This is a genomic window from Mycobacterium sp. DBP42 (assembly GCF_005924235.1).
Classification (GTDB): Bacteria; Actinomycetota; Actinomycetes; order Mycobacteriales; family Mycobacteriaceae; genus Mycobacterium; species Mycobacterium syngnathidarum.
Genome location: NZ_VCMY01000045.1, coordinates 1 through 44,675 on the forward strand (window position 1 = coordinate 1; position 44,675 = coordinate 44,675).

41 protein-coding genes and 1 riboswitch are annotated in these 44,675 nt (G+C 67.2%); of the genes, 26 read left to right on the plus strand and 15 right to left on the minus strand.

Annotation, left to right across the window (positions count from 1 at the left end; all coding sequences use genetic code 11):
- Window positions 1–265: 265 nt before the first annotated feature.
- From E0T84_RS26765 to E0T84_RS26775, 3 genes are all read left to right on the plus strand, one after another.
- Entirely contained in the window at window positions 266–931 is a 666-nt protein-coding gene (locus E0T84_RS26765) for a hypothetical protein (protein WP_110765004.1), read from the plus strand.
- Between the two features lie 65 nt (window positions 932–996).
- Window positions 997–1,491, plus strand: coding sequence for a VOC family protein (locus tag E0T84_RS26770; RefSeq protein ID WP_070946177.1), 495 nt, complete (start codon window positions 997–999; stop codon window positions 1,489–1,491).
- 5 nt (window positions 1,492–1,496) lie between these two features.
- Entirely contained in the window at window positions 1,497–2,984 is a 1,488-nt protein-coding gene (locus E0T84_RS26775) for an FAD-binding protein (protein ID WP_371726379.1), read from the plus strand.
- Here the strand turns inward: E0T84_RS26775 and E0T84_RS26780 are convergent.
- Complete coding sequence (locus E0T84_RS26780; protein WP_138746014.1) at window positions 2,981–4,885, minus strand: ABC transporter ATP-binding protein/permease; 1,905 nt, start codon at window positions 4,883–4,885, stop codon at window positions 2,981–2,983. The genes E0T84_RS26775 and E0T84_RS26780 overlap by 4 nt on opposite strands.
- A 32-nt stretch (window positions 4,886–4,917) precedes the next feature.
- On the minus strand, window positions 4,918–6,849 hold the full coding sequence (locus E0T84_RS26785; protein WP_138746015.1) for an ABC transporter ATP-binding protein/permease: 1,932 nt from the start codon (window positions 6,847–6,849) through the stop codon (window positions 4,918–4,920).
- A gap of 129 nt (window positions 6,850–6,978) precedes the next feature.
- Here E0T84_RS26785 and secA2 point away from each other — a divergent pair, with 129 nt between their 5' ends.
- From secA2 to gcvP, 11 genes are all read left to right on the plus strand, one after another.
- Window positions 6,979–9,336, plus strand: coding sequence for an accessory Sec system translocase SecA2 (gene secA2 / locus E0T84_RS26790; RefSeq protein WP_138746016.1), 2,358 nt, complete (start codon window positions 6,979–6,981; stop codon window positions 9,334–9,336).
- Between the two features lie 10 nt (window positions 9,337–9,346).
- The gene (locus tag E0T84_RS26795) at window positions 9,347–9,967 is read left to right on the plus strand and encodes a CDP-alcohol phosphatidyltransferase family protein (RefSeq protein ID WP_070186506.1); all 621 of its coding nucleotides are present in this window, start codon (window positions 9,347–9,349) and stop codon (window positions 9,965–9,967) included.
- Complete coding sequence (locus tag E0T84_RS26800) at window positions 9,964–10,863, plus strand: DUF881 domain-containing protein (protein WP_070186505.1); 900 nt, start codon at window positions 9,964–9,966, stop codon at window positions 10,861–10,863. The genes E0T84_RS26795 and E0T84_RS26800 overlap by 4 nt, the downstream gene beginning before the upstream one ends.
- Window positions 10,864–10,891: 28 nt before the next feature.
- On the plus strand, window positions 10,892–11,224 hold the full coding sequence (locus E0T84_RS26805) for a small basic family protein (protein WP_003882035.1): 333 nt from the start codon (window positions 10,892–10,894) through the stop codon (window positions 11,222–11,224).
- 1 nt (window position 11,225) lies between these two features.
- Complete coding sequence (locus E0T84_RS26810) at window positions 11,226–12,083, plus strand: DUF881 domain-containing protein (protein ID WP_371726378.1); 858 nt, start codon at window positions 11,226–11,228, stop codon at window positions 12,081–12,083.
- Window positions 12,084–12,119: 36 nt separating this feature from the next.
- On the plus strand, window positions 12,120–12,515 hold the full coding sequence (gene gcvH, locus E0T84_RS26815; RefSeq protein WP_070186504.1) for a glycine cleavage system protein GcvH: 396 nt from the start codon (window positions 12,120–12,122) through the stop codon (window positions 12,513–12,515).
- Between the two features lie 189 nt (window positions 12,516–12,704).
- A complete protein-coding gene (gene garA / locus E0T84_RS26820; RefSeq protein ID WP_019346058.1) occupies window positions 12,705–13,184 on the plus strand; it encodes a glycogen accumulation regulator GarA in 480 nt (159 codons plus the stop codon).
- A 3-nt stretch (window positions 13,185–13,187) separates the two neighbouring features.
- A complete protein-coding gene (locus E0T84_RS26825; protein WP_070946148.1) occupies window positions 13,188–13,937 on the plus strand; it encodes a MerR family transcriptional regulator in 750 nt (249 codons plus the stop codon).
- A gap of 119 nt (window positions 13,938–14,056) precedes the next feature.
- Window positions 14,057–14,551, plus strand: a complete 495-nt coding sequence (locus E0T84_RS26830) for a bifunctional nuclease family protein (protein ID WP_070186502.1) — start codon at window positions 14,057–14,059, stop codon at window positions 14,549–14,551.
- 255 nt (window positions 14,552–14,806) lie between these two features.
- A complete protein-coding gene (locus E0T84_RS26835; protein WP_138746017.1) occupies window positions 14,807–15,427 on the plus strand; it encodes a MerR family transcriptional regulator in 621 nt (206 codons plus the stop codon).
- A gap of 106 nt (window positions 15,428–15,533) precedes the next feature.
- Window positions 15,534–15,632: riboswitch (glycine riboswitch) on the plus strand.
- Between the two features lie 153 nt (window positions 15,633–15,785).
- Window positions 15,786–18,626 carry an aminomethyl-transferring glycine dehydrogenase gene (gcvP, locus tag E0T84_RS26840; protein WP_138746018.1) on the plus strand — a complete coding sequence of 947 codons (2,841 nt, stop codon included), beginning with the start codon at window positions 15,786–15,788 and terminating at the stop codon, window positions 18,624–18,626.
- A 36-nt stretch (window positions 18,627–18,662) separates the two neighbouring features.
- On the opposite strand, the gene E0T84_RS26845 is transcribed toward gcvP, so the two are convergent.
- From E0T84_RS26845 to E0T84_RS26860, 4 genes are all read right to left on the minus strand, one after another.
- On the minus strand, window positions 18,663–20,846 hold the full coding sequence (locus E0T84_RS26845) for a substrate-binding domain-containing protein (protein WP_138746019.1): 2,184 nt from the start codon (window positions 20,844–20,846) through the stop codon (window positions 18,663–18,665).
- 55 nt (window positions 20,847–20,901) lie between these two features.
- Window positions 20,902–23,133 carry a malate synthase G gene (locus E0T84_RS26850; protein WP_070946151.1) on the minus strand — a complete coding sequence of 744 codons (2,232 nt, stop codon included), beginning with the start codon at window positions 23,131–23,133 and terminating at the stop codon, window positions 20,902–20,904.
- A gap of 78 nt (window positions 23,134–23,211) precedes the next feature.
- Entirely contained in the window at window positions 23,212–24,138 is a 927-nt protein-coding gene (locus tag E0T84_RS26855; RefSeq protein WP_138746020.1) for a 3-methyladenine DNA glycosylase, read from the minus strand.
- A gap of 63 nt (window positions 24,139–24,201) precedes the next feature.
- Window positions 24,202–25,275 (minus strand): zinc-binding dehydrogenase, encoded by a 1,074-nt coding sequence (locus E0T84_RS26860; RefSeq protein WP_138746021.1) that lies wholly within the window; start codon window positions 25,273–25,275, stop codon window positions 24,202–24,204.
- 132 nt (window positions 25,276–25,407) lie between these two features.
- On the opposite strand from E0T84_RS26860, the gene E0T84_RS26865 reads away from it, so the two are divergent.
- The gene (locus E0T84_RS26865; protein ID WP_138746022.1) at window positions 25,408–26,022 is read left to right on the plus strand and encodes a TetR/AcrR family transcriptional regulator; all 615 of its coding nucleotides are present in this window, start codon (window positions 25,408–25,410) and stop codon (window positions 26,020–26,022) included.
- Between the two features lie 9 nt (window positions 26,023–26,031).
- On the opposite strand, the gene E0T84_RS26870 is transcribed toward E0T84_RS26865, so the two are convergent.
- From E0T84_RS26870 to E0T84_RS26895, 6 genes are all read right to left on the minus strand, one after another.
- On the minus strand, window positions 26,032–27,084 hold the full coding sequence (locus E0T84_RS26870) for a hemolysin family protein (protein WP_070186496.1): 1,053 nt from the start codon (window positions 27,082–27,084) through the stop codon (window positions 26,032–26,034).
- Window positions 27,077–28,444 carry a hemolysin family protein gene (locus E0T84_RS26875; protein ID WP_138746023.1) on the minus strand — a complete coding sequence of 456 codons (1,368 nt, stop codon included), beginning with the start codon at window positions 28,442–28,444 and terminating at the stop codon, window positions 27,077–27,079. Before E0T84_RS26875 ends, E0T84_RS26870 begins: the two co-directional genes overlap by 8 nt.
- Window positions 28,445–28,683: 239 nt before the next feature.
- Window positions 28,684–30,120: a GuaB1 family IMP dehydrogenase-related protein gene (locus tag E0T84_RS26880; RefSeq protein WP_070186494.1), complete on the minus strand. Its 1,437-nt coding sequence runs from the start codon at window positions 30,118–30,120 to the stop codon at window positions 28,684–28,686.
- A gap of 100 nt (window positions 30,121–30,220) precedes the next feature.
- A complete protein-coding gene (gene gndA / locus E0T84_RS26885) occupies window positions 30,221–31,675 on the minus strand; it encodes an NADP-dependent phosphogluconate dehydrogenase (RefSeq protein ID WP_138746024.1) in 1,455 nt (484 codons plus the stop codon).
- Window positions 31,676–31,726: 51 nt separating this feature from the next.
- Window positions 31,727–32,698, minus strand: a complete 972-nt coding sequence (locus tag E0T84_RS26890) for a M56 family metallopeptidase (protein ID WP_070186492.1) — start codon at window positions 32,696–32,698, stop codon at window positions 31,727–31,729.
- A gap of 14 nt (window positions 32,699–32,712) precedes the next feature.
- A complete protein-coding gene (locus E0T84_RS26895; protein ID WP_070186491.1) occupies window positions 32,713–33,129 on the minus strand; it encodes a BlaI/MecI/CopY family transcriptional regulator in 417 nt (138 codons plus the stop codon).
- 222 nt (window positions 33,130–33,351) lie between these two features.
- On the opposite strand from E0T84_RS26895, the gene E0T84_RS26900 reads away from it, so the two are divergent.
- The 8 genes from E0T84_RS26900 to E0T84_RS26935 all read left to right on the plus strand — a co-directional run bounded on the left by E0T84_RS26900 (window position 33,352) and on the right by E0T84_RS26935 (window position 39,087).
- Window positions 33,352–34,122 carry an iron reductase gene (locus E0T84_RS26900; RefSeq protein WP_070946157.1) on the plus strand — a complete coding sequence of 257 codons (771 nt, stop codon included), beginning with the start codon at window positions 33,352–33,354 and terminating at the stop codon, window positions 34,120–34,122.
- A 156-nt stretch (window positions 34,123–34,278) separates the two neighbouring features.
- Window positions 34,279–34,680 carry a PaaI family thioesterase gene (locus E0T84_RS26905; protein WP_070946158.1) on the plus strand — a complete coding sequence of 134 codons (402 nt, stop codon included), beginning with the start codon at window positions 34,279–34,281 and terminating at the stop codon, window positions 34,678–34,680.
- A 60-nt stretch (window positions 34,681–34,740) separates the two neighbouring features.
- A complete protein-coding gene (locus E0T84_RS26910) occupies window positions 34,741–35,043 on the plus strand; it encodes an urease subunit gamma (protein ID WP_070186488.1) in 303 nt (100 codons plus the stop codon).
- Between the two features lie 9 nt (window positions 35,044–35,052).
- Complete coding sequence (locus E0T84_RS26915; RefSeq protein ID WP_070946159.1) at window positions 35,053–35,367, plus strand: urease subunit beta; 315 nt, start codon at window positions 35,053–35,055, stop codon at window positions 35,365–35,367.
- On the plus strand, window positions 35,364–37,085 hold the full coding sequence (locus E0T84_RS26920; RefSeq protein ID WP_138746025.1) for an urease subunit alpha: 1,722 nt from the start codon (window positions 35,364–35,366) through the stop codon (window positions 37,083–37,085). Before E0T84_RS26915 ends, E0T84_RS26920 begins: the two co-directional genes overlap by 4 nt.
- Window positions 37,086–37,721 carry an urease accessory protein UreF gene (locus tag E0T84_RS26925; RefSeq protein WP_070946161.1) on the plus strand — a complete coding sequence of 212 codons (636 nt, stop codon included), beginning with the start codon at window positions 37,086–37,088 and terminating at the stop codon, window positions 37,719–37,721.
- A 32-nt stretch (window positions 37,722–37,753) separates the two neighbouring features.
- Entirely contained in the window at window positions 37,754–38,440 is a 687-nt protein-coding gene (gene ureG / locus E0T84_RS26930; protein WP_070186484.1) for an urease accessory protein UreG, read from the plus strand.
- On the plus strand, window positions 38,440–39,087 hold the full coding sequence (locus tag E0T84_RS26935; protein ID WP_138746026.1) for an urease accessory protein UreD: 648 nt from the start codon (window positions 38,440–38,442) through the stop codon (window positions 39,085–39,087). Before ureG ends, E0T84_RS26935 begins: the two co-directional genes overlap by 1 nt.
- Here E0T84_RS26935 and E0T84_RS26940 read toward each other — a convergent pair.
- From E0T84_RS26940 to E0T84_RS26950, 3 genes are all read right to left on the minus strand, one after another.
- Entirely contained in the window at window positions 39,084–40,457 is a 1,374-nt protein-coding gene (locus E0T84_RS26940; RefSeq protein WP_138746027.1) for an NAD(P)/FAD-dependent oxidoreductase, read from the minus strand. The genes E0T84_RS26935 and E0T84_RS26940 overlap by 4 nt on opposite strands.
- A gap of 98 nt (window positions 40,458–40,555) precedes the next feature.
- Complete coding sequence (locus E0T84_RS26945; RefSeq protein ID WP_070186481.1) at window positions 40,556–41,482, minus strand: LLM class F420-dependent oxidoreductase; 927 nt, start codon at window positions 41,480–41,482, stop codon at window positions 40,556–40,558.
- Between the two features lie 18 nt (window positions 41,483–41,500).
- Entirely contained in the window at window positions 41,501–42,175 is a 675-nt protein-coding gene (locus E0T84_RS26950; RefSeq protein ID WP_070946163.1) for an SDR family oxidoreductase, read from the minus strand.
- A gap of 176 nt (window positions 42,176–42,351) precedes the next feature.
- Here E0T84_RS26950 and E0T84_RS26955 point away from each other — a divergent pair, with 176 nt between their 5' ends.
- The 3 genes from E0T84_RS26955 to E0T84_RS26965 form a co-directional block, all read left to right on the plus strand.
- The gene (locus E0T84_RS26955) at window positions 42,352–43,146 is read left to right on the plus strand and encodes an ABC transporter permease (protein WP_138746028.1); all 795 of its coding nucleotides are present in this window, start codon (window positions 42,352–42,354) and stop codon (window positions 43,144–43,146) included.
- Window positions 43,143–44,243, plus strand: coding sequence for a sulfate/molybdate ABC transporter ATP-binding protein (locus E0T84_RS26960; protein WP_138746029.1), 1,101 nt, complete (start codon window positions 43,143–43,145; stop codon window positions 44,241–44,243). The genes E0T84_RS26955 and E0T84_RS26960 overlap by 4 nt, the downstream gene beginning before the upstream one ends.
- Before the next feature lie 238 nt (window positions 44,244–44,481).
- Window positions 44,482–44,675 (plus strand): alanine and proline-rich secreted protein Apa (locus tag E0T84_RS26965; protein WP_249383755.1); only part of this gene is annotated, 194 nt, incomplete at its 3' end.

The window sequence follows — 44,675 nt, forward strand, 5'->3', positions numbered from 1 at the left end:
AACTGGGCCTGATCTTCTTTCACCACGCCTGGACTCGATTCCAAGCGACCTAACGAACCGCCGGATGCGAGGCCCGCACGTCCGGTGGTGTGAGAGGGGGCCGGTCAACCCGGCCCCCTACTCGATTTTCGGCGCGTCGATACGGGTACCCCCGGTAACGAAGTTGCCGTCGGACCGATATTGAAATCGGTAGGGTGACGTTCACCACGTCCGATAGCGAGGGAGGCCGGCCGTGCAGAGGTGGCTAGGTGGGGTGATGCGGGCGATGGCGGGGGTTCCGGTGGTTGGGCTGCTGGTATGTCCGGCGCCGACTGCCGTCGCGGCAGGTTCGCTGGTGTACCCCGGGATGGAGATCCGGCAGGGCACCAACGTCTGCACGTTGGGCTTCGTGGACCCGGCGAGCCGGGTCGGGTTCACCGCGGGTCATTGCCGTGGCAACGGGCCGGTGGGCGACCGGGACGGCAATTTCATCGGGCACATGGGTGCGTTCCAGGACAACACGCCCGACGGTGCCACCGTCGACACCAATCACATGATCTCCGACTGGGAGACGATCCAATTGGCCGGCGATGTCGTGGTGAACAACATCCTGCCGGGCGGGCGGATGCTGGTGGAGGATGCCGCGGTGGTCCCGACCGCCGGGGCTCCCGTCTGTCATTTCGGCGTGGTCACCGGGGAGAGTTGTGGCACCGTCCAGGCCGTCAACAACGGCTGGTTCACCATGGCCAACGGCGTGGTCAGCCAGAAGGGTGATTCCGGAGGTCCGGTGTACGTGATCACACCGGATGGCCGCGCTGCCATCGTCGGGATGTTCAACAGCACGTGGGGCAACTATCCGGCCGCCGTATCGTGGCAGAACGCCAGTGGGCAGGCACGCGGTGGCGGCGCGCCGCTCGCCGGCGAGGTGTCGAACCTCGTCGGGCAGCCCTGACCGGCGAATCGCAGAACTAGAACACGTTCTAGCTTTCGTGCCGTGAGGGCGATATTCTCATGGCGATGCTTGATCAGACACCTGTCCAGATTGCCTGGGTGACCGCAGATCTGGATGCCACCGAACGGGCGCTGTCGACCCTGCTCGGGGCGCGCCGGTGGGTCCGTATGCCCGCAGTGCACTTCAGTCCGCAGAGTTGCATCCACCGCGGCCGGCCCGCGGACTTCGTGGCCGACATCTCGCTCAGCTACGCCGGCGACACCCAACTGGAGCTGATCGCGCCGGTGCGTGGTGAGAGTGTCTACGCCGAGTTCCTCGACCGGCACGGGGCCGGCCTGCACCACATCTGCATCGAGGCGGCCGACGCGCAGGCGTTCGACGCCAAGCTGCGGGATGCCGAAGGTGCGGGGACACCCGTTGTCTGCCAGGGCGAGATGCCCGGAGGCATGAGATTCGCCTACCTGTCGTCCCCGGCGGCCGGGGTGCCGTATCTGGAGATCGCTTACATTCCGCCCGAGATCCGGGCGTTCTTCGACTATGTGAAACAGGAGCAGCAGTGAAGGAAATCCCCGCGGTCCTAGAGGCCTCCGAGGTCGACGCCGTCGAATCCTGGTCCGACGAGTTCGACGTCGTGGTGGTCGGATTCGGCATCGCCGGAGGTTGCGCAGCCGTCAGTGCCGCGGCACAGGGCGCCCGGGTCCTGGTGCTGGAGAAGGCGGCCGCGGCCGGCGGCACCACCTCGATGGCCGGTGGGCACTTCTATCTCGGCGGTGGCACCGCCGTGCAGGAAGCGACGGGGCATCCCGACAGTGCCGACGAGATGTACAAGTACCTGGTGGCCGTCTCGCGCGAACCTGACCTGGACAAGATCCGCGCCTACTGCGACGGCAGCGTCGAACACTTCAATTGGCTTGAGGCACTGGGCTTCCAGTTCGAACGCAGCTTCTACCCGGGCAAGGTGGTGGTGCCGCCCGGCACCGAGGGGCTGTCCTACACCGGCAATGAGAAGGTGTGGCCGTTCATCGAACAAGCCAAGCCGGCACCGCGCGGGCACTCGGTCCCGGTACCGGGTGAGCTGGGCGGCGCAGCGATGGTGATCGATCTCCTGCTCAAACGCGCTGAGGCCCTGGGTGTCACGATCCGCTACGAGGTCGGGGCCACCAACCTGATCGTCGAAGGTGATCCGGAAGAGCGCACCGTGGTCGGGGTGAAATGGAAGCACTTCGGCGAAACTGGTTGTGTCAAAGCCAAATCCGTCATCATCACCGCCGGTGGCTTCGCGATGAATCCCGAGATGGTCGCCGAATACACCCCGGCGCTCGGCAAAAAACGTCGCACCAAGCACCACGGTGAGGTCGAGCCCTACATCCTGGGCAACCCCAACGACGACGGCCTCGGGATCCGGATGGGTGTCGCGGCAGGCGGCGTGGCCAACGGCATGGATCAGCTGTTCATCACCGCCGCGGCCTACCCGCCGGAGATCCTGTTGACCGGCGTCATCGTCAACAACCAGGGCCAGCGGTTCGTCGCCGAGGATTCCTACCACTCCCGCACCTCGGCGTTCGTCCTGCAGCAGCCCGACCAGCAGGCCTACCTCATCGTGGACGAGGCGCACATGGAGATGCCGGCCATGCCGCTGATCCAGTTCATCGACGGATACGAGACGATCGCCGAAGCCGAAGAAGCACTGGGAATCCCGGCCGGGAACCTCGCGGCGACGCTGGACCGCTACAACAAGAACGCCGCCGCCGGCGAGGATCCCGACTTCCACAAGCAACCCGACTACATCGCCGCACAGGACACCGGCCCGTACGCCGCCTTCGACCTGTCGCTCGGTGTCGCCATGTACTCGGGATTCACCATGGGCGGCCTGACGGTATCGGTCGACGGCGAGGTGCTGCGGGCGGACGGCAGCGCCATCGGCGGCCTGTACGCGGCGGGTGCCTGTGCCTCCAACATCGCCCAGGACGGCCAGGGATACGCCAGTGGCGTGCAACTCGGCGAAGGGTCGTTCTTCGGGCGCCGCGCCGGTGCCCACGCGGCAGCACGTTAGCCGACGGAGGCGAGGTTCCACCGACCGTTGCCGAGCAGTTCCAGGCGACGGTCGTGGAGCCGATTGACGCTGTCGCGGTGGCTGATGCTGACCACGATGCAACCGGGTAACTCGCTGCGCAGGGTCGTATACAGCGCGTGCTGCTGCCCGGCGTCGAGCGCCGAGGTGGCCTCGTCGAGGAAGACCGCCGACGGCTTGGCGAGCAGCACCCGGGCGAACGCGATCCGCTGTTGTTCGCCCGGGGACAGCACCTTTCCCCAGTCGGCGTCCTCATCCAGCCTGGAGGTCAGGTTTCCCAGCGCGACCGCTTCGAGGGCGGCCCGGATCTCGTTGTCGCCGTAGCTACCCGTCGGCGACGGGTAGCTGGCCACCGTCCGCAGATCGCCCAGCGGGGCATAGGGGAGTTGGGACAGGAACATCACCTCGCCCTGCTCGGGATAGCGCACCGTGCCGGATCCATACGGCCACAACCGTGCCAGGCTGCGCAGCAACGTCGTCTTCCCGGTGCCGGACGGCCCGGTGATCACCAATGAATCACCGGGCGCGAGTCGCATGTCGAGGTTGTGCAGAAGCGGCTCACCGTCGGGTGACCGCACTTGGACGTGCTCGAGCTCGACCCCGCCGTTGGTGCTCACCGCGGTGTCCAATCGCGGTAGCGCCCTTGCCTGTTCGTTCGCCGTGACAAGACCGTCGAGCCGGATGATGGCGGCCCGGTACCCGGCGAACGCGTCGTACACCGAGCGGAAGAAGCTCAACGAGCTCTGCACGTTGTTGAACGCGCCCGCCGACTGCAGCGCATCGCCGTAGGTGATCTGGCCAGCGAACAGCCGTGGCGCCTGAATGATCAACGGCAGCGGATCGATGATCTGGTTGATGGACCGATTCCAGCCGAGGAACGCGACCCCACGCACCACGAGCCTGCGGTAGTTCGCGATCACCTTGGCGAACCGATCTGCCAGCGTGCCGCGTTCGGTGCGCTCGCCGTGATAGAAGCCGACCGCCTCGGCGCCGTCACGGATCCGCACGAGGGCGTACCGGAACGCCGCGTTGGTGAGCGAGTTGCGGAACGTCAAACGGATCATCGGCCTGCCGATCCAGATCGCCACGACTGTCGTGACCGCCACCCACAGCAGGGCGATCCAGAACAACGCCTTGGGCACCGTCACCCCGAGAATCGTCAACGGGCCGGCAAGGTTCCACAGGATCGGCGTGAACGCGACAACCGAGACGATCGAGTACACCGACCCGAAGACCAGGGTCTGTGCGGTGGCGACGGTCGGTGTGTTGGTCTCTGGTCCGGTGCCGGTGGTGAAGACGTCGATGTCCTGTTGGATGCGCTGATCCGGGTTGTCGATCGGGGTACCACCGAAACCACCGATGAATCGGCCGCGATAGTAGGCCCGCTGATCCAACCAGTCGTTGGTGAGCCGGTGGGTGAGCCAGACCCGCCAGCGAATGATGAAGTACTGCATCAGATATAGGTCGAGCAACGTGCGGGTGATATCGGCTGTGACCAGCATCGCGAAGATCACGATCGAATGCCAGAATCCGTCGATGCCCGAACGGCGCACCGCTTCATTGCCCGAACCGGCTCCGGAGAACGCCACTTGCAGCGCTGTGGTCTGATCGTTCACGTAGTAGCTGAACAACACGTCCATCCGCACCGACAGCATCACCGAGAAGAGCAACACCCCCAGTAGCGCCCACACCGGAATGCTTTCGCGTCCAAGGAAATAGGCGCCCGTGACTCGCCAGAATTGGCGGCCCCAGGTGGTCACGTGTGCCAGGACGGCCGCCACGGCGACCAGTGCCACTGCACCGATCACCCAGGCCTTGAGGACCCAGACCAGTGACGCGAGGATCTCGTTGCCCCAGTCCAGTGACTGGGTGAACATCTCCATACCCCGGGAAGTTACCGGGAATCACCGCCCGATCAGGGTTGCTTGACCAGGCCGGCCGCGTCGTCGTCGACCCGGCCGAGCCGCCATTGCCCGTCACCGAGGAGCTCGAGCTGGTGGGTGTGGTGCTGCTCGACCGTGGTCCGATGGCTGACACTGACCAGGATGGTGTCCGGCAGTTGGGTGCGCACCCGCTGATACAGCATGTACTCCAGGCCTTCGTCGAGCGCCGAGGTGGACTCGTCGAGGAACACCACCTTGGGCTTGACGAGCAGGATCCGGGCGAACGCGATCCGTTGCTGCTCACCGGGAGACAGCACCTTGGCCCAGTCCTGGACCTCGTCCAGCCGGTCGACCAGATGCGCCAGCGCCACTTCTTCCAGCGTGCGCTTGAGTGTCTCGTCATCGACGGAGCACTCTTCACCCGGATAACTGACCACGGCGCGCAGATCGCCCAGCGGCACGTACGGCAACTGGGAAAGGAACATCGTCTCGTTGGGGCCGCACGGGCGGGTCAACGTGCCCGAGGTGAACGGCCACAGTTCGGCGAGGCTGCGTAGCAAGGTGGTCTTGCCGCTGCCCGACCGGCCGGTGATCACCAACGTGTCGCCGACCTGTAGGTGCAGATCGAGCGGGTTGATGAGTTGCCTGCCGTCGGGTGTGCGCACCTCGACGTCGGTGAGCTTCACGGTGCCATCCACACAGGGAGTGGTGGTCACCTCGGGCAGCGCCCTGGCCTCTTCGTTGGCCGCGACGAGGCCATGCAGGCGCATGATCGCGGCCCGATAACCGGCGAATTGGTCATAGGCATTGCGGAAGAAGGACAACCCGCTCAGCAGGCTGCGGAAGGCACTGGCGGTCTGGTTCAACGCGCCCAGGGTGATCTCGCCGCTGTAGAACCGCGGGAACTGCACGATGTAGGGGATGAGCTCCTGGGCCTGGTCGATCGAGTTGTTCCAGCCCAGGAACTTGACCATTCGGTTGATGTATCGCTGGTAGTTCGACACCACCGGTGCGAACAGCTTCCGCAGCCCCGTGCGCTCGGCGATCTCCCCGCGGTAGAAGGCCACCGCCTCGGAGGCATCTCGCAGCCGCACCAGCGCGTAGCGGAAGGCCGCGTTGTACTTCTCGTTGTTGAAGGCCAGCCGGATGATCGGCCGGCCCAGCCAGAAGGCCACGACCGTGGCGAACAAGACGTAGACGACGCCGATCCAGAAGATGGCCCGCGGAAGGCCGATGTCGACGAGGGGCAACGTCACTTCTCCGGACAGGTTCCACAGAATCGCGGTGAACGAAATCATCGAGGCCACCGAATAGACGGAGCCGAGCAGCAGGGTGCTCGTGGAGCCGGCACTGGGACGGTTCGGCAGCGAATCGATGCCCGCCGTGAACGTGTCGATGTCGGCCTGGATGCGCTGGTCCGGATTGTCGATGGTGTCGTCGATGAACCGCGTCCGGTAGTAGGCCTTGCCGTCCAGCCAGTCACCGGTGAGCCGGCTGGTCAGCCAGGCCCGCCAGCGCAGCATGAACCGTTGGGCCAAATAGATGTCCAGCATGATCCGGGCGATATGGATCGCGGCCAGTAGCGCGAAGACGCCCAGCGACAGCCAGAAGCCGTCTCTACCCGAGACCTTCACCGCCTCGTTGCCGCTGGAGATGCCGCCCGCGATCACCTGGAAGCTGGTCATCATGTCGTTGCCCTGGTAGCTGAAGAGCACCGCAAGTCGCACGCCGGTGATCACCGACAGCAGCAGCACCCCGAGCCAGGCCCACACGATCACGCTGTCGCGCCCGGTGAAATACCCGCTGGTGATGCGCCAGTACTGCCGGCCCCACTCGGTGAACCGGGCGATCAGGACCAGGATCACCAAAGCGCACACCGCTGCGATCAGCCAGGCTTTGGCGATCCACACCAGCGATGTCGCAAGCTCGTTGCCCCAATCGAGGGTCGGGCTGAACATCTCCATGCGGGCAAAGTACCCCGACATATCGGTGTGAGCCTGTGCGCCGCCGTCCCGGGCGTGCTGGGTGTCGGCGGTCGACGCAGTTCGGGGTCATGCTCGGGGGTACTCGGCGCGTCCGCGTACCGTGAACATGTGCCAAAGACGTCCAGCGCGAAACCGGGCCGCGTGAGCAGCAAGTTCTGGAAGCTATTGGGGGCCAGTACCGAGCGCAATGAGGCCCGGTCGCTCTCGGAGGTCAAGGGAGCAGCCGGCTTCGAGGACAAAGCTGCCAAGCTCGACGACGAGCAACTGACCAAGGCCGCCAAACTGCTCGAACTGCAGGATCTCGCCGCATCCGCGGACATGCCGCAGTTCCTGGCGCTGGCCCGCGAGGCCGCCGAGCGGACCACCGGCCTGCGTCCGTTCGATGTGCAGCTGCTCGGAGCGCTGCGCATGCTGGCCGGGGATGTCGTCGAGATGGCCACCGGTGAGGGCAAAACCCTGGCCGGAGCCATCGCCGCGGCCGGCTATGCGATCGGCGGCAGGCATGTCCACGTCATCACCATCAACGACTACCTGGCGCGCCGCGACGCCGAGTGGATGACCCCGCTGCTGGAGGCGCTGGGGCTCACCGTCGGCTGGATCACCGCTGACTCCACCGCCGAGGAGCGCCGCAAAGCCTACGAGTGCAACGTCACCTACGCCTCGGTCAACGAGATCGGCTTCGACGTACTGCGCGATCAGCTGGTCACCGATGTCGCCGACCTGGTCTCTCCGAATCCTGACGTGGCCCTGATCGACGAGGCGGACTCGGTGCTCGTGGACGAGGCCCTGGTGCCGCTGGTGCTGGCCGGAACCAGCCACCGCGAGCAGCCGCGCGTCGAGATCATCCAGATGGTCGGCGAGCTGATCAGCGGTACCGATTCCGATGCGTACTTCGCGACCGACGACGACAACCGCAACGTCCACCTCACCGAGGCCGGAGCCCGCAAGCTCGAAGCCCGCCTGGGCAACATCGACCTGTATTCCGAGGAGCACGTCGCCACCACGCTCACCGAGATCAACGTCGCCCTGCACGCGCACGTGCTGCTGCAGCGCGATGTGCACTACATCGTCCGCGACGGCGCGGTCCATCTGATCAACGCGTCCCGCGGGCGCATTGCCTCGCTGCAGCGCTGGCCGGACGGCCTGCAGGCCGCCGTCGAAGCCAAGGAAGGCATCGAGACCACCGAAACCGGTGAGGTGCTCGACACCATCACGGTGCAGGCACTGGTCAACCGCTACCCCACGGTGTGCGGCATGACCGGTACCGCGCTGGCCGCAGGCGAGCAGCTACGCCAGTTCTACAAGCTCGGGGTGTCGCCCATCCCGCCGAACAAGCCCAACATCCGCGAGGACGAGACCGACCGGGTCTACCTCACCGAGGCGGCCAAGAACCACGCCATCGTCGAACACATCGCCGAGGTACACGCGACCGGCCAGCCGGTGCTGGTCGGCACCCACGACGTCGCCGAGTCCGAAGACCTGCACCGCAGGCTCATCAAGGCGGGCGTCCCCGCCGTGGTGCTCAACGCCAAGAACGACGCCGAAGAGGCGGCCGTGATCGCCGAGGCCGGCAAGTTGGGCTCGGTCACGGTGTCCACCCAGATGGCCGGTCGCGGTACCGACATCCGGCTGGGCGGATCCGACGCCGCCGACGACTCGGAGGACAAGGAGAAGGTGGCCGAGCTCGGCGGGCTGCACGTCGTCGGCACCGGCCGCCACCACACCGAACGACTGGACAACCAGCTGCGCGGGCGGGCCGGGCGTCAGGGCGACCCCGGCTCGACGGTGTTCTTCTCCAGCTGGGAGGACGAGGTGGTGGCCTCCCACCTCGACGACACCAAGCTCCCGACCGAGACCGACGAGGATGGTCGCATCCTGGCGCCCAAGGCCGCGGGTCTGCTCGACCATGCCCAGCGCGTTGCCGAGGGCAGGCTGCTCGACGTGCACGCCAACACGTGGCGCTACAACCAGCTGATCGCGCAGCAGCGCGCCATCATCGTTGACCGTCGCGAAACCCTGCTGCGCACCGACACCGCCCGCCAGGAGCTGAAGGACCGGTCACCCGAGCGCTACGCCAAGCTGGCCGAGGAACTGGGGGAGGACGGCGAGGAGAAGCTGGAGAAGATCTGCCGGCTGATCATGCTGTACCACCTGGACCGCGGCTGGTGTGACCATCTGGCCTTCCTCGCCGACATCCGGGAGAGCATCCACCTCCGCGCGCTGGGCCGGCAGAACCCGCTCGACGAATTCCACCGGATGGCCGTCGACGCGTTCGCTTCTCTGGCCGCCGACGCGATCGAGGCTGCCCAGCAGACCTTCGACACGGCCGAGGAGATCGAGGACGAGCCGGGCATCGATCTGTCCAAGCTCGCGCGACCGACATCGACGTGGACGTACATGGTCCACGACAATCCGCTCAACGACGACACCATGTCGGCGCTGAGCCTGCCGGGTGTGTTCCGCTAGGTTTCAAGGCATGGACCACGCGCCTGCTCCCGAGGGCAGAAGCGCACCGCCGCCTGGCACCCGCGACCGGGTACTCACCGTGCCCAACGCGCTCAGTGTGCTGCGCCTGGTGCTGGTGCCGGTATTCCTGTGGCTGCTGTTCGGTGCTCACGCCAACGGGTGGGCCGTCGCGGTCCTGATGTTCAGTGGCTTCTCCGACTGGGCCGACGGGAAGATCGCCCGCCTGGTCGACAACCAGTCCTCGCGACTCGGCGAACTGCTCGACCCACTCGTCGACCGCATCTACATGATCACCGTCCCGGTCGCCCTGGCGCTGTACGGCGTGGTGCCGTGGTGGCTGGTGCTGACCCTGCTGGGCCGCGATCTGCTGCTGGCGGCGACGCTGCCGCTGATCCGCAGCCGCGGACTGACCGCGCTGCCGGTGACGTATCTGGGCAAGGCCGCCACCTTCGCGCTGATGTCGGGCTTCCCATGGGTGCTGCTCGGCCAGTGGGACGCGACCTGGAGCCGGGTGGCCCTGGCCTGCGGATGGGCCTTCCTGCTGTGGGGCGTGGCGTTGTACCTGTGGTCGGCGGTGCTCTACCTGATCCAGGTGACGATGGTGGTGCGACAACTCCCCGCCAGGTCATGAGCACGCTGGGCGGCTTCGAGTCGGGGGCCGGACTCAACGACCATGAGGCCAACGCCCCCAAGCGCATTCCGCTGCCCTCGCTACTGCGGTCGTTGCTCTCCGAGCACCTGGATCCCGGTTATGCCGCGGCCGCTGCGGCCCGGGAATCCGGTGACCGGCCGCGCCGGCGGGGCACCGACATGGCGTGGCTTCTGGTGGGCGCAGGCGCGATCGCCACGGTGTTCGCGGTCGCGGCCGGTCAGGCGCAGTCGGCGGCCCCGGCCGCCCGGGAGGCTCAGCACACGTTGGCCGGGCGGGTTCGCGCGGCCCAGATCGGCGCTGACCAGGCCAGTGCCGAACGCGACGCGCTCGGCGATCAGCTGGACGCCGAGCGGCGCAGCAGGCTCGGGATGGACGAGAACGGCCAGCACCTGCTCGGCAGCCTGGACACCGCCAACATCGAGGCCGCCGCGGTCCCGATGATCGGCCCCGGCCTGACCGTCACGGTCACGGATCCCGGTCTGTCCAAGGACCTCAGCGACGTGTCGAAACAGCGGGTCGCCGGCGGTCAGCAGATCATCCTGGACCGCGATCTGCAGCTGGTGGTGAATTCACTGTGGGCCAGTGGGGCCGAGGCGGTTTCGGTGGGCGGTGTGCGGGTCGGCTCGGGTGTCACGATCCGGCAGGCGGGCGGCGGGATTCTGGTCGACAACCAACCGATCACGAGTCCGTATGTCATTGTGGCGATCGGACCGCCGAAAGGGATGGCCGACACATTCGACCGCACCCCGGGGCTGCAGCGGCTGCGGTTGTTGGAGACTTCCTACGGAGTCGGGGTGAACGTGAGTGCGGGGGACGGCCTGACCGTGCCCGCGGTGTCGGTGCGGGATGTCAACTTCGCCAAACAGATTGGATAGGCCTGACGTGCACAGGATTGACCGTTAGATGATCGGGATCGTCGCACTGGTCGTCGGAATCGTACTCGGATTGGTGTTCCATCCGAGCGTTCCCGAGTTCGTCGAGCCGTACCTGCCGATCGCCGTGGTGGCGGCACTGGACGCGGTCTTCGGCGGGTTGCGGGCCTATCTTGAGCGGATATTCGACGCCAAGGTGTTCGTGGTGTCGTTCGTGTTCAACGTCTTGGTGGCGGCGCTGATCGTGTACGTCGGCGATCAGCTCGGTGTCGGTACCCAGTTGTCGACGGCGATCATCGTGGTGCTCGGCATCCGGATCTTCGGCAATGCCGCCGCACTGCGGCGCAGGTTGTTCGGCGCCTGACATGAGCGATTCCGAATCCGAATCCCCGACCCAGCCGGATCCGCCGGCCGGCACCGCCGAGCCGGGCCCACCTGAACATCACGGCGAGCATCACGGCCGCCATGAGATGCCCGCCGATGTCTCGCCACGCCGGTTCCGCAACCTACGGATCGTGCGCCGCAGCCGTTCACAGCTCGTGTTCGGCGGCCTCGGGGTGCTGCTGTGCATCCTGCTCGGTATGGCGATCGTCACACAGGTGCGCCAGAACGAGTCGGGGGATTCGCTGGAGACCGCGCGTCCGGCGGATCTACTCGTGCTGCTCGATTCCCTGCAGCAACGAGAAGCGTCGCTCAACACCGAGGTGGCCGATCTGCAGCGGACGCTGCAGCAGTTGCGGGCCTCGGGCAGCAGTGATCAGGCCGCGATCGAGAATGCCCAATCCCGGCTGGAGGCATTGTCCATCCAGATCGGGACGGTGGCCGCGACGGGGCCCGGCGTGACACTCACCATCGAAGACGATGCGCCCGGGGTACCTGCCGAGACGATGCTCGACGTGATCAACGAGCTGCGTGCGGCCGGGGCCGAGGCCATCGAGATCCGCGGCGGTGATCAGCAGTCCGCGGTGCGGGTGGGCCTGGACACCTGGATCATCGGCCCCCCGGGGCAGCTTGCGGTCGACGATGTGACCCTGCGCCCGCCGTATTCGGTTCTGGCGATAGGGGATCCGCCGACTCTGGCGGCTGCGATGAACATTCCCGGTGGGGCGATGGACAGTGTGAAGCGGGTCGGCGGCGCGATGGTGGTACAACAGGCCGAGCGCGTGGACGTGACCGCCTTGCGACAACCGAAACCACGCCAATACGCTCAGCCCGTCAAGTGAGCACAGCAGCCCACCTCGGAGACCATAAGGAGCGCCGTGAGCGATATCCCAGCCGACCTGTACTACACCTCGGAGCACGAGTGGGTATTGCGCACCGGTGACGACACCGTGCGCGTCGGCATCACCGATTACGCGCAGTCCGCACTCGGCGATGTGGTGTTCGTGCAGCTGCCCGACGTCGGGACCCAGCTGGCCGCCGGTGATGCTTTCGGAGAGGTCGAATCCACCAAGTCGGTGTCGGACCTGTATGCCCCCGTGGCGGCGAAAGTCGTTGCGGTAAACGGCGATCTGGACGGTAGCCCGCAGCTGGTCAATTCCGACCCCTATGGCGAAGGCTGGCTCGTCGATCTGCGCCTCGAGGACGGCTCCCTCGACGATGCGCTGGCCGGTTTGCTCGACGCGGACGGCTACCGCGCCGCCGTCACCGAGTAAGGAGTTGTTAGGGTTTCGTGGGCCGGTCGCCAGGACCGGTTGGGCCGTACCCGGCGCGCAGATATCTTCCCCATCGGATCCGGCGGTGGTGGACCCAATGATGCCTGATGCGCGGTACGGTCGACGTGAGACCGACGATGGGCTGGGGCCACGCCGGGCAACGCCACAGCAGCCAGTGAGGAGCAGCGGGTGACGGACAAGGACAGCAATTTGGGGGCCGACCAGTCGGAAGACGTGACGGTAGAGACCACATCGGTATTCCGTGCGGACTTTCTGAACGAACTGGACGCGCCCGCAACGGCCGGTACCGAAGGTGCCGTTTCCGGTGTCGAGGGCCTGCCCGCGGGTTCGGCATTGCTCGTCGTCAAGCGCGGACCGAATGCCGGATCGCGTTTTCTGCTCGATCAGCCGACCACCTCGGCGGGGCGTCACCCGGACAGCGACATTTTTCTCGATGACGTGACGGTGAGCCGCCGGCACGCCGAGTTCCGGCTGGAGAGCGGCGAGTTTCAGGTTGTCGATGTCGGCAGTCTCAACGGGACGTACGTCAACCGCGAGCCGGTCGACTCGGCAGTGCTCGCCAACGGCGACGAGGTGCAGATCGGGAAGTTCCGCCTGGTGTTCCTCACCGGTCCCCGTTCTGACGACGACAGCAGCCAGACCAGCTAGCCCATGACTGCCCCCGACAGACCTGCACTGGCCGGGATGTCGATCGGTGCAGTCTTGGACCTGCTCCGGGGTGACTTCCCGGACGTCAGCATCTCCAAGATCCGGTTCCTCGAGGCCGAGGGGCTGGTGACGCCGCAGCGGACCGCGTCGGGTTACCGGCGGTTCACCGCGTACGACTGTGCGCGGCTGCGGTTCATCCTGACCGCGCAGCGTGACCAGTACCTGCCACTGAAGGTGATCAAGGCGCAGCTGGACGCTCAACCCGACGGCGAGCTGCCCCAGGCCGGGTCCACCACCTACGGGGTGCCTCGTCTGGTGCCGGTGTCCGAGGGCGCCGAGGGGCCGGACGGCGCCGCCGGGGTTTCGGCGGTGGCGCCGACCCAGGTCCGGTTGTCCCGGGAAGACCTGTTGACTCGGTCTGGCATCGATGAAGAGATGCTGGGGGCGTTGTTGCGCAACGGCATCATCACTGCCGGGCCGGCTGGGTTTTTCGACGAACATTCCGTGGTGATCGCCCAGTGCGCACGGGCCCTCGGCGACTACGGCGTCGAGCCCCGGCACCTGCGGGCGTTTCGCTCGGCGGCGGACCGGCAATCCGACCTGATTGCCCAGATCGCAGGCCCAGTGGGCAAGGCGGGCAAGGCCGGAGCCCGCGACCGGGCCGACGATCTGGCCCGTGAAGTGGCCGCCTTGGCGATCACGTTGCACACGTCTTTGATCAAGTCCGCCGTACGCGACGTTCTGGATCGCTGAGGACTAGACTCGTTTTGACGGCCAGTTCGTCTGAGTCGGGACTCCTGGCTACGGGAGGCGGACTGCGCGACGGACGAAGATTCGACGAAACGGCACGGCGGTGCGGAGGGCAGGCACAGATGGCTGAGGTTCGCGTGGTCGGCATTCGGGTGGAACAGCCGCAGAACCAACCCGTGTTGCTTTTGCGGGAGTCCAACGGTGACCGCTACCTGCCGATCTGGATCGGGCAGTCGGAGGCTGCAGCGATCGCGCTGGAGCAGCAGGGCGTAGAGCCCACCCGGCCCCTCACCCACGACTTGATCCGAGATGTCATTACCGCCCTTGGCCATTCGCTCAAAGAGGTGCGGATCGTCGACCTTCAGGAAGGCACTTTCTACGCCGACCTGATCTTCGACCGCGACATCAAGGTCTCAGCCCGGCCGTCGGACTCGGTGGCGATCGCCTTGCGGGTCGGCGTCCCGATCTATGTCGAGGAGGCGGTGCTGGCCGAGGCCGGCCTGCTCATTCCCGACGAGAACGACGACGAGGCCGCCGGAACCGTGCGTGAGGACGAGGTGGAGAAGTTCAAGGAGTTCCTCGACAGCGTTTCGCCGGACGACTTCAAGGCGACATGACCGACGCCGGCGCCGCTGTTCAGTCGCAGATCACGGGTACGTCTCAAGTGGGTATACCGGAGTCGACACGCGGCGCGGGAGACAATCGGGCGGGAATTCGGGCCCCATACTTTCTTCGCAGCGGGCAATCAGGGCTCGGCGGGAAGCGTATGCTCGACACATTCGAGTTCGCAGCAAACCGTCGCGTTGAAGATTGCCGCGTTGCAGGACATGGCAGTGCGGTGCGGGCGAGTTCGAACGGCGAGAGGATTCACAGTGGGTGACACGCCACGGCAGGAAGAGTTGGATCTGACCACCGGGGGCGGCGCGGAGCCGCCCGTCAGGCCAGCCGGCGAACCCGTGCAAGGCGGGTTGTTCCCCGACGACTCCGTGCCCGACGAGCTGGTGGGTTACCGCGGTCCCAGCGCCTGCCAGATCGCCGGTATCACCTACCGTCAGCTCGATTACTGGGCCCGCACCTCACTGGTGGTTCCCTCCATCAGGAGCGCCGCCGGATCGGGTAGTCAGCGCCTGTACTCGTTCAAGGACGTCCTGGTCCTCAAGATCGTCAAGCGCCTGCTGGACACCGGCATCTCGTTGCACAACATCCGGGTCGCGGTCGACCATCTGCGTCAGCGCGGCGTGCAGGATCTGGCCAACATCACCCTGTTCTCCGACGGCACCACGGTCTACGAGTGCACCTCGGCCGAAGAGGTCGTCGACCTGCTGCAGGGCGGCCAGGGTGTGTTCGGTATCGCGGTGTCGGGCGCCATGCGCGAGCTGACCGGCACCATCGCCGACTTCCCGGGCGAGCGCGCCGACGGCGGGGAGTCCATCGCCTCACCCGAGGATGAGTTGGCGTCGCGGCGCAAGAGCCGCGACCGCAAGATCGGCTGACTTCTTCCCGCCAACAGACACGTAGCTGCCCTTCGACCGCGGTCGAGGGGCAGCGCTGCGTCTGTTCGCCGATATCGGTGCCCGGCCGGTAGAATTGCCGGCGCATCGCCCTCGTGCGGGAGAGTTTCGTGACAGCCAGTCACGGACGCCGAAGGAGCAACACCTCTCCGTCAACCTCTCAGGCACCCAGGACCGCGCCAGGCCCCGATGCCTCTGGAAAGTGGTGCCCCATGGGCACCCGCCCATGGGGAAAAGTCCTGTACCGGGGCTGAATCTCTCAGGCGCCCGGACCGGGTCGACGACAGAGGGAGAGGGACTGCCACGACGTCCGAGCACGTCTGCGCCCCAGGAGAGTGTCGTGTCCGACCAGCATCAATCGCGTTTCGCCGACCGTCACATCGGCCCGAACGCCGCCGCCGTGGCCACCATGCTCGACGTGATCGGCGTGGCAACGCTCGACGAACTCGCCGCCAAGGCTCTGCCGGCAGGAATTCTCGACGCGCTCGGCGCCGGCGGCGTGGCTCCGGGCCTGGAGGGCCTGCCCGCCCCGGCCACCGAAGAGGAGTCACTGGCCGAGCTGCGCGCGCTGGCCGACTCCAACACGACCGCGGTCTCCATGATCGGTCAGGGCTACTTCGACACATTCACCCCAGCTGTGCTGCGGCGCAACATCCTTGAGAACCCCGCCTGGTACACGGCGTACACGCCCTACCAGCCCGAGATCAGCCAGGGTCGTCTCGAGGTGCTGCTCAACTTCCAGACCATGGTGTCGGATCTGACCGGGCTCGAGGTGGCCAACGCGTCGATGCTCGACGAGGGCACTGCCGCCGCCGAGGCCATGACACTGATGCACCGCGCGACCAAGTCCAAGACGAATCGGCTGCTCGTCGACACCGACGTGTACTCGCAGACCGCCGCCGTGCTGGCCACCCGTGCCGAGCCGCTCGGCATCGAGATCGTCACGGCGGATCTGCACCAGGGGCTCCCGGACGGCGAGTTCTTCGGCGTCATCGTGCAACTGCCCGGAGCGAGCGGGCAGGTGGCTGACTGGTCTGCGCTGATCAGCGCCGCCCACGAACGCGGGGCGCTGGTCGCCGTCGGCGCCGACCTGCTGGCGCTCACCCTGATCACCCCACCCGGCGAGATCGGGGCGGACGTGGCCTTCGGAACCAGCCAGCGGTTCGGTGTGCCAATGGGATTCGGTGGTCCGCACGCGGGATATCTGGCCGTGCATGCCAAGCATGCCCGGCAGCTGCCGGGCCGGCTGGTCGGGGTCTCGGTCGATGCCGATGGCGCCCCGGCGTACCGGCTGGCGCTGCAGACCCGTGAGCAGCACATCCGCCGGGACAAGGCGACCAGCAACATCTGTACCGCGCAGGTACTGCTGGCGGTGATGGCCGCGATGTACGCCAGCTACCACGGCGCACAAGGACTGACCGCGATCGCGCGCCGGGTGCACGGCCACGCCTCGGCCATCGCGGGCGCACTCGGCGACGCCCTGGTGCACGACAAATACTTCGACACCGTGCTGGCCCGCATTCCCGGACGAGCCGACGATGTCGTCACGGCGGCCAAGGCCAAGGGAGTCAACCTGTGGCGCGTCGACGCCGACCACGTGTCGGTTTCCTGTGACGAGGCGACCACCGATGAGCACGTGGCTGCCGTCCTCGACGCGTTCGGGGTGCCGGCCGCGAATCCGGCCGACGCCGATCCGATCGAGCGCACCGCCAGAACTTCCAGCTTCCTCACGCACCCGGCGTTCAACTCCTACCGCACCGAGACCGAGATGATGCGGTACCTGCGGGCGCTGGCGGACAAGGACATTGCCTTGGATCGCAGCATGATTCCGCTGGGCTCCTGCACGATGAAGCTCAACGCCGCGGCCGAGATGGAGCCGATCACCTGGCCCGAATTCGGCCGTCAGCACCCGTTCGCCCCGGCATCGGACAACCCGGGCCTGCGCAAACTGATCGCCGACCTGCAGGATTGGCTCACCGGGATCACCGGCTACGACCAGATTTCGTTGCAGCCCAACGCCGGTTCGCAGGGTGAGTACGCCGGCCTGCTGGCGATCAAGGCCTACCACGTCTCCCGGGGTGACACCGACCGCGATCTCTGCCTGATCCCGTCGAGCGCTCACGGCACCAATGCGGCCTCGGCGGCGCTGGCCGGCATGCGCGTGGTGGTGGTGGCCTGCCGCGAGAACGGAGACGTCGACCTCGACGACCTGCGGGCGAAGATCGCCGAGCACGCCGATCGCGTTGCGGCGCTGATGATCACGTATCCGTCGACGCACGGGGTGTACGAACACGACGTCGCCGACATCTGCGCGGCGGTGCACGATGTGGGCGGTCAGGTCTACGTGGACGGCGCCAACCTCAATGCGCTGGTCGGGTTGGCCCGCCCGGGCCGCTTCGGCGGTGACGTCAGCCATCTGAACCTGCACAAGACGTTCTGCATCCCGCACGGCGGCGGCGGCCCCGGGGTGGGTCCGGTTGCGGTGCGTTCGCACCTGGCTCCGTTCCTGCCGGGCCATCCACTGGCCGACGAACTTCCCGACGACCACACGGTGTCGGCCGCCCCGTATGGGTCGGCCTCGATCCTGCCGATCACCTGGGCCTACATCCGGATGATGGGTGCCGACGGCCTACGAGAGGCCACGCTGACCGCGATCGCCTCGGCCAACTACGTGGCCCGCCGCCTCGACGAGTACTACCCGGTGCTCTACACCGGCGAGAACGGCATGGTCGCCCACGAGTGCATCCTGGACCTTCGCGGGATCACCAAGGACACCGGCGTGACCGTGGACGACGTGGCAAAGCGACTGGCGGACTACGGTTTCCATGCGCCGACGATGAGCTTCCCGGTGGCCGGCACGTTGATGGTCGAGCCGACCGAGAGCGAAAGCCTGGCCGAGGTGGACGCGTTCTGCGACGCGATGATCGCGATTCGCGCCGAGATCGACCGGGTCGGTTCGGGGGAGTGGCCGGTGGACGACAACCCGTTGCGCGGCGCCCCGCACACCGCCGAGTGCCTGCTGGTGGCGCAGTGGGATCATCCGTACACCCGCGAGCAGGCCGCGTACCCGCTGGGCAAGGGATTCCGCCCGAAGGTGTGGCCGCCGGTGCGGCGCATCGACGGGGCCTACGGCGACCGGAATCTGGTGTGTTCCTGCCCGCCGGTCGAGGCGTTCGCCTGACCCAGGCGTTCCGACGGCCGGCTGCGGCGCGGCGGGTCAGCCCAGCATCGTGTTGACGGCGGTGGTCAGCTCGGGTGAAGCCGAGCTGACCACGTGTTGGTAGGTGCCACTGCTCGCCTGTGCGACGGCTTCCCAGGTGGCCCGGTCCGAGCCGCTGCCGAAATCGATCACGTTCACCGCGATCGGGCGCGCCGGGTCGAAAGCGCCCCGGATGAACTCCTGCAGCCCAGGCCCGTCCAGGCTCTGATCGGTGTGCGGTCCGGTGGTGATCACCAGAATCGAATTGGTCTGGCCCTCACGGTATTTCGACAGCGCCTCGTTGTAGATCATCCGCAGTGTGGTGAACGACACCGCACCGCCGCCCGAGGCGGACTGGTCGTCGAGCGTCGAGGTCAACTCATCGGAGCGACGCTGCCCGCTCACCGGTTCGGCCAGCGGTCCCGTGGAAACCTCCGAGCGCCCTTCGGTGCCGTCGAAGGTCCACAGGCCGACCGACGCGGTGTCGGGCAGTGCCTTGAGCCGGTTGTTGAGCGCGGCCACCACGTTGGCCAGCCGGGACTTGCCGCCCTCCTCGGTCGGCATCGACTGGTCGAGCATGATGGTGACCGCGGAGCTTCCCGTCGGAGCGGCCGTCGCGTTGGCCAACGTCACGCGCGTGGTGTTGTCACCGATCGACAACGGTGCGGCCAGCCGGCCGAAGTCGGTGACATCGCTGGACGGAGGTGTCGTGCCCTCCGCCCGGAACCCGGCCTTGGCGAGTTCGGCGAGCTGCTCGGGCTTGCGCAGATAGCGGGCGAACTCGCTGGCCGCCGTGACCTGTTCCTTCTCCAGCCAGTCCCCGGACAGCAGAACCGTCGGATAATCGGCGGTGGCGGTCGGGCCGGGTGGCAGCCACCCGGCGAGGGCGGACTTGGCATCGTCGAGCGAGGTTCCCCGCTGGAAGATCTGCTGTTCGGTGGTGGCCACCGCGTGCACCGGCGCCGTCGCCGGATCGGAGGCGTTGAGCAGCGCGTCCAGGGCGGTTCCCAGCTGGCTGTCATCGAGTTTGGGTTGGCCGCGCAGCAAGCTGGTGGCACCGCTTATCCCCGAGGTCGCCGGTGCGCCCGAAGGGGCCGAAGCCGCGGCGACGGCCTCGGCGGCCAGGGAAGCGGCATCGCCGTTGCTGTGCGTCGGCAGCGCGAGTTTGAGCGTGCCCCAACCGGGAAGCTTGAGCGCGTTCATCGCGGCCGGGCTGTTCTGCAGTTGTGGCAGGGTGGCCCAGGTCTGTTGTGCCAGAGCTTCCTTGAGTTGCGGACGGACCGCGAGCAGAACCGGTGAGGTGACCAGGGAGCGGCTGTCGCTGACGGTCTTGGCGCCCGCGGTGGCTTCCAGCCGCGCCGCGGCGATGCTACTGGCCGGGATCCACAGTGCCGGACGGTCGCCCAGTTCGCTCGGCCACGCATCGGCGAAACCGCTGACCACCCGGTCTGATTCGGCCGACTGCACGCGTACCTTGACGCAGCGGTCGCCGACGGGGCTGACCGACTCGTTGTACGTGTTGGCCAGTCCCTCGATGTGCGTCGAGATGGTCGGGTCGGCGATCACGGCGACCCCGAGTTCCCCGTCGACACACCGCGCGGCGGCGGCGTCGCTGCGTCCGGCCAGGACGTCACCGAAGAACTTCCACAGGATGACCGCGCCGACCAGGGCCACCACGGTGACCAGGGTGACGATCACGCCGATGCTGACACCTCGGCGCCCGGACTCGACAGCGCGGTGGCTGCCGGTCCACTCACCGTCCCAGTCGGCGCGCTGGCGGCTCGTCGGAGTGGACGGCGGCGGTGGTTCGGACACGGCGCCGAACTGCGTGGTCGGCTGCTCGTCGGCGAAGTCGCCGTCGGAAAACGCCCCGGAGTACTCGGGGTCGTATTCCGGGTCGTACTCGTCGGCGTAGCCGCCGCGGTACTCGTCGACGTACTCGTCGTCGAAGCCGTCGCCTTCGTCGTACTCGCCGTCGTCGTACTGCGCCTCGAGGTATTCCGTCTCGTCGTTTTCCGCGTATGGCTCGCGATAGTCCGACTCGTAGCCGTCGTCGCCGTCGGCATACCGGGGTGCGCGGTAGTCGGGCTCGGCCCGGTATGCCGGGGGCTCCCGGTATCCGCGATCGGGCTGATAGCCGGACTCGCCGACGTGCGGCTCGTCCGCGGCATCCTCGGGGTCGGGAATGCTGTGCCTGCCCATTCCTAACCCCTGTACGTCTCGCGCCGACTAGTCATCCGGACCCGCCGCAGTCTAATCACTTACCGGCGGTGCTCGCTTTGAACTCGCGGCGGCGTCGGTGCAGGATCGGCTCGGTGTAACCGTTGGGCTGCTGGGCGCCGGACAGGATCAACTCCTGCGCTGCCCCGAACGCGATGCTGTCATCCGGGTTGGGAGCCATGGCCAGATAGTCCGGATCCCCGGCGTTCTGCTCGTCGACGACCGCGGCCATCCGGCGCAGGCTGGCCTTGACGTCCTCTTCGGTGATGATGCCGTGGCGCAGCCAGTTGGCCAGCAGCTGGCTGGAGATCCGCAGTGTGGCGCGGTCCTCCATCAGTGCGACATTGTGAATGTCGGGCACCTTCGAACAGCCGACACCGGCGTCGATCCAGCGGACCACGTAGCCCAGGATCGACTGGCAGTTGTTGTCCACCTCTTCGTGGATCTCCTCGGGCGACCACGACAGGGAGGAGTCCGCGAGCGGGATCGTCAGCAGCTCTTCGAGAGTGGCGCGCTTCTTGCCGGCCAGCTCCTTCTGCACGGCTTCGACGTCGACCTGGTGGTAGTGCATCGCGTGCAGGGTGGCGGCGGTCGGCGAAGGCACCCAGGCGGTGGTGGCGCCGGCCTTCGGCTGGCCGATCTTCTGCTCGACCATGTCGGCCATCAGATCGGTCATGGCCCACATGCCCTTGCCGATCTGCGCCTTGCCGGCCAGCCCGGTGGCCAGGCCGACATCGACGTTGTTGTCCTCGTAGGCCTTGATCCACGGCTGGCTCTTCATGGCGCCCTTGCGGATCATCGGGCCGGCCTCCATGGAGGTGTGGATCTCGTCGCCGGTGCGGTCCAGGAAGCCGGTGTTGATGAACACCACGCGATCGGCGGCGGCCTTGATGCAGGCCTTGAGGTTGACCGTGGTGCGGCGCTCCTCGTCCATGATGCCGACCTTGAGAGTGCTGCTCGGCAGACCGAGCACGTCTTCGACGCGACCGAACAGCTCGCAGGTGAAGGCAACCTCGTCAGGGCCGTGCATCTTGGGCTTGACGATGTAGACCGAGCCGGTCCGGCTGTTCTTCAGCGGGCCGTTCGCCTCTTCGTCCTTCAGCCCGTGCATGGCGATCAGGCCGGTGAACAGAGCGTCCTGGATGCCCTCGGGGATCTCGTTGCCGTCCGCATCCACGATCGCATCGTTGGTCATCAGGTGTCCGACGTTGCGAACGAACAGCAGGCTGCGTCCGGGCAGGGTCAGCTCACCCTCGCCGTCCGGCGTGGTGAACACCCGGTCCGGGTTCAGCACCCGGGTGAAGCTCTTGCCGCCCTTGCTGACCTCCTCGGCCAGGTCGCCCTTGTTCAAGCCCAGCCAGTTGCGGTAGCCCAGGACCTTGTCTTCGGCGTCGACGGCGGCCACCGAGTCCTCGAAGTCCATGATCGTGGTGATCGCGGATTCCAGCACGACGTCCTTGATGCCGGCGGCGTCGGTCGAGCCGATGGGGGAGTCGGGGTCGATCAGGATCTCGATGTGCAGGCCGTGGTTCTTGAGCAGCACCGACCACTGCGGCTGCCCCAGCTCGCCGGTGTAGCCGACGAACTGCTCCGGGGTGGCCAGACCGACCGACGAGCGCTCGCGCGAGGAGTCATCGGACTTGGCGGGGTCGTCCCCCTGGATCACGAGAAGCTGGCCGTCGTCGATCTTCAGACCCTTGGCCTCGGCCCAGGTGCCGGCCGCCAGCGGTGCGGCCTCGTCGAGGAAGTTGCGGGCGTAGGCGATGACCTTGTCGCCGCGGATCTTGTTGTAGCCCGTGCCCTTGTCAGCGCCGGCCTCTTCACTGATCACGTCGGTGCCGTACAGCGCGTCGTACAGCGAGCCCCACCGCGCGTTGGCGGCGTTCAGCGCGAACCGCGCATTGAGGATCGGCACCACGAGCTGGGGACCGGCGGTCGAGGTGATCTCGTCATCCACACCGGAGGTGGTGACGGTGAAGTCGGCGGGTTCGGGCAGCAGGTAGCCGATGTCGGTGAGGAACTGCTTGTAGGCCTCTGGGTCGACCGGCTCGAGCACGTGAGCGCGGTGCCATTTGTCGATCTGGGCCTGCAGATCGTCGCGGCGGGCCAGCAGTTCCTGGTTTTTCGGGGTGAGGTCAGCAACGACCTTGTCCACACCGGACCAGAAGCTGTCCGGATCGACTCCGGTGCCCGGCAGTGCCTCGTTCGTGATGAAGTCGTGCAGCGCCTGCGCGACACGCAGGTTTCCGACAGTCACGCGGTTGGTCATGCGCGTTTCCTCCCTCGGCTCCAGGCACCGTGCGATGCCTGCCGTTTATCCAGCTTACCCATTGGTAACGTCGGCCTTTCAGCCGTCCAGCCTGCTGAGCAACAGCTCACACCGGTTTGCCAGAGTGACCCGCAACGGAGCCGCCCGCTCGGCGATGCGCTGTTGGGCCCTGACGTATTCGGCACGCCCGGCCGGTGTTTCGATGGCGATCGGCTCGAAACCATACTGCTTCAAGTCGTATGGGCTGGCACACATATCGAGTGCCCGCGCGTCGGCCGCGAGATCGAGCGCATCCAGCACCAACTCCGACGGCACCAGCGGGCCGAGCTTGTAGGCCCATTTGTAGGTGTCCATCGCGGCATGGATACAGCCGGGCTGTTCGGTGTCGATCTGCTGTTCGCGGCTCAGTTGCCGGTCATTGCGGCCGACGGCGGCGTCGGTGAAAAAGCGGAACGCATCGAAGTGGCTGCATCGCAACGGCATTGACTCGACGACGGCATCGGTCCCGGCCGAGCCCAGGCGCAGGGGAACGCGGTCGTGGCGCAGCTGCGGAGTTCGGTACACCATGGCCCATTCGTGGAGGCCGAAGCAGTTCATTCGGGGCGCCCGCGTCGCGGTCGCGCGCATCAACCGCGCGACGAAGCCGACGGTCTCGGCACGGGAACGCAGATAATCGGCCCGCACCGTGACACCGTCGCGGTGCCGGCCGTATCCGGTGCGTTGCAGGTATTCCGCGGCGCGCTCACCGGCGAGCACCACCCCGAAACCGGGATGCCATCGCCGCAGCTGCCGGGGGCGCAGGCTGTAGTAGGTGAACAGGAAATCCCACACCGGATGCGGTTCTCCGGCGTGTTGGCGGCGCAGGTGAGGTGTGAGGAAGTCGTCGGCGCGGCGCTGGTGTGATTCTGCTCGGGACGCCCAGTCGGGGGCCGCCAAGACCTCGTCGGCTTCGGCGGCACCCGGCAGGGTCAGTCCAGTCGCGCCAGATCCAGCGCGCCCTTCCATGTCTCCTCCAATGGGTGGCCCGTCGCCGCCGTGCGGCTCGAGCCTACCTGTGGAGGTGAGGGCTCAATCGTGTGCGCCGGTGGTGACCACCAGGCGGCCCGTGGTCTGGCGCGCCTGCATCCGCTCCAGTTGTGCGGGCAGGTCGGCCCACGCCACCTCGGCGCCGATCACGGTGCTGATCGCGCCGGTGCGCAGCATTTCCAGCAGCTTGACGTGAGCGTCGAGCCCCTCGGAACGGGCGGGCCAGTTGAATCCGAGGGTGCGACGGACCGCGAGCGGGTCGGTCACGTAGACCAGGCAGACCCCGCACACGTCGAAGTTGCCGTAGGCGATGGGCCGCGGCGAGATGTAGTCACCGTCCTCCAGCGCGATGTCCTCGGCGAATCCCGCCATCAGATGCCGGCCGTTGAGGCCCATGCAGCGGAAGGTGGCGGTGGTGACGCTGCCGCCCACGGCGTCGAACGCGACATCCACGCCGCGGCCGTAGGTGAGGTCCATGACCTGCTCGACCCAGTCACCGTTGCGGTAGTTGACGGCGTGGTCGGCGCCGAGCTGCCGGCAGAACTCGAGCTTCTCGTCGCTGCCCGCGGTGGCGATCACCCGCGCACCGAGCGCCTTGCCGAGCACCAGTGCGCCCGACCCGGTTCCGCCGGCCGCCGCGTGCACCAGCAGCGTCTCGCCGGGCTTGAGCCGGCCCCGCTCCTTGAGTGCGAACCAGCCCAGATGGAACGGATAGTGCAGGGCGGCGCCGTCGCCATCGCTGATCCAGTCCGGGAGCTCGAGCGCGGTTGCGGCGTCGACGATGGCGTATGAGGCATACCCGCCGAAGGCCATCGACGGGATGCCCACGATGCGCCTGCCCACCAGGTGCTCGGCGCCGAGGCCGGCGCTCTCGACGACGCCGACGGCCTCCATACCGGGGATGAACGGCGGCTGCAGCGGCATGGTCGTGTAGCGGCCCTGGATCACGTCGATGTCGTTGAAGTTCAGGCAGAAGGCCCGTACAGCCACCCGCACCTCGCCAGGGCCCGGCGCCCGGACTTCCACGGTCTGACGTTCCAGGACCTTCGCCGGATCACCGAGCGCGGTGGCCACCCATGCTTCAGCCGAAATCGGCTTGGTTGCAGTCTCGTTCACTGGTCCTCCATCACGGATTTGTTGTTACACTATGTAACAACAAATCTGGCACCATGGCAATAGGTGGTGACGGCACCGCGACTGCGCGGTGTGCCAGACTCGGCTGACCGCCCGGCGATGTGAGGAGACAGCGTGGACACACCTGCCGGCAGTCGCCATCGGCGGCAGGGATCACGCCCGGACCCGTCGATCGACGAGGCGGTGCTGGCCACCACCCGGAAGCTGCTGGTTGACCGCGGCTACGCGGCGACATCCATCGACCTGATCGCCACCACCGCGGGCGTCAGCCGGCCGACCATCTACCGCAGATGGAAATCCAAGGCCCTTCTGGTCCACGAAGCGGTATTCCCGGATCTGGACCCGGCCGCGCCCAGCGACGACATCGCCGCCGAGATCACTCGGCTGTGTCGCGGCGCCTACCTACTGTTCCGCGATCCCGCTGTGCGCGAGTCGATTCCGGGTTTGCTGACCGAACTGCGTGCGGACTCCGGCATCCGCCGGCTGATGACCGAGCGGCTCGACGCTGCCGCGCGCACCCAGCTCGCGTCGCTCGTGGACGACGCTGCCGCACAGGGACTAGCCCGCCGGCACCTCGATGTCGACACGGTCATGGATGCGATCGGCGGGGCCGCCATGTACGCCGTGTGCGTGCGGGGGATCGATGACACAGAGGAAGCGGTCCAACGTGCGGCCACCGATCTGGCCGACCTGATCCTGTGTGGGCTGCTGGCCCAACCAGCCGGATAGGCCCGCCGCTCAGATCCGGTGCGTGCCGTCACGCACCGTGCCGACCAGATCCTCGACCAGGTCCTCCAACGCCACCATCGCGGTCACCGTGTCGTCGGCTCCCGTCACCAGAGCGAGGTGGCTGTTCGTGCGCCGCATCCGCGACAGCGCGTCAGGCAACGGCGTCGAGGCCGGGATCCGAGGCAGCGGACGCACCATGGACAGGTCCAGCACCGTATCTGGGTCGTTGATGTGCGGCAGCACATCTTTGATGTGCAGATAACCGATGAACTCGCCGGTCGAATCCGCCACCGGGAAGCGGGAGTAACCGGTTTCGGTGAGGGCGCGCTCCACATCGCCCACGGTCGGCCCGGAAGAAGGCGCCGCCGTCCGGATCGCGTGAATGTTCTTCAATGGCATCGCGACATCGCTGACGGTGCGGCTGCGGGTCTGCAAGGCCCGGGTGAGCCGGCCGTGCTCCTCGCTGTCGAGCAGGCCTTCAGATACTGACTCGGCGATCATCTCCGACAGTTCGACGGTCGACACGGCCGATTCGAGCTCGTCCTTGGGTTCCACCCGGAACGCCCGCAAGGTGGCGTTGGCACACCAGTTGTAGAACGCGATGAACGGCCGGGCCGCCCGGATGTAAACCAGGTAGGGCGGGATCAGCAGCATCGCGGCGGTCTCGGGGCCGGCGATGGCGATGTTCTTCGGCACCATCTCGCCGAGCAGTACGTGCAGGATCACCACGATCGCCAGCGCGACGAAGAACGAGACCGTGTGCAGCACGGCATCGGTCACCCCGACCAGCGCGAACGGTTTTTCCAACAGATGCGCGACGGCCGGTTCGCCCACGCGGCCCAGCAGGATCGAACAGATCGTGATGCCCAGCTGAGAGCCGGCCAGCATCAACGAAAGGTGCTCGCCGGCCCGAATCACGGTGACCGCGCTGCGTTTACCCTGTTCGGCCAGTGCCTGCAGCCGGTCCCGGCGGGCCGAGATCAGCGCGAACTCCGCGGCCACGAAGAACGCGTTGGCCGCCAACAGCAGCACAGTCAACAGCACGCCGAGGATGTCACCCATGGCCGGTCTCCCGATTGCCGAGGCTGGTCAGTTCGAGCAGGTCGATCCGGCGGCCGTCCATCCGCACCACGGTGGCCAGCCAGTGCGTCGGCTTGTCGGGATCTCCGTCGGGATCGAAAGCCGTGAGCTCCACGGATTCGCCGGGCTCTGGTATGTGCCCGAGTTCCTGCAGGACCAGACCCCCGATGGTTTCGTATTCGCCTTCGGATGCGCGGAATCCGGTGCCCGTCGCCACCTCGTCGATCCGAAGCAGCCCGGACACCTGCCAGCCTTCTCCGGCCGGCACCACATCGGGCGTGGCGTCGTCATGCTCGTCGCGCACGTCGCCGACGATCTCCTCGATCAGGTCCTCGACCGTCACCATGCCCGCGGTGCCGCCGTACTCGTCGACGACGAGCGCGGTTTGCAACCCGTTCGCCCGGATCTGAGTCATCACGGCATCGCCGTCGAGCGTGGACGGCACCGTCGCCACCGGCAGTGCCAGTGCGGCCAGCCGGGTCTTGTCCCGGTCTTCACGCGGAATCGTGAAGACCTGCTTGATGTGGACGACGCCGATGGTCTCGTCGAGGTCGCCCTCCACGATCGGGAATCGGGAGTAGCCGGTGCGGATCGCGGCGTTCATCAGGTCGATCACCGAACCGCCCGCATCGAGGACTTCGATCTTGGAGCGCGGGGTCATCAGTTCCTCGGCGGAACGCTCGCCGAACTGCAGCGAGCGGTGCACCAGCAACGCGGTGGACGGGTCAAGCGAGCCGCTGCGGGCGGAATTGCGCACCAGCGACGCCAGCTCCTGGGCCGAGCGTGCCGACCGAAGTTCTTCGGCCGGCTCGATGCCCAGCCGGCGCAGGATCCAGTTGGCGGTGCCGTTGGTCAGCCGGATGACCGGGGTGAACAACATCGAGAACAGCAGTTGGGGCGGTGCGGCGGCGCGGGCGGTCGGCACCGGGCGGGCCACCGCCAGGTTCTTGGGGACGAGCTCGCCGAACACCATCGACAGCGAGGTCGCGATGAGCACCGCAAGAAACAGGGACAACCCACCAGCGAATCTGGCGGGGATGCCGAGGGCGTCGAGGCCTGGCCGGATCAGCTCTCCGACGACCGGTTCGGCCAGATAACCGGTGGCCAGGGTGGTGATGGAGATACCGACCTGGGCCCCGGAGAGCTGGAAGGACAGCGTGCGGTGCGCGCGGCGGACCATGTGGTCACGGCGGTCGCCGGAGCGGGCGTTGGCCTCCACCGTGCTGCGCTCGAGTGCGGTCAGAGAGAACTCGGCGGCCACGAACACCGCGGTGCCGAAGGTGAGCAGGACGATCGCCAGGATCGACAGCAAGGACAGAATCACGTCCGTCGAGCCGCCCATCAGGTCCTCACCAGTGCTGCGCCGGGCCCGGGGCCCGGCTGACTAGAAGGGGGGTCGTCAGCTTCGGCGCTGAGAAGTGACTGATTTTCCACCCGGAAGGCCGGTTCAGAACCGGAGGCCTCGGTGGGTGCCTGCGGCACGTGAACCCTTTCGTTCGATCTGATCGAGCGGGCCGACGTGCGGTACGACACCGGCCACTCGCTGTACTCAGGACCCCAATAGTATCGCGACCCGGCCGATTACCAGCCCGTCGGTAGCGGATGCCCCTCGGCGAATCCGGCGGCCGACTGCACCCCGAGGACCACCTTCTCGTGCAGCTCGGCGAGGTTGGTGGCGCCCACGTAGGTGCAGGTGCTGCGCACTCCCGAGGTGATGTGATCGAGCAGGTCCTCGACACCGCCACGGCCTGGGTCCAAGCTCATCCGAGACGAGGAGATGCCCTCCTCGAACAGGGCCTTGCGGGCCCGGTCGAACTGGCTGTCCCCGCCGGTCCGGGCGGCCACGGCGCGCTTGGAGGCCATGCCGTAGCTCTCCTTGTACGGGCGCTCCTCCCGGTCGTGCAGCAGATCGCCGGGCGACTCGTAGGTGCCGGCGAACCAGGAGCCGATCATCACGTTCGACGCCCCCGCGGCAAGCGCCAGTGCCACGTCACGCGGATGCCGCACGCCGCCGTCAGCCCACACATGGGCGCCGAGTTCCTTTGCCGCAGCGGCACATTCGACTACCGCGGAGAACTGCGGCCGGCCCACGCCGGTCATCATCCGGGTGGTGCACATCGCTCCGGGGCCGACGCCCACCTTCACGATCGACGCGCCGGCTTCGATGAGGTCGCGGGTGCCTTCGGCGGAGACCACGTTGCCCGCCGCCAGCGGCAGGCCGAGATTCAGGGCGGCCACCGTCTTGATGGCGTCGAGCATCTTGACCTGATGACCGTGGGCGGTGTCGATCACCAGCAGGTCCACGCCGGCCTCGGCCAGCGCGCGGGCTTTCGCCCCCACGTCGCCGTTGATGCCCACGGCCGCGGCGGTACGCAGCTTTCCGGCTGCGTCGACGGCGGGCGGGTAGATGCCGGCCCGCACCGCAGCGGTGCGGGTCAGCACTCCGGCCAGCGAACCGTCTGCCTCGGTGAGCACCGCGAGGTCGATGGGAGCGTGCTCGAGGAGGTCGAACACCTTCCTCGGGTCGGTGCCCACCGGCGCGGTGACGAAGTCGGGCACCGCCACGTCACGGATCCGGGCGAACCGGTCCACCCCGGAGCAACCGGACTCGGTCACCAGCCCGATCGGGCGCCCCTCGAACACCACCACCGCAGCACCGTGCGCGCGCTTGTGCAGCAACGCCGTGGCGTCGGACACCGAGTCGTCCGGACTCAAGGTCACGGGCGTGTCCACCACCAGGTCGCGGCTCTTGACGAACTGAACCGTCTCGGCGACCACGGTGCTCGGCAGGTCCTGCGGCAGCACCACGATGCCGCCGCGCCGGGCGATGGTCTCGGCCATCCGCCGGCCCGCCACCGCCGTCATGTTCGCCACCACCACCGGGATGGTGGTGCCGGATCCGTCGTTGGTGGACAGGTCGACGTCGAACCGCGACGCCACCTCCGACCGTCCCGGGACGACGAAGACGTCGTTGTAGGTCAGGTCGTACGGCGGGATGTGTCCGTTCAGAAACCTCACACCCCAGAGTCTAGTGGCGCGGGTTCTCCCGGCGAGCAGACGCAAACTCGCACGTTTGCGGACGAATTTGTGCGAGTTTGCGTCTGCTCGCGCTGTGAATCTAGGCAGGCACTTCGCTGCGGTCGCCGCTCCAGAGGGTGTGGAACTTCTGACCCGGCTCGGCATCGGTGCGCCCATAGGTGTGCGCGCCGAAGAAGTCGCGCAGCCCCTGGGTCAGCGCCGCGGGCAGCCGTTCGGTGCGCAGCGCGTCGTAGTAGGACAGTGCCGAGGCGAAGCCGGGGACCGGGATACCCAGCTGGGTGGCGGTCACCACCACGCGCCGCCAGCTGTCGATCCCCGCCTCCACCGCGCTGCGGAAGTACGGGGCGGCCAGCAGCGTGGCCAGATCGGGCTCAGCGTCGAATGCCTCTTTGATCCGGTTGAGAAACTTGGCCCGGATGATGCAGCCGCCACGCCAGATGGTGGCCATGTCACCGGGGGTGATGCCCCAGTTGTACTCGGCACTGCCCGCCTGGATCTGGTTGAAGCCCTGGGCGTAGGCGATGATCTTCGAGGCGTACAGGGCCTGGCGAATGTCTTCGGTGAACTGTGCTGCATCCGTGGGCTTTTCACCGAGATCGCCGGAGGCCAGACCGGTGGTGGCCTTGCGCTGGGGTACCGAACCCGACAGGGCGCGGGCGAACACCGCCTCGGCGATGCCGGTCACGGGCACGCCGAGGTCGAGGGCGGACTTGACCGTCCAGCGTCCGGTGCCCTTCTGCTCGGCTTCGTCCACGATCACGTCGACCAGGGGCTTGCCCGTCTTGGCGTCCACCTGCCTGAGCACCTCGGCGGTGATTTCCACCAGGTAGCTGTCCAGGTCACCCTTGTTCCACTCGGTGAAGACATCGGCGATCTCGGGCGCGGACTTGCCCAGACCGTCGCGCAGCAGCTGGTAGGCCTCGCCGATGAGCTGCATGTCGGAGTACTCGATGCCGTTGTGCACCATCTTGACGAAGTGCCCGGCCCCGTCGGGTCCGATGTGGGTGCAGCACGGCACACCGTCCACGTGGGCAGAGATCTCCTCGAGCAGCGGGCCGAGCGACTTGTAGGACTCGGCGGGCCCGCCCGGCATGATCGACGGGCCGTTGAGCGCGCCCTCCTCGCCGCCGGAGATACCCGCACCGACGAAGTGCAGGCCGCGCTCGCGGACAGCCTTCTCCCGGCGGATGGTGTCGGTGTAGAGGGCGTTGCCGCCGTCGATGATGATGTCGCCGGGCTCCATGGCATCGGCCAGTTCGTTGATCACCGCATCAGTGGGATCGCCGGCCTTGACCATGATGATCACCCGGCGTGGTTTCTCCAGGGCATCGAGGAATTCTGCGATCGTCTCACTGCGCACGAACGTGCCTTCCGAACCGTGTTCGGCCAGCAGCGCATCCGTTTTGGCGACCGAGCGGTTGTGCAGGGCGACGGTATAGCCGTGGTGGGCGAAGTTGCGAGCGAGATTGGAGCCCATCACAGCCAGGCCGGTGACCCCGATCTGTGCCGTGCCGGAAGTGCTGGTTTTGCTCATGCAGCAGCCTTTCGTTGTTTTGTTGTAGCTGAACGCCTGTTGTGCAGAGCGTTATCCGAGTCCGGAGAACAGGCGGTGAAGCTCGGTGAGCCAGGGGACTGCGACGGCGATGGTGGGCACCACCAGGACGGCGGCCGCGGTCAGGTAGGCGGTGACGGCCATGGCCACGCTGTTGGGCTTGCCGCCGAGACGCCGCACCCGGATCACGGTGGTCGGCCCACCGGCGGCCAGCGCACCGGAGGGTGTGCGACCGTTCGCGCAGGCGACCAGGGCCCGGGCCAGGGGGGTGGGGCCGGCGGTGCGTACCGCGGCGTCGTCGGCGAGCAGCTCGATCAGCAGGCGGACCGCGTCCAGCGCATTGGCACTGCGCACGAACCGGGGGAAGGCGGCGTGGACGGCGGTGAACATCTCAAGCACCAGATCATGGCGGGCGCGCAGATGGGCCCGCTCGTGGGTGAGGATCGCGGCGACTTCGTTGTCGGCCAACGTGGTCAGTGTTCCCTCACTGACCACGACGCGACTGCGGACGCCGGGCAGACAGTAGGCGAGAGGCTGCGCGACGTCGAGGATGCGCAGCCCGTCGCCGGCGAGCGGGCGGTGAGCCGTACAGAGGTGGGTCGGGACCGCATCGCGCGACTTGCTGAGCAGGTCGACCATCATGCGGTGATGGGCGCGGCGGCGACGCGTGGCCACCGCCACCTGGATCACGGCCACGCACAGCCGACCGCCGATGAACAGCGTCAGGGTGAACACCACGACGAGCAGCAGCCACAACGGCCAACCGAGAGCCTCTATCTCGCTGGTGATGGTGGCCGTGGGCCGACCGTCGGGGCCGGGTACGAACAGGCGGCTCGCGATCGCGATACCGGCCGAGAACGCCGACAGCACGGCGGCCAATGCGATCGACTGCCACAGGACGATTGCCGCCCGAGGGGCGCGCAGTGGCCAGGACGAACGGGCCAACACCGCGGGCACTGGCCCCACCAGGGCCAGTGCGAGGAGGGTGAAGGCCAGCGCGGACACGCCGTAAGTCTCTCTCAGGCAGTACCGGAATTACCAGCCGGTGGGGGCAGGTGGTGTTTGTTCTCCAGTTCAGCAAGGGCCCGACGCAGGGCCCGGGCTTCGTCGACGCCGACTCTCTCGACGAAATGAACCAGTGCGGCCTGGCGGCTGCCCGAGTCCGCGGCCTGATCGAGGGCATCGACCATCAGTCCGGCGACCAGCTCGTCGCGCCCATGGGTGGGTGCGTAGCGGTGCGCGCGGTCATCGCGGTGCTGCACGACGAGGTTCTTCTTCGCCAGTCTTTGCAGCACGGTCATGATCGTGGTGTAGGCCAAGTCGCGGCGGGCGGCCAGCGCCTCGTGGACTTGGCGCACTGTTTGGGGTTCGGGTGCGGACCACAGGTGATCCATCACCTCGCGCTCAAGCTCCCCGAGACGCGTCAATTTGGCCATGTTCCGTTCTCTCCTGAGCAGTAACGCCAGCGTACTACGGGCTTACTACCGCGCGTCGTATCAGTTTGGCGTCGGTGGGCGGACCTGCGTGTACTGCCGTTTAGGGCGAGGTCAGCGCCATATATGGGGTCTGCTGTGAATCGAGTCACAGGGGGTAGCTCTCGTCGTGCACGTGACTATAGTAAGGCTAACCTAAGTGAAACTGGAGCCTTCGGAGGTGGCATGACGGTCTTGATCGACGACCCGCTGATCGCGGGCATGGCCATCGAGCGGACGCTGCCGCTGCATGAGTCGAGCCGGCGCCTGCGCGAGCTGTACCCGGAATGTCCCCGGGTCTACGGCGTGGCCGTGGTGGGCGACTTGTCGCGGCGGCGGTGGTGGCCGCTGGCCGAGGCGTTGTCCGCGGATCGGTTGCACGGCATGTTCGACGCCGCGATGGCCGAGACGGGCAACCGCGCGGCCGTCGCCCAGCAGTTGGCCGCGACCTTCATCCATGTGGTGATCGGCCGGGTGGTGCCGCTGTTGGCGCTGGAGGGACGCGCCTGGGACACCGGCCTGGAGAACCTCTGGGTCCATGTCGATTCCGAGGGGGCGATCGATTGGGTGGGTGTTGTCGATCCGACGCTGCGATGCCTGCCGGGAGATCCCTATTACTCGGGCCGCGCGGCCCGGATCGCCAGCGCGAGCCACGACGGGATCGTCGCGTTGCCCAGCGAGGCCGCGCTGACCACCTGGGTGGCGCACCGCAGCCATCGTGCACTGGAGCCGCTTTTCTCCCGGCTGGTCGAGATCAGCGACGGCGCCATGTCGGCGGCAGCCATGTGGCACCTGGTGGGGGCGGCGGTTGTCGGCGCGGCAACCCAGGTCCCGCTGCTCGCCGGCTCCAGTGAGGTGGTCAGCATGCGGCGCAGCCAGGCGGTACTCGACGCCCTGGTCGGATTCGGCCTGCCGGTCCGGGGCTCGGGCCGGGCCGGGAAGGTCTTGCTTAATTAGGGTAGCCTTGCCTAGTATGGAACTACGAGACCAACGGACCGTGCCGGAGTCCTGAGGGCTGCAGAGACCCCCGGTCCGCTCGAGGGCGGGTCCCGCGTGTTACACGCGGGACCCGCCCGCATCTTTGTGGCAATACGGCGTGTAGACACGAGGACTGTGACCACTGATTTCACCGAACAGCTGGGCCAGGGATTCGACTCCGAACTGGGCCTGACCTATCTAGAGCTCACCCCTGACGGCGCCCGCGCACAACTGACCATCCACGACAAGCTGTTGCAGCCGTGGGGCATCGTGCACGGCGGCGTGTACTGCTCGATCGTCGAAAGCCTGGCCAGTGTGTCCGGCCATATCTGGCTCTCGGAGAACGGCGGCGGCACCGTGGTCGGCGTCAACAACAACACCGATTTCCTGCGTGCGATCGGGTCGGGGACGGTTACTGCGATCTCTCAGCCCATCCACCGAGGCCGGCGTCAGCAGTTGTGGCTGATCACGATCACCGACGAAAACGGCAAACTCGTGGCCCGCGGACAGGTGCGGCTGCAGAACATCCCCGAGTAGCCCACCGGGCGCGACTGTGAGCGCTGCCGAACCTCGCTCGTCATGGCAGGATCGCCCACTATGCGTTTGACCCCGCACGAGCAGGATCGTCTGCTCATCTCCTATGCCGCGGAACTGGCGCGGCGCAGGCAGGCTCGCGGCCTGCTGCTCAACCATCCGGAAGCCGTCGCAGTGATCACCGATCATCTGCTCGAAGGTGCCCGCGACGGTCGGACGGTCGCCGAGTTGATGGTGAGTGGACGTGAAGTGCTCACGCGCGAGCAGGTCATGGAGGGAGTGCCCGAGATGCTGGACGACGTGCAGGCCGAAGCCACATTTCCGGACGGCACCAAGCTGGTCACCGTGCACCACCCGATCGCTTGAGGCATCCCTGTGATCCCCGGTGAGATCGTGTTCGGTGACGGTGATATCGCACTCAATGCCGGTGCGCCGCGGTTGACGCTCGACGTCGTCAACACCGGTGACCGGCCGGTACAGGTCGGCAGCCATGTGCATCTGCCGCAAGCCAACTCGGCTCTGGAATTCGACCGGTCCGCTGCCCGCGGGCACCGGCTCGACATCCCGGCCGGAACCGCGGTTCGCTTCGAACCCGGGATAGCCCAACAAATTTCACTTGTTCCGCTCGGCGGTACGGGTGAAGTTCACGGCATCAGTCTCGACCCGCCCGGCCGATTGGGAACCACATGACCGAATTGACCAGGGCCCGCTACGCGGCGCTGTTCGGCCCCACCACGGGGGACCGGATCCGGCTGGCCGACACCGACCTGTTCATCGAGATCACCGAGGACCGCAGCGGAGGCCCGGGCCGAGCCGGTGACGAGGCGGTGTTCGGCGGCGGCAAGGTGCTGCGCGAGTCGATGGGCCAGTCGAGGGCCACCCGTGCCGACGGGGCACCCGACACCGTCATCACCGGCGCGGTGATCATCGACCACTGGGGAATCATCAAGGCAGACGTCGGGATCCGCGACGGTCGCATCGTGGCCATCGGCAAGGCCGGTAACCCCGACATCATGACCGGTGTGCACCCGGGCCTGGTCGTCGGACCCTCGACCGAGATCATCGCCGGCAACGGCCGGATCCTGACCGCCGGGGCCATCGACTGTCATGTCCACCTGATCTGTCCACAGATCTTGGAAGAGGCGCTCTGCAGCGGCATCACCACGATCGTGGCCGGCGGCACCGGCCCGGCCGAGGGCAGCAAGGCCACCACGGTCACCCCGGGCGCCTGGCACCTGGCCAGGATGCTGGAATCCCTGGACTCCTGGCCGCTCAACGTCGCGTTGCTCGGCAAGGGAAACACCGTCAGTTCCGACGCGATGTGGGAGCAGTTACGCGGTGGCGCAGCGGGATTCAAGCTGCACGAGGATTGGGGCACCACGCCGGCTGCCATCGACGCCTGCCTCACGGTCGCCGAAGCCGCCGGCGTGCAGGTCAACATCCACACCGACACCCTCAACGAGGCGGGTTTCGTCGAGGACACGCTGGCCGCCATCAAGGGCCGCGGCATCCACGCGTATCACACCGAAGGCGCCGGTGGCGGACACGCACCCGACATCATCACCGTCGCCGCGCACCCGAATGTGCTTCCCAGCTCGACCAATCCGACTCGTCCGCACACGGTCAACACCCTCGACGAGCACCTCGACATGCTCATGGTGTGCCACCATCTGAACCCGAGCGTGCCCGAGGACCTGGCGTTCGCCGAGAGCCGGATCCGGCCGTCGACGATCGCGGCCGAAGATCTGCTCCACGACATCGGGGCCATCTCGATGATCGGCAGCGACTCTCAGGCCATGGGCCGGGTCGGTGAAGTGGTGCTGCGGACTTGGCAGACCGCGCATGTGATGAAGCGCAGGCGTGGCGCTCTCGACGGCGACGGAGCAGCCGACAACAATCGCGTCCGCCGATACGTCGCGAAATACACCATCTGCCCGGCCATCGCGCACGGCCTCGACGATGAGGTCGGTTCTGTCGAGGTCGGCAAGCTCGCCGACCTCGTGCTGTGGGAACCGGCATTCTTCGGGGTCCGCCCGCACGCGGTGGTCAAGGGCGGCATGATCGCCTGGGCCGCGATGGGTGACGCCAATGCTTCCATCCCGACCCCGCAGCCGGTGTTGCCGCGGCCGATGTTTGGCGCGGCCCCGGCCACCGCGGCCGCCACATCGGTCCACTTCGTCGCACCGCAGGCGATCGAAGACGGCCTGGCTGCACGCGTGGATATTCGCCGGAAGTTGGTCGCGGTCAAGAATGTTCGCCGCGTCGGCAAGGCGCAGATGCCGATGAACGACGCATTGCCACGCATCGAGGTCGAGCCGGACACCTTCACGGTCCGGATCGACGGGCAGGTGTGGCAGGAGCAGCCCGCGGTCGAACTGCCCATGGCCCAACGATATTTCCTGTTCTAGATGAGCAGCCTGGCGACGCTTCTGACCCTGGCCGACTCACGGTTGCCGACCGGCGGTCACGTGCACTCCGGCGGTGTCGAGGAGGCAATCACCAGCGGTCTGCTGACCGACCTCGCCACGTTGCGCGCCTTTCTGATCCGGCGGCTGCGGACCAGCGGGAAGGTGGCCGCCTCGATCGCGGTGGCGGTCCGTAGCGGAACCCTCGACCCCGAGTACGCCGACGCCGAAACCGATGCTCGCACACCGGCTCCGGCGGCCCGCGAAGCCTCGCGTGCCCAGGGGCGCGGATTGGTCCGGCTGGCGCGCCGGGTGTGGCCACAGCAGTCGTGGGACGCGCTCGGGTCCCGGCCTCACCTACCGGTCGCGGCCGGGACCGTTGCGTCTGCCGCCGAGCTGGATGACGGCCAGACCGCGCTGTCGCTGGTGTACACCACCATGACCGGATCGGCCACCGCCGCGCAGCGGCTACTGGCATTGGACCCCGCCGATGTCGCGGCGCTGACTTTCGAGCTCTCCGGGCTGTGTGACGCGGTGGCGGCCGAGGCGGTCACCGGGCTGGCAGATCTGTCCGACCCACTGCTCGACGTCCTGGCGCAGCGCCACACCGAACGAGACCGGCCGTTGTTCGTCTCGTAACCCACCTCTGTCACATAACCGAAAGGTCCACCATGCCACCGCATTTCCTCGACGGCGAACCCCACACCCACGTCGACCGGCCCAAGCGGGTGCGTCGGCCCGGCGAGCCGCTGCGCATCGGCGTCGGCGGGCCGGTCGGGTCCGGCAAGACCGCACTGGTGGCCGCGCTGAGCAGGCAGCTGCGTGACGAGTTGTCGCTGGCGGTGTTGACCAACGACATCTACACCACCGAGGACGCCGACTTCCTGCGCAGGCACGCGGTCCTGCCCGACGAGCGGATCGCCGCGGTCCAGACCGGAGGCTGCCCGCACACCGCGATCCGCGACGACATCACCGCCAACCTCGACGCGATCGACGACCTGATCGAGGCGAACCCACCGTTGGACCTGATCCTCGTCGAGTCCGGTGGCGACAACCTCACCGCCACGTTCTCGTCGGGGCTGGTGGACGTGCAGATCTTCGTCGTCGACGTGGCCGGGGGAGACAAGGTGCCGCGCAAAGGTGGGCCCGGCGTGACGTACTCGGACCTTTTGGTGGTCAACAAGACTGATCTGGCGCCGCTGGTGGGTGCAGATCTGGAGGTGATGCGCCGCGACGCCGCCAAGGCCAGGGGGCAGCGGCCGACGGAGCTCATCTCGCTGACCGCGGATCCGACCGCGGGTCCCGTGCTGGCCTGGGTGCGCGAGCAGCTGACGCTTGCCCAGCCCTCGCCGGCCTGATGCACGCGCGCGTGGTGATTGCCGCCTCGCCGGGGCGGTTACCGCGGATCGAGGCGCGCGGTGGGCTCGCGGGGCGCTGCACCGAGCCCGATACGGTACATCTGGTCTCCACGGCTGCAACGCCGCTCGGCGGCGACACCCTCACGGTGCGGTTGGTGGTGGAATCCGGTGCACGGCTGCGGATCCGTACCGCCGCGGCCACCATGGTGCTGCCCGGCGGCCGCACAGTGCAGTCGGCAGCGCATTGGGAACTCGAGATCGCCGGTAGTTTGGACCTGGATCCGCAGCCGACCGTGGTGGCCGGTGGCTCGGTCCATCACACCGACACGCGACTGCAACTCACCGAGTCAGCGTGGGTGCGGATTCGTGAGCGGGTGCAGGTCGGCAGATCCGGTGAGCGCGACGGGTTCTGGTCGTCGGCAGTGCACGCCGACATCGGCTCGGCGCCGTTGCTGCGTCATCGCATCGAACTCGGTCACGGAGCCGTGGGGGACGACATACTCACCGCGCCACGGGCCTGCGTCAGCGAACTGCGTTATCCGGCAACCTCGTTCGAGGCCGCCGGATCCATTCTGGCGCTGGCTCGGGGCGGCAGCCTGGCCACCTGGCAAGGAGACCGGCTACCACCGGAAACCGAGGTGGGCTAGGAGGCCGCTCTCTCGGTTTCCTGCACGGAAGCCGCGATCTCCTCGAGTTCTTCGATCCTGGTGCGGGCGTACGCCTGCTGTTCGGTGATGGTGAGCTGTCCGCGCTTGGTGCTCAGGAACGTCACACCCCAGGACAACAGGGTCACCAGCTTGGTCTTGAATCCGACCAGGTACACCAGGTGCAGCACCAGCCAGCACAACCAGGCGAAGAACCCGGCGAACTCCAGCTTGCCGACTTTGGCCACCGCCGAGAACCGCGACACCGTGGCCATCGAGCCCTTGTCCCAGTATTCGAACGGCGACCGGATCTTGGGGCTGGTACCGGCGACTTCGCGCTTGATCAGCTTGGCCGCGTACCGGCCACCCTGGATCGCGCCCTGGGCGACGCCGGGCACCCCGTCCACGGCGGCCATGTCACCGACGACGAACACGTTCGGATGGCCCGGCAACGTCAGGTCCGGCTGCACCTTGACCCGACCGGCCCGGTCGAGCTCGACCCCGGACTGCTCGGCGAGATCTTTACCCAGCGGGCTGGCCGAGACACCTGCCGACCACACCTTGCAAGCCGATTCGATGCGGCGGATCGTGCCGTCGGAATCTTTGACGGTGAGCCCGTTTCGGTCGACATCGGTGACCATGGCGCCGAGCTGAACTTCGACCCCCATCTTCTCCAGACGTTCCCGCGCCTTGCAGCCGAGCTTCTCACCCATGGGCGGCAGCACTGCCGGTGCGGCGTCGAGCAGGATCACTCGGGCCTCGGTCGGATCGATGTGGCGGAAGCTGCCGTGCAGCGTCTGATCAGACAATTCGGCGATCTGCCCGGCCATTTCGACACCGGTCGGACCAGCGCCGACCACGGTGAAGGTCAGCAGTTTGGCGCGGCGCACCGGATCGCTGGAACGCTCGGCCTGTTCGAACGCGCCGAGGATACGGCCGCGCAGTTCCAGCGCATCGTCGATGGACTTCATACCGGGAGCGAACTCGGCGAAATGATCGTTGCCGAAGTAGGACTGGCCGGCCCCGGCGGCGATGATGAGGCTGTCGTACGGGGTGGAGTAGGTGTGGCCGAGCAGCACCGAATCCACGGTCTGCTGCTCCAGATCGATGTGAGTGACGTCGCCCAACAACACCTGGGCATTCTTCTGCTTGCGCAGGATCACGCGGGTGGCCGGCGCGATCTCGCCCTCGGAGATGATGCCGGTGGCCACCTGGTACAGCAGCGGTTGGAACAGGTGGTGGGTGGTGCGGGCGATCAGCTTGACGTCGACGTCGGCACGCTTGAGGGTCTTGGCAGCGGTGAGACCGCCGAAACCCGATCCGATGATGACTACTCTATGCCGATCCGATGCCGTAGCTCCGGGATGGCTCATTGCTGCTCCTCGCGGACGTGTTTGCCACTCGTAATAACAATCAGGTTAGTCGGCACGATTCCCGCCTGTGCGGCGAGATGGCCAACCGACCCGAGTGTTTACCCGGATATCAGTGGTTTCAACTCTTCGGCCACGGCGGTGATGCCGCCGGGTACGTAGCCACCCATGGTCACCGGACTGAGGATGACCCCGTCGACCCCGGTGTCGAAGAGCCTGGTCTTGAGCTGTTCGGCGATCTGCGCGGCGCTGCCGAACACCGCGCGCTGCTGGAAATCGGGCGGTATGGCGTCGGCGGTGAACTGCTCGCCGATCAGGGCGACCACCAGCATGCTGGTCTCCAGGGTCGCCGGGTCCCGGTCGATCTGTTCGCACTGCTGCCGGATCACGTCGAGCTTGCGGGGCAATTCGTCGAAGCCCGCGATGATGTTGAGGTGGTCGAAGTGCCGGGCCGCCAGCGGGATGGTCTTCTTCTCGCCGCTGCCGCCGATCATCAGCGGGATGTGGTCGCGGAAGCGCGGTTCGGCGAAGGCCTCCTGGGTGCGGTAGTAGGTGCCGCTGAACGTCGCGCGCTTGCCCTCGAGCATCGGCAAAATGATCTGCAGTGCCTCATCGAGCTTCTTGAATCGCTCGGTGAAGGTGCCGAATTCGAAGCCGAGGCTGTCGTGTTCGAGTTCGAACCAGCCGGTTCCGATGCCGAGAACGGCCCGGCCTGCGCTCACCACGTCGAGGGTGGTGATGGCCTTGGCCAGCAGCGTCGGGTTTCGGTAGGTATTGCCGGTGACCAGCGTGCCGAGCTGCACCTGCTGTGTTGCGGAAGCCAGCGCACCGAGCGCGGTGTAGGCCTCCAGCATCGGCTGGTCGGGCGTGCCGAGGCCAGGCAGTTGGTAGAAGTGGTCCATCACGAACACCGAATCGAACCCGGCCGCCTCGGCCTCGCGGGCCTGGGCGATGACGGTCGGGAAGAGTTCGGAAACGCCGGTGCCGTAGGAAAAGTTGGGGATCTGGAGTCCGAGTCGGATTGTCACTTCTCCGACCCTAGCGCGCTATCCCAGAGTTGCCATCGAACCACGGCTGACGTGCATCGTCTGTCCCGTGATGTGGCGAGCCGCCGGAGTGCTCAAAAACACTGCAAGGCGGGCGAATTCGTCAGCAACCGACGGCGGCGTGGCGCCCAGGCCGTCGTAGCCCGGATCGGCGGACAAGCCCGGGGCGACGGCGTTGACGGTGATTCCGCGGGTACCGAAGTATGCGGCCTGACCGGTGGTCCAATCGGCCAGCGCCGCCTTGACGGCAGCTTCGGCACTGCCCTCACGCGGGCTCGCGGGCACGATGTTGATGATCGAACCGCCCGAACGCAGGTGGTCGCCGACGATCTGTACGGTCAGCGCCGCCGAGACCACGGTGGCATCGAGCGCGTTGCGCCACGCGGTGGCCAGGTCGGTGAGGGTGAACGTGCGGGGATCCTTGGCCTCGAACAACGGGGCCGGGACGTTGACCAGGGTGTCGAGGTGGTGGGGGAACAGCGTGCGGGCACTCTCGAGACTCGCGGGATCGGTGTTGTCGAACACGATCGACGCGACGTCGAGTTGCTTGGCGGCCAATTCCAGATCCTCGCGACGGGCGCCGGCGATGACCACGTTGTGGCCCGCGTCGAGGAAACCCGCCGCAATGGTGCGGCCGAGTTCAGTGTCGCCGCCGGTGACCAGCACCTCCGCCATGATGTACCTCCATGTACCCGGGATCGCCGCACCGGACGGGGCGACCAACGGCCAATGTTACTGGACAGTAGCTAGGACAGGAAACTCGACGCGCCAAACGCGGGCTCACATAAGGTTGCGGAGATGATCCGACCCAGCGCTCTCACCTGCGTCGGCACGGTCCGTGAGGTCGCATTGTGACGATTCCGCCACGGCTACCGCGCTGGACATATTTCCCGGCCGTGGTGGGCGCGATCTTCGTCGTGCTGCCCCTGGTGGCGATGGTGGCAAAGGTGGACTGGCCGCGATTCGGGTCGCTGATCTCCAGCCCGTCGTCTACCGCGGCACTGAAGCTCAGTCTGCAAACCTCCCTGGCCAGCACGGTGCTGTGCGTGCTGTTCGGGGTGCCGCTCGCGTTGGTGCTGGCCCGCACCGACGGGCCCGTCACCCGGATCGCCCGACCGTTGATCTTGCTGCCGCTCGTGCTGCCGCCGGTGGTGGGCGGCATCGCCCTGCTGTACGCCTTCGGCAGGCTCGGCCTGGTCGGCCGGTACCTGGAGGGGGCCGGGGTGCAGATCGCTTTCACCACGGTGGCGGTCGTGCTGGCGCAGACGTTCGTGTCGTTGCCGTTTCTGGTCATCTCGCTGGAAGGCGCGGCCCGCACCGCCGGCACCGAATACGAGGTGGTGGCCTCGACGTTGGGTGCCACGCCGGCAAAGGTGTGGTGGCGGGTGACCCTGCCGCTGCTGGGACCGGGCCTGATGTCGGGAGCCGTGTTGGCCTTCGCGCGCGCCCTCGGGGAGTTCGGCGCCACGCTGACGTTCGCCGGATCGAGGCAGGGTGTCACCCGGACCCTTCCGCTGGAGATCTACCTGCAGCGCGAAAGCGACGCCGACGCCGCCGTGGCGTTGTCGGTGCTCTTGGTCGCGGTGGCGGCCGTGGTGGTCATCGGGCTGGGCAGCCGTCGGCTGCGGGCGGGTGGTTGGACATGACGCCGGAGATGATGCTGCAGGTGCGCGCTGTCCTCGAAAGCCGCCGCCTGGACCTGGAATTCGGTGTTGGGGCCGGCCAGGTGCTGGCGATACTGGGCCCCAACGGGGCGGGCAAGTCGACCACCCTGCATGCCATAGCCGGATTGGTCGGCCTGGACGCCGGACACATCCGGGTGGGCGATCGGGTGCTGACCGACACGGCGGCGGGTGTCCAGGTGCCCACGCATGCCCGCCGCGTCGGGCTGTTGTTGCAGGACTCCCTGTTGTTCCCGCATTTGAGCGTTGCGGCCAACGTGGCTTTCGCTGCCCGCAGCGGAGGCCGGTTGGGTCGGCGTGCCGCCTACGCGACCGCTCACCGGTGGTTGGCCGAGGTCGATGCCACTGATCTGGCCCACCGCCGGCCACGGCAGTTGTCTGGGGGACAGGCTCAGCGGGTCGCCCTGGCCCGGGCCTTGGCCGCGGACCCCGCGGTGCTGTTGCTCGATGAACCCATGGCAGGTCTGGACGTGGCGGTGGCGGCATCGATGCGCAAGGTGCTGCGGCGGGTGCTGGCACACGATGGCAGGTGTGCGCTGCTGATCACCCATGACTTGCTCGACGTACTGACCCTGGCCGACCGCGTGCTCGTGGTCGATGGGGGCAGGATCGTCGAAAGTGGTTCTGCTGCAGAGGTGTTGGCGGCACCGAAGAGTCCCTTCGGCGCCCGATTCGCCGGGGTGAACCTGATCAGCGGTACGGCGGGCGGACCTGGCGTGGTGACCACCGAGTCGGGCTCGAAGTGGCACGGTACGGCGGCGGCTGAGGTGGCGCCCGGTGTGCCGGTGGTCGCGGTGTTCTCGCCGGCATCTGTCGCGGTGTACCGCCACGAACCGCATGGGAGTCCGCGCAACACCGTGGCGGTGACGGTCGCCGAGCTCGACAGCCGCGGGCCCGGCATCCGGGTGCGGGCCGACGATCAGTCCGACGGCGCACCGGGCCTGGCTGCTGACATCACTGCCGAGTCGGCCGCCGAGCTGGGCCTCGCACCGGGGGACACGGTGTTTTTCTCGGTGAAGGCCCAGGAGGTCGCGGTCCACGCCGCGGGTGCGGGAAGTTGAATGGCCTGAGGCGGTAACGCCCGCGCCCGCGCATCCGAATCACGGGTTGAGGGTGTCGACACCGCGGGTGGCGAAGGTGGGTTGCCAAGCCCGGCGTGGCGCCCGGCGCACTCGTGTGCCAGCAATCAGGCAAGCTGCCGTTCAGCTGCAGATATCCCATCTGTCGCAATCATACTTTTTGGCACTCTAAGAGCAACTCACACTTGCGTCACGGCCGTAACACGGTAGTTTCTTCCCCATGGACGAGTCGGATGCGATGTCACATCGGCGCAGAGGTCTGTCGAAGAAGCTGGCGCTGGTTGCGATGACCGGTGCGACCGCCGCGGCCGTTGCGCTGCCCGCGGTGGCCCATGCGGATCCCGAGCCGGTGCCCCCGCCCCCGCCGGCCCAGATCTGGCCGTTGGGCTTGTTGGTATCGGTGAACTTCACCTC

What these genes read in the sequence shown, in the direction of transcription:
- E0T84_RS26765 (WP_110765004.1), top strand. Translation starts at nt 266, where the DNA reads ATGGCGGGGGTTCCGGTGGTTGGGCTGCTGGTATGTCCGGCGCCGACT.
- E0T84_RS26770 (WP_070946177.1), top strand. Translation starts at nt 997, where the DNA reads ATGCTTGATCAGACACCTGTCCAGATTGCCTGGGTGACCGCAGATCTG.
- E0T84_RS26780 (WP_138746014.1), bottom strand. Translation starts at nt 4,885, where the DNA reads ATGGAGATGTTCACCCAGTCACTGGACTGGGGCAACGAGATCCTCGCG.
- E0T84_RS26785 (WP_138746015.1), bottom strand. Translation starts at nt 6,849, where the DNA reads ATGGAGATGTTCAGCCCGACCCTCGATTGGGGCAACGAGCTTGCGACA.
- E0T84_RS26795 (WP_070186506.1), top strand. Translation starts at nt 9,347, where the DNA reads ATGGACCACGCGCCTGCTCCCGAGGGCAGAAGCGCACCGCCGCCTGGC.
- E0T84_RS26800 (WP_070186505.1), top strand. Translation starts at nt 9,964, where the DNA reads ATGAGCACGCTGGGCGGCTTCGAGTCGGGGGCCGGACTCAACGACCAT.
- E0T84_RS26805 (WP_003882035.1), top strand. Translation starts at nt 10,892, where the DNA reads ATGATCGGGATCGTCGCACTGGTCGTCGGAATCGTACTCGGATTGGTG.
- E0T84_RS26810 (WP_371726378.1), top strand. Translation starts at nt 11,226, where the DNA reads ATGAGCGATTCCGAATCCGAATCCCCGACCCAGCCGGATCCGCCGGCC.
- E0T84_RS26825 (WP_070946148.1), top strand. Translation starts at nt 13,188, where the DNA reads ATGACTGCCCCCGACAGACCTGCACTGGCCGGGATGTCGATCGGTGCA.
- E0T84_RS26830 (WP_070186502.1), top strand. Translation starts at nt 14,057, where the DNA reads ATGGCTGAGGTTCGCGTGGTCGGCATTCGGGTGGAACAGCCGCAGAAC.
- E0T84_RS26845 (WP_138746019.1), bottom strand. Translation starts at nt 20,846, where the DNA reads ATGGGCAGGCACAGCATTCCCGACCCCGAGGATGCCGCGGACGAGCCG.
- E0T84_RS26850 (WP_070946151.1), bottom strand. Translation starts at nt 23,133, where the DNA reads ATGACCAACCGCGTGACTGTCGGAAACCTGCGTGTCGCGCAGGCGCTG.
- E0T84_RS26855 (WP_138746020.1), bottom strand. Translation starts at nt 24,138, where the DNA reads ATGGAAGGGCGCGCTGGATCTGGCGCGACTGGACTGACCCTGCCGGGT.
- E0T84_RS26870 (WP_070186496.1), bottom strand. Translation starts at nt 27,084, where the DNA reads ATGGGTGACATCCTCGGCGTGCTGTTGACTGTGCTGCTGTTGGCGGCC.
- E0T84_RS26875 (WP_138746023.1), bottom strand. Translation starts at nt 28,444, where the DNA reads ATGGGCGGCTCGACGGACGTGATTCTGTCCTTGCTGTCGATCCTGGCG.
- gndA (WP_138746024.1), bottom strand. Translation starts at nt 31,675, where the DNA reads ATGAGCAAAACCAGCACTTCCGGCACGGCACAGATCGGGGTCACCGGC.
- E0T84_RS26895 (WP_070186491.1), bottom strand. Translation starts at nt 33,129, where the DNA reads ATGGCCAAATTGACGCGTCTCGGGGAGCTTGAGCGCGAGGTGATGGAT.
- E0T84_RS26900 (WP_070946157.1), top strand. Translation starts at nt 33,352, where the DNA reads ATGACGGTCTTGATCGACGACCCGCTGATCGCGGGCATGGCCATCGAG.
- E0T84_RS26910 (WP_070186488.1), top strand. Translation starts at nt 34,741, where the DNA reads ATGCGTTTGACCCCGCACGAGCAGGATCGTCTGCTCATCTCCTATGCC.
- E0T84_RS26920 (WP_138746025.1), top strand. Translation starts at nt 35,364, where the DNA reads ATGACCGAATTGACCAGGGCCCGCTACGCGGCGCTGTTCGGCCCCACC.
- E0T84_RS26925 (WP_070946161.1), top strand. Translation starts at nt 37,086, where the DNA reads ATGAGCAGCCTGGCGACGCTTCTGACCCTGGCCGACTCACGGTTGCCG.
- ureG (WP_070186484.1), top strand. Translation starts at nt 37,754, where the DNA reads ATGCCACCGCATTTCCTCGACGGCGAACCCCACACCCACGTCGACCGG.
- E0T84_RS26935 (WP_138746026.1), top strand. Translation starts at nt 38,440, where the DNA reads ATGCACGCGCGCGTGGTGATTGCCGCCTCGCCGGGGCGGTTACCGCGG.
- E0T84_RS26940 (WP_138746027.1), bottom strand. Translation starts at nt 40,457, where the DNA reads ATGAGCCATCCCGGAGCTACGGCATCGGATCGGCATAGAGTAGTCATC.
- E0T84_RS26950 (WP_070946163.1), bottom strand. Translation starts at nt 42,175, where the DNA reads ATGGCGGAGGTGCTGGTCACCGGCGGCGACACTGAACTCGGCCGCACC.
- E0T84_RS26960 (WP_138746029.1), top strand. Translation starts at nt 43,143, where the DNA reads ATGACGCCGGAGATGATGCTGCAGGTGCGCGCTGTCCTCGAAAGCCGC.